Source organism: Aurantimonas manganoxydans SI85-9A1 (assembly GCF_000153465.1).
GTDB lineage: Bacteria > Pseudomonadota > Alphaproteobacteria > Rhizobiales > Rhizobiaceae > Aurantimonas > Aurantimonas manganoxydans.
Window position 1 is genome coordinate 1,450,431 of record NZ_CH672387.1, and the last position, 54,398, is coordinate 1,504,828.

The window sequence follows — 54,398 nt, forward strand, 5'->3', positions numbered from 1 at the left end:
ATGGCAGCGTCGATCTCGGCGAGGCGATCGTGGACGGGGAATTGCGGCTGGAGGCGGCGCCCGGCGACGACTGGGTGGAGGGAGCGGACCCCAGCGTGAGCTACGATTTCGCTGGTTCGCTGGCCGCGCCGCGCCTGACCGCCAACGTCACGCCGCTGGCCAATTATCTCTCGGTGCGGGCGCTGGAGCGCGAGCAGGCGCGGGTCGAGGCGATGCAGGAAAATCTGCAGGAGACGCTGCGGCTGCGGCGCGAGACGCGGTTCTATCGCTGGCGCGAGGCGGAAGCGGCCCGCATCGCGGCCGAGCGCCGCGCCGCCGAAGAAGAGGCCGAGCAGGCCCGCCGAGCCGCCGAGGCTGCGGCGAAGGCCGCCGCAGAAGCGGAAGCCGCGCAAGCGGCAGCGGCGGAGGCGGAAGCTGCCGAGGCGCGTCGGCGCGAAGCGGCCGCGGCCGAAGAACAGCGCCGCCAGGATGCGCAACGACAGCAGCAGGCCGCGGAGGAACAGCGCGGCCGCGCTGCGGCGCAGGCCCGAGAGCAGCGAGCGGCACCGCAGGCCGCACCCGAGGCGCCCGCGGAACCGGACTCCACACTGCCGCCGGGCGTCAATTTCAGCCGCCCGATCCCGGAAGCGCCGCCGGGAGACAGCAGCCGGTTCCCGTCGCTACCCGGCGTTGCTAATCCCCTGGAATTCTAGGTCGCATCGCAGCCCGAGCGGCTCCCGCCACAGGCGCCGGGCGTGCAGAAGCACGCGAATCCGGAGGTCGGGTCGATCGGCGCGTGGCTCAGTCGCCTGCGCGGTGGGCGAGGGCGTCGTCCAGCACGAAGAGACGGATGGCCGATGACAGATTGGTGGCCGGATCGCGGGCGGCATCGATGTCGGCGATCATCGCGGCGATCGGCAGGTCGCGGCGGCCGGCAATGCGCCGCAGCTCGTCCCAGAAGCGGTCCTCGACGCTGATCGAGGTGGCGTGGCCGCTGATGGCGACCGAGCGCTTGACGATCATGCGGGGTCGCCGGAGGGATCGTCCATGCCGGCGTCCGGGTCAGTCCGGGGTTGGCGTTTCAGCCCATCCAGCTTGCGGGCCGCGTCGGTCCGTTCGGCCTCGGCCGCCTGCCGGACGGCCTTCGGCGTGCCGTGGCGCACACGATTGTCGTCGGCCACCCGCGCATCCGCCGCGCGCGCCTTGCGCTTGCGGGCGGTGCGGAGATTGACGATGTCGGACATGGGCGGGTTCCGGCAACGCCGGCGGATCTCAGGGTTTCTTGCGAAAGGCGTCGAGGGACACGACTTCGGCGTCCTTCTTTTCCTCGGACTGGGATGCGTCGTCCGAGGCCGGGGCGGCCGCGACCTTTTCCTTGGCGTGCAGCTTCGTCGGCGTCAGGATCTGCGCCGGCGGGGAGGCCGTGCCGATCTCGTCCGTGTCGCCGTCATCGGCGCCCTCGGACTGCTCGTTGGCCGCATCCATGCCGCGCACGTCGAATTCCAGCTCGAAGTTCACGGCTGGATCGTAGAAGCCGCGGATCGCCGCAAAGGGGATCAGCAGGCGCTCGGGAATGTCGGAGAAGGACAGGCCGACCTCGAAGGAGGTGTCGGTGACCTGAAGGTCCCAGTACTGGTGCTGGATGACGATGGTCATCAGCTCCGGATATTTCTCGCGCAGCCGCGAGGAAATCCGCACGCCGGGAGCCGTCGTCAGGAATGTGATGAAGAAATGATGGTCGCCGGGAAGGCCGGTCTTCACGACCTCGCCTATCACCTTGCGAATGACGCCACGCAGGGCGTCCTGTGCGAGAACATCGTAACGGATATGATCCTGGCCCATTGCGGTGTCCCGATCCTGCATGCCTGATGATGGTGACGGGCGCCGCCCGGACCATCTCGTAAAAGTGGAGGCTTCTGTTGCCAGGTGCCTCCGGACCCCGCCTAGAAGTGCGAACCTCCAGGGCTTAAATTGAAGCGATCGCGCAGCTTACGCTGCGAGACGTGCTTCCGCATAGTTGTCGTTTGCAACTACAAATAGGCCCGATAACGGCGGAACCATGCCGAGCAAAAGTCCGATCTTTACACCCTCGTCGATCCTATTTCGCCCCCGCCTGAACCCATCGCCGCGGGATCGCCGCGAGGGGATGGGTTCAGGTGGAGGCGCCGGGTACCGCCCCCGGGTCCGAAAGGTTTATTTCATCGGCCGTTTATCGCCATAGCCGGCACGAAGCCGGCACGCGCAATATAGGCAGGGGATTCCGCCATGAAAAGCCCATGACGCTTCCGAAACCGCAGGGAATCGGACAAAGTCTGCGGGCAGGCATTCCGCCATGCCATCGAGGAGCCCCGCATGGACTATCTCGCCAAGGTCAAGGAATATCAGCCGGACGCCGACGGGGAACGCGTCAAGCGGCTCGAGCAGCGCCTCCGGCTGGTGCTCAGCAAGCGTGACACGGCGGCCGTGTCGGCTGGCGACCCCAAGGAGGTGGAGCGCGCGGCCGCCTGGGTGCAGAAGGCCTGTTCGGTCTCGGCCGAAGCGGCGCGCGAGGCCATCGACGGCGTCCTCGAACAGATGAAGGGCGATCGCATGAAGAGCCGCCTGGTGGTCTACTATCTCGCCGCCGACCGGCTCGGAAAGCTCGCCGACCTCTAGTCCAGCCGGCGCGGGCGCTCCGCGCGGCTCATCCAACAAACGAACGACCGGCTGGCTGCGGCCCCGGAAGGGTATGTGAAATGCGCCAGTATCTGGATCTTCTGACGAGAGTCATGGAGACCGGTTCCGATCGGCCCGACCGCACGGGGACCGGCACTCGCTCGGTCTTCGGCCATCAGATGCGGTTCGACCTCGCCGACGGCTTTCCGATGCTGACGACGAAGAAGCTGCACTGGAAGTCGGTCGTCCACGAGCTCCTTTGGTTCCTGAAGGGCGACACCAACATCGCCTATCTGAACGCCAATGGGGTGCGGATCTGGGACGAATGGGCTGACGAGCACGGCGATCTCGGTCCGGTCTATGGCGCGCAGTGGCGCTCCTGGCCCGATTATGATGGCGGCCATATCGACCAGATCGCGAAGGTGGTGGAGGCGATCCGCCGCACGCCGCAATCGCGCCGGCTGGTGGTGTCGGCGTGGAACCCGGCGCTGGTCGACGAGATGGCGCTTCCGCCCTGCCACTGCCTGTTCCAGTTCTACGTCGCCGACGGACGCCTGTCCTGCCAGCTCTACCAGCGCTCGGCCGACATCTTCCTCGGCGTGCCCTTCAACATCGCCTCCTATGCGCTCTTGACGGCGATGGTGGCACAGGCGACCGGCCTGAAGCCGGGCGACTTCGTCCACACGCTCGGGGACGCGCATCTCTACAGCAATCACGTTGAACAAGCGCAGCTGCAGCTCACCCGCACGCCGCTGCCGCTGCCGACGCTGACCCTCAATCCGGCGATCGACGATCTCTTCGCCTTCGGCTTCGACGACATCGCGCTGGAAGGCTACGAAGCGCACCCGCATATCAAGGCCAAGGTGGCAGTCTGATGCGCGGCGACGGCGCGACGCGGCGCCAAGAGACGAGGGCGACGGCATGGCGGTGAACGATCCGGCGCTCGTCGCGGTGGTGGCCATGGCCGAGAACGGTGTCATCGGCGATGCCGGCGCGATGCCGTGGCGCATGCCGAGCGACCTGAAGCGCTATCGACGCCTGACCATGGGCAAGCCGATGATCATGGGGCGCAAGACGCTCGACTCCATCGGCCGGGTGCTCGACGGTCGCGACAGCATCGTCCTCAGCCGGGCGGAACGCGTGCCGTATGAGGGCGCAATTCTGGCCGGCACGCCGGACGCGGCGCTGGAGCGCGCCCGTGACGCGGCCGCCGCCCGCGGGGCGGACGAGATCGTCGTCGCCGGCGGCGCCGAGATCTACCGCCTGTTTCTCGACCGCCTCGACAGGCTGTACGTGACCCGGATTGCGGTCGATGTGAGCGGCGACACGGTGTTTCCGCCGATCGATCCGGCAATCTGGGCGGTCGCATCGGAGGAGCCCTGCGAGCGCGGGCCGAAGGACAGCGCCGACAGCCGCTTCATCGTCTATGTCCGGCGCGATCGATAGCGACCGGAGCCCCGTTGGAGCGGGACAGGATAGCCGCATTGTTCACCATTTGCGAACACCCCTGGGCAAATTGGTCACACTCGCGTTGAAAGCCGATTTGGCAGTTCTTATAAGGGTCATACGGATCTGCGCGTGAAAAGCGGGAGGCTCGACGCCCGCAGAAATCCCTGAAATTTGGAAGGACAGCGATGCCCTGGAGCAATCAGACTGGCAATGGCGGCTGGAAAGGCGGCGGCAGCGGCGGCGGCAACGGCGGCCCCTGGGGCCAGCGTCCGCAGTCTCCGCGCCCCGGTGGGAACGGCGGTTCGCCGGATCTGGAAGACATCCTGCGGCGCGGTCAGGACCGGCTGCGGCGCGCCATCCCCGGTGGTGGCGGTGGCGGCAGCGGTCCGGGCTCTCCGGCCGGGGTCGCCGGGTGGGGCATCCTGTTCGTCGCGGGTCTTGCGGTGCTGTGGCTGTTCAAGGCGGTCTATACCGTCCAACCGGACGAGATCGGCGTCGAACTGCTGTTCGGCAAGCCGCGCCAGGAACTGTCCGACCCGGGTCTGCACGTCGCCTTCTGGCCGTTCGAGACCGTCGAGACCGTGCCGGTCGTCGAGAATCAGATCACCCTCGGCAGCAGCCAGAGCGGTGACAATTCCGGCCTGATGCTGTCCGGCGACCAGAACATCGTCGATGTCCAGTTCGCCGTCCTCTACCAGGTCGACGATCCGCAGAACTATCTGTTCCAGGTCGATGATCCGATCGCGATGCTGCAGCAGGTGTCCGAAAGCGCCATGCGCGAAGTCGTCGGTCGCCGTCCGGTGCAGGACGTGTTCCGCGACGACCGCGCCGGCATCGCCGAGGAGGTTCGCCAGATCACCCAGGAAACGATGAACGAGTATCAGGCTGGCCTGCGGGTCAACGGCATCTCGATCGAGGACGCAGCCCCGCCGAGCCAGGTCGCCGACGCCTTCGACGAGGTGCAGCGCGCCGAGCAGGATGAGGATCGCTTCATCGAGGAGGCGAACCGCTACCGCAACCAGCAGCTCGGTCAGGCCCGAGGCGAGGCAGCGCAGATCCGCGAAGACGCCGCCGGTTACAAGAACCGTGTCGTCCAGGAAGCCGAGGGTGAGGCGCAGCGCTTCAGCTCGATCCTCGCCGAGTTCGAGAAGGCGCCGGAGATCACCCGCAAGCGTCTCTTCCTCGAGACCATGGAGGGCGTCCTGAAGGGATCGACCAAGATGATTATCGAGCCGGGTGCCGCAGGCGGGCAGGGGGTCGTTCCCTATCTGCCGCTCAACGAGCTGCAGCGTCCCGGAACAGCCGGCGCCCAGCCGCAGGCCCAGCGCAACACGACCACCGGTGACGCGACGGTCCAGCAGGGAGCGAACTGATGAGCAACCGCTTCTACGCGATCGCCATTGCGGTCGCCGTCGTCGCCCTCGTGGTGTGGAACTCGATCTTCATCGTCAACGAGAAGGAGCAGGCGATCGTCCTGCGCTTCGGCGAGATCCAGCGCGTCGTCGACGAGCCGGGCCTCTACTTCAAGTGGCCGGCATCCTTCGTCGGCGCCGATCAGGTTCGCAAGCTGCCGGACCGGCTGCTGCGCTTCGATCTGGACGACATCCGCGTCCAGGTCTCGGGCGGCAAGTTCTACGAGGTCGATGCCTTCCTCGTGTACAACATCTCGGACGCGGCCCGCTTCCTGCAGGCGGTCTCGGGTTCGATCCCGGCCGCCGAGCAGCGGTTGCGCACCCGTCTCGATGCGGCGCTGCGCCGGGTCTACGGTCTGCGCGGCTTCGAGGCAGCGCTGTCGGCCGAACGCGCCGACATGATGCGGCAGGTGCGTGACCAGTTGCGCCCGGATGCGGCCTCGCTCGGCATCGAGCTGACCGACGTGCGGATCCGGCGCACGGACCTGACGCAGGAGGTCTCGCAGCAGACCTACGAGCGCATGCAGGCAGAGCGTCTGGCCGAGGCCGAGCGCCTGCGGGCCCGCGGTCAGGTCGCCGCCCGCGAGATCCGCGCCGCCGCCGATCGCGGCGTGGTGGAGACGGTGGCCGAGGCGCGCCGCGAGTCGGAGATCCTGCGAGGCGAGGGCGAAGCCGCACGAAGCGGCATCTTCGCCGAGGCTTACGGGAGCAATCCGGAGTTCTTCGACTTCTATCGGTCGATGCAGGCCTATCGGGAGTCGCTGGAAAACTCCGGGACGACGATGGTCCTGTCGCCGGAGTCGGAGTTCTTCCGCTACTTCAGCGGCGATGGCGGAGGCGGGCTTGCCGGTGTTGCGGCAACCAGCGCGACGCCGGGGACGCCGACCTCCGATGCCGCGCCGGCATCGGACGACAACAACGCTGCCACCGCCGGCACCGCGGCGGCACCGGCAGACGCCGCGCCGGCGGATGAGCCGGCCGCGGACACCGCCGGGACCGCCACCGATCCGGCCGCTTCGGCGGGCGCCTTGGCCGGCGGCGCCGAGCAGACCGGTTCCATCGCCCAGTGAGCGATTTCGTTGCCGCCCTCGGTCTCGTTCTGGTGATCGAGGGCGTCGTCTACTGCCTGTTTCCCGACGGGGCCCGGCGCATGGCTCGCACGGCGGCCATGCTGCCGGACCGCTCGTTGCGGATCGGCGGACTGGCCGCCGCCGTCGCCGGTGTCGGCATCGTCTGGCTGGTGCGCCACTAGGCCCGGCCCACAGGACGGGCGTCCCGCCTGCGCCCACGAGAGCTGCCAGCCCTACTGCAGCGCCGCGATTGGCAGCCTCGTCCTGGCTCCCTCCTCATCACCATTGCGTCGGCGACAAGAAACCTTCTTGATTCGGACGCGGTTTTCCGCTCCCGTCTCGCTCACCCGAGCGCGGGCGCCGCGTTTGATCTGCGGTGCGCCGTGCCGCACGGGACGATGCGGTCGCGCGGCAGCCGCGTCCCGAGCCGATGCGAGAGGATTTTGACATGACACTTCGGACGATCGGAACGATGCGCCGTTCCGCCGGCCAGGCGTCGGCGGCGATGGCCGTCGCCGCGATGGCACTCCTGCATCCGCTGGCCGCGTACGCGCAAACAGAGACGCAGACGCCGGAGACCGGCGAAGCCCAGGCCGACGCGCCGGACACAGCCGTTCCGGCACTGCCGGCCCCGCCGGTGGACAATGGCCCGACGCAGGAAGCCCGTCCCGCTCCCGCCATCGCGGCGCCGAGTGCCGGCGCGGCGCGGGGACCGGCCTCCGTCGCCGATCTTGCCGAGGGTCTGCTCGACGCCGTCGTCAACATCTCGACCTCACAGTCGGTCGATGTCGCCGGCCGGGGCGTTCCGCCGCTCGAGGCGCCGGAAGGCTCACCGCTGCAGGATTTCTTCGACGACCTCCTGCAGGACCGGGACGGTCTGGGCAACCGGCGGGTGCAGTCGCTGGGCTCGGGCTTCGTGGTCGACCCCTCGGGCGTCGTCGTCACCAACAACCACGTCATCGCCGACGCCGACACGATCACCGTCAATTTCGCTGACGGCACCCAGCTCGACGCGGAGCTGATCGGCACCGATCCGAAGACCGACCTGGCGGTGCTGAAGGTGGAGCCGGAAGAGCCGCTGGTGTCGGTGAAATTCGGCGATTCGGAAGCGTTGCGGATCGGCGACTGGGTGATGGCCATCGGCAACCCGTTCGGCCTGGGCGGCTCGGTCTCGATCGGCATCGTCTCGGCCCGCGGCCGCAACATCAATGCCGGCCCCTACGACAATTTCATCCAGACCGACGCAGCGATCAATCGCGGCAATTCCGGCGGTCCGCTGTTCGATCTGAATGGCGACGTCGTCGGCATCAACACGGCGATCATCTCGCCATCCGGCGGTTCGATCGGGATCGGCTTCTCGGTACCGTCGAACCTGGCCGTCAACGTCATCGACCAGCTCCGGGAATTCGGCGAGACGCGGCGCGGCTGGCTGGGCATTCGCCTGCAGGCGGTGACCGACGACATCGCCGAAGGGCTCGGGATCGGCGAAGCGCGGGGCGCCGTGGTCATGGGCATCGTCGAGGGCGGCCCGTCCGACAACGGTCTCCTGAAGGTCGGCGACGTCATCGTCTCCTTCGACGGCGCGGCGGTGGAGAGTTCACGCGACCTGCCGCGCATCGTCGCGGAAACGCCGGTCGGCAAGGCCGTCGCGGTCGAGGTACTGCGCAAAACCGCCACCGACAAGCCCGCCGAGCGGACCAGTGTCGAGGTGACGCTGGGCCGGCTTGAGGATGGCGAGAAGCTGATGGCCGAATCCGACGACGCAGCGCCGACGAGCGACCCGGAAGCGGCCGAGACCGGCGACACGGATGCCGGACCGGTGGAAACGCTGGGCATGACGCTCACCGAGATCGACCCGACGCTGCGCGAGCAATATGCGCTGGCCGAGGACGCCAAGGGCGTGGTCATCACCGCCGTTGCGCCCAGCTCGAACGCCGCCGAAAAGGGCATCGAGGCCGGCACGCTGATCCGTGAAGTGGCGCAGGAAGAGGTCGCGACCGCGCGCGAGGTGGCCGACAAGATCGCCAAGCTCAAGGACGAGGGCCGCCGCAACGCGCTGCTGCTGCTGGCCGCCAGCAATGGCGATCTGCGCTTCGTCGTGGTGCCGATCGAATAGCCCGGCGGGCGATCAGCCGGGCCGCACGATCTCGTCGGCCCGGTAGCCCTGGATGAACAGCAGCGCGGTCAGGTCGCCATGGTCGACCCGGTGGGGCGCGCGGGCGGCGACGGTCGGCTTGGCGTGCAACGCGACGCCGGTGCCGGCCCGCTCGATCATCGGCAGGTCGTTGGCGCCGTCACCCACGGCAATCGCATCGGCGACGCCGAGCCCGAGCTGCGCCGCGAATTCCTCCAGCGCCGCGACCTTGGCGGCCGAGCCGAGGATCGGTTCGCCGACACGGCCGGTGAAGGCGTCGCCCTCATGCAGCAGGGTGTTGGCGCGGTTCTCGTGGAAGCCCAGCTTCTCCGCGATCGGTCCGGTGAAGACGGTGAAGCCGCCCGAGACGAGGGCGGTGAAGGCGCCGTTGGCCCGCATGGTGGCGACGAGTTCGGCACCGCCGGAGGCCAGCGTGATGCGCTCGGCGATGACCTCAGCAACCGCGGCGGTCGGCAGCTTCTCCAGCAGCGCGACGCGCTCCTTCAGGGCCGGCTCGAAGGCGATCTCGCCGTTCATCGCGCGGGCGGTGATGCCGGCAACGCGGTCCTTGATGCCGATGGCGTCGGCAAGCTCGTCGATGCACTCCTGATCGATCATGGTGGAATCCATGTCGGCGATCAAAATCCGCTTGCGCCGCTGGTCGTGCTGCTGCACCACGCAGTCGAACCCGCCATCGGCCGCGATCGCGGCGAGGTCCTGCCGCCAGGTCGGCGCCGCCGGCGTGTCGAAGCGAAGATCGGCGGCATAACCGGGGGCCAGCCACGCGGCCCGGTCCGGCGTCGTGCCGATCGCTTCGGCGACCGCGCTGAGGCCGGAAGCGGGCAGACCGGCACCCTTCGGTGCGGCAATGAGCGTGGCGACGAGCATGAAGCGACAGTCCGAAATGGCGGGAAAACAGGCGATCCTGATAGCCGGGCCGACCGCCAGCGGCAAGTCGGGCCTCGCGGTGGAACTAGCCGAGCGTCACGACGGCGTCGTGGTCAACGCCGATTCCATGCAGGTCTATGACGGCCTCAGCATCCTGACCGCACGCCCGGAGGCCGATGCGCTCGCCCGCGTGCCGCACCGGCTCTACGGGCATGTCGCGCCCGACCGGATCTATTCCGTCGGCGCCTGGATCCGCGACGTCGCGCCGGTGTTGGAGGAGATCCGCGCAGCCGGCAAGCTGCCGATCCTGTGCGGCGGCACCGGCCTCTACTTCAAGGCGCTGCTCGGTCTTCTCGACGATCTGCCTGAAGTGCCGCCGAAGATCCGCGAACGCTGGCGCAACCGGCTGGCGGAGGAGGGCGCTCCCGCCCTTCATGCGCTGCTGGCCCGATCCGACCCTTCCGCCGCACAACGGATCGACCCGGCCGACGGGCAGCGGATCGTCCGGGCGCTCGAGGTGGGCGAGGCCGCGGGGCAGCCGCTGTCGGCCCTTCAGACCGGCCGGCGTCCCGGCCTTCTGGAGCCCGCCGCCTGTGTGAAGCTCGTGACGGCGCCGGAGCGCAGCGTGCTGCGCCAGACCATTGCGGAGCGCTTCGCGCAGATGATGGCGGCGGGCGCGCTGGAGGAGGTCGCCGCGTTCCGCACCATCCCCGGCGCGATGGACGGATCGGCGGCCAAGGCGATCGGCGTCGCCGAACTGTCGGCGGTGCTCGACGGGACGATGGCGCGGGATGTCGCGGTGGCCCGGGCCGCAACCCGCACCCGCCAATATGCCAAGCGCCAGGAGACCTGGTTCCGGCACCAGTTCGATCCGAGCTGGCAGCGGCTCCCGGCCCCGGATATCGTTGCGATCGAGACGATTTGAGCCATCGTCTTAAGTAATCGGACAGCTTCTCGTCGTATCAGTTCCCATGGGGAAGATTCGGGAAGTCGGGCGGTCGATGAAGGTCACCAAGGCAGAGCTTTCGGTCGGGCTTTATCTGGCTGCGATCGTCGTCGCGGTCGCGTGCACCGTGAAGGCGCATGCCGTCTCCATGGCGATCTTCGCCAAGGTAGCGGACAGCGAGCCGTCGATCGTCAGCGGTCTGTTTGCTGCAACCATCGTCAGCCTCGTCGTGGCGCTGGGTACCGGCCTGTTCCTGATCCTGCCGACCATCCGCTCGCAGCTGCGCGAGCAGGGCAAGCTGCGCTCGCTCGCCGGCACGCTGGAGCAACGCTCCCAGCATCTGGAGCAGGCGGCACTGACCGACCCGCTCACCGGCCTGCGCAACCGGCGCTGCTTCGACCGGATGTTCGAGGAATATGTCGTCGCCTTCGACCGCGTCGGTCGTCCGGTTGGCCTGCTGTTGTTCGATCTCGACAAGTTCAAGGCCGTCAACGACACCTACGGCCACGATGTCGGGGACGAGGTGCTGAAGGTGGTCGCCGGTTGCCTGACGGATTTCGCGCGCCATCGCGACGTGGTCGCCCGCCTCGGCGGCGAGGAGTTCGCGATCATCGTGACCAACATGTCGGCGCCCGGCCTGGTCTCCTTCGCGGAGCGGATACGCCAGGCGATTTCGGGGCTCACCATCCGGGTCGGTGACGTGAAGCTGCGCACCACGGTCTCGGTGGGGCTGGCCTCTTCGGAGCCGGGCGACGGCTGCGCGGCGATCTTCAAGCGGGCCGACGTCAATCTCTACAAGGCCAAGCAGGCGGGGCGGAATCGGGTCAGTGCCGGGTCGGCCGCCGGCGTGCTCCTCGGAACCAACGCCTGAGCCGCCGCGTATAGGCTCTTCAAAAAGGCGAGGAGCGACATTGACCACCCTAGACATTCCCCACGAGCACCACGACTGGCTTCGCAAGGCGGCGCGGGCCGGCTACGCCGCGCGCGGGCTGGTGTATCTCATCGTCGGCTACTTCGCGTTTCGCGCCGCCTACGCCACCGGCCGCGCCATGGGAACCAAGGACGCGGTCGATACGGTCGCCGGCTCCGCCTTCGGTACGGTAGCCCTCGTCGCGCTCGTGGCAGCCCTGACCTGTTTCACCATCTGGCGGCTGATCCAGATGTTCTTCGACGTCGACGAGCACGGTCTCGACGCCAGGGGTGTGTTCGCGCGTTTCGGTCTGCTGATCAGCGCCTTCGCCTATGGCGGTACCGCATTCTATGCGGCGACGGTCCTTGCCGGCATGCGGTCGGACGGTGGCGGTGGCGGTGTCGTCGCGGCGGCCTACGATGCCGGCTACGGCGTCTGGATCACCTATATCGTGTCGCTGGGCATGGCGGTCGCCGGCGCCGCTCACATCTACAAGGGCGTCGTCGCCGGCTTCGAGAAATACATGACCATTCCCGCCGGCAAGCGCGTCTGGCTGCGGCCGATCTGCCGCTTCGGCCTGATCGCCCGGGGCGTCACCTTCTTCGTTCTGGCCGGCCTGTTGTTCACGGGTGCCGTCTCCTATGGCGAGGGCGATACGCCGGGGCTGGAAGCGGCGCTGCAGGCGATGTCGGACTGGAGCTATGGCTGGGTTCTGCTGTCGCTGACCGGGCTCGGGCTGATCGCCTTCGGCGCCTATGCCTGCGTCGAGGCGGTCTATCGCCGCATCCACATCGAGAAGGTCGGCTGACCTCGTGCGGCCCGGCGACAAGACCGTCGCCGGGCACAGGCGCAGATAAGTCGTTGACGGACGCGCTGGACGGGCTTAGCTTCCGCCCCATGACAAAGATCAACATTCTCGTAGTAGGACGGCGCACACGCGAGGCGGTCTAGGGACCGCCCGGCGAGAGCCACGTGTGCGCAACTCAAAGGGCCCCAGCGGCCCTTTTTTATTGCGCCGAGTTCCGACACAGCATCCGGACCGGGAGCGGCGCCAGACCAACCCGGCAGGCACGAGACGGAAGACGAGCCATGAACGCGACATCGGACACACGGGAAATGACAGGCGCGGCGATGGTCGTGCAGGCGCTGAAGGATCATGGCGTCGCCGACATCTTCGGCTATCCGGGCGGCGCGGTTCTCCCGATCTATGACGAGATCTTCCAGCAGGAAGCGGTCCGCCATGTCCTGGTGCGGCACGAGCAGGGGGCCGGTCACGCCGCCGAGGGCTATGCCCGTTCCACCGGCAAGCCGGGCGTCATGCTGGTGACGTCAGGCCCGGGCGCAACCAATGCGGTGACCGCGCTGCAGGACGCGCTGATGGATTCGATCCCGCTGGTCTGCATCACCGGCCAGGTGCCGACGACGCTGATCGGCTCCGACGCCTTCCAGGAATGCGACACGGTCGGCATCACGCGGCCCTGCACCAAGCACAACTGGCTGGTGAAGGACGTCAACGATCTGGCGCGCGTCCTGCACGAGGCCTTCCACGTGGCGACCACCGGTCGCCCGGGTCCGGTCGTCGTCGACATTCCCAAGGACGTGCAGTTCGCCACCGGCCTTTACACGCCGCCGGCACCGCAGACCCAGCACGAGAGCTATCGGCCGAAGCTGGTCGGCGACCGCGACCGCATCGAGGCTGCGGTGGCGATGCTGGCGAGCGCCAAGCGGCCGATCATCTATTCGGGCGGCGGCGTCATCAATTCCGGCCCCGAGGCCGCGCAGCTCCTGCGCGAGCTGGTGGCGCTGACCGGTGCGCCGATCACCTCGACGCTGATGGGGCTCGGCGCCTATCCGGCCTCCGGCGAGAGCTGGCTGGGCATGCTGGGCATGCACGGCACCTACGAGGCCAATCTGGCCATGCATGGCTGCGACGTCATGCTGTGCGTCGGCGCGCGCTTCGACGACCGGATCACCGGTCGACTCGACGCCTTCTCGCCGCACTCCAGGAAGATCCACATCGATATCGACCCCTCGTCGATCAACAAGAACGTGCGCGTCGACCTGCCGATCATCGGCGATGTCACCCATGTCCTGCGCGACATGGTCGGCATCTGGAAGGAGCGCGGTACGGCGATCGACCCGGCATCGCTCGCCGGATGGTGGGACGAGATCGGTACGTGGCGGGCGCGCGACAGCCTGGCGTACCGGCCGAACGATGACGTCATCATGCCGCAATACGCCATCCAGCGGCTCTATGCGCATACCAGGGATCGCGAGACCTATGTCTCCACCGAGGTCGGCCAGCATCAGATGTGGGCGGCGCAGTTCTATGGCTTCGAGGCGCCGAACCGGTGGCTGACCTCGGGTGGTCTCGGCACGATGGGCTACGGCCTGCCGGCCGCGATCGGCGCGCAGATCGCCCATCCGGATGCGCTGTCGGTCTGCATCGCCGGCGATGCGTCGGTGCTGATGAACATGCAGGAGATGTCGACGGCGGTGCAGCACGGCGCCAACGTCAAGATCTTCATCCTGAACAACCAGTATATGGGCATGGTCCGGCAGTGGCAGCAGCTCCTGCACGGCAACCGGCTGTCGAACTCTTACACCGAGGCGCTGCCAGACTTCGTCAAGCTGGCCGAGGCCTATGGCGGCCACGGCATCCGCTGCCAGAAGCCGGGCGATCTCGACGCGGCGATCGAGGAGATGCTGGCCGTCGACAAGCCGGTGCTGTTCGACTGCCGGGTGGCCAACCTCGCCAATTGCTTCCCGATGATCCCATCAGGCAAGGCCCACAACGAGATCCTGCTGCCGGACGAGGCAAGCGACGAGGCGGTCGGCAGCGCCATCGACGCCAAGGGCCGGGCCCTGGTCTGATCGGGCAAGCCATCTCAGTGCAGACGATCGACGAAGGGCGGCGGCAACGCCGCCCTTCGTCGCTTCAAGCCTATGACGGGCGGTCGAAGGCGACGCTGCGGCCGTCCGAGCGGATTTCGAGCTCGAAGCCGTCGCCGCGCGCGTCGAGCCCGCTGAAGACGAAGAAGCTCTTGTAGTTGTCGCGATTCGACAGGGTCACGCGCAGGATCTCGGCGTCCGGCATCAGCGCCTCGGCGATCCGCAGGATCCGCTCGGGTACATCCTCCTGCAGGATCTCGCGGTCGATCTTCACGACCGCGCCGTCCTCGGCGACGGTCACCGCCACGTCGCGGCCGCTGCGCATCTGGCCGCGCAGGGCGTAGACCTGCTGATCGCCATCCTCGCGGATCGCCACGGAGCGGAACTGCGCGCCGGGCAGGGCCAGTTCGGCGCTGCCGATGACCGCAAGCGGCACCGCGATCATGTCGGGCTCGGATGTCTGCGGCGCCGCAGCGTCGTTCGTCTCGTCCATCGCCGGGTCTTCGGTGGCGGCGAGCCGATCGGCCTGCTTCGCCTCGCCGGGGCTCGCGACCTCGCCGTCGGGCGCCGCGTCCTCGGGCGCGACGGCCGGCTTGTCCATCTCCGCCGTGCCGTCCTCCTCGGCCATGGTGGCCGGGCCGGACGGTTCGGCATCCTGCGGCGCCTCGGTGACCGAGGATTGCGGCATCGTGCCCGCCACGCCGGCGGCGTTGCGGGCGGTGTCGGTCAGCTCTTCCGGCGGCGAGTCGAGGGCGTCGACGTCGAGTTCGCTCGCGGCGTCGTCGGCGCTGTCGGCGATGATGTCGGCCGCATCCTCGTCCTCAGCGTCATCCGTGAGGCTGTCGGCGGCCATGTCGCCGGACATTGCCGCGTCGCCGGCCTCGGCGTCCGAGTCGTCCTCGGAGATGGCGTCGGCCATCGGGTCATCCTGCGGGTTCGCATCGGCGCTGTCATGCGAATCCATCTCTACGGCCGCATCCGTCCCCGGGACATCGGCGATGTCGGCCTGGTCGTCCGGCTGCGCGGGATCGGCGGAGGCTTCGCCCAGGGCGCCGGCGTTGCCGGTGTCGCCGATCAGGTCGTTGATGGCAGCCGATGCGGTGCCCGGAGCGCGTGTATCCTCGTCTTCAGCTTCCGTATCGGACGCCCGACTCTCCGGCTCCGGGGCGGTCGCCGTTTCGCCGGTCGCACCTTGCGCGGCGGCAACGCTGTCTTCGATGATCGTCCCGGCGTCTTTCGCGACCGTCTGCTCGTCGGGAGCGGTCGGCACCGGCGTTCCGTCACTCGCCATCATGTCGCTCGCGTCGCCCTCGGGCGCTGCGGACAGTTCGGTGGGCGGTTCGGCCAGTTTCTCGCTTGCGCCGAGTTCGGATTGCGCCGCTTCGCCGCTGGCGTCGATCTTCTTGACGGCTGTCTCGGACGTCGCGTCCGCTGTCGGCGCAAGGGCCTGTCCGATCACCGCATCGGCGGGAACGGCAACGAGCGAACCGTCGCGGCAGGTCAAGCGGAAGAGGCCGTCTTCGCCCTCGACCCGGATCGTCAGGGCAAAGCCGCCGTCGGTGAGCGCAGGCACGCACTGGGCCCGGTCCGGCTCCTGTGCAGTCGCCGCAGCGAAGGCCGGCAATGCAAGCGCAGCCGTGGTGCCCAGAAGCATGATCGTCTTCATGTCCGTCTCTCCTCTTGGTTGCCACCGCGTCCGGCGCCTTCATGGCAGTTGAAGATGCGCTTCCGATGACGCTCGTCCAGCTTGCGTCGCACAAGCGGACCGTCGGCCCGGTGCCGCGAAAGCCGCCTTGGCCTTTCGGTGTCGCGGCTCTATGGTGCCGCAACACCAAGAACCTGCTGAGCTTCCGACATGAACCAACCCGTCCAGCCGCCCGCATCGGCCTATTTCATCACGCCGGAGAAGGAGGCGAACGAGACCCGCACGCTCGCCGTCCTGGTGGACAACGAGCCGGGCGTCCTGGCTCGAGTCATCGGCCTGTTCTCGGGGCGCGGCTACAATATCGAGAGCCTGACCGTTTCGGAAACCGAACACGAGAAGCACCTGTCGCGGATCACGGTGGTCACCCGCGGCGCACCCCACGTGATCGAGCAGTTGAAGAGCCAGCTCGACCGCATCGTGCCGGTGCACCGGGTCGTCGATCTGACCCGCATCGGCGGTGCCAACGGCGACAACGATCCGATCGAGCGCGAACTGGCGATCCTGAAGGTGGCGGGGCAGGGCGACAAGCGCGTCGAGGCGCTGCGGCTTGCCGACGTCTTCCGCGCCAAGGTGATCGATTCCTCGATCGAGCACTTCGTCTTCGAACTGACCGGACGGCCGTCGAAACTCGACAAGTTCGTCGCCATCATGCAGCCGCTGGGCCTCGTCGAGGTCTGCCGCACGGGCGTCGCCGCCCTGTCGCGCGGCAAGGACGGCATGTAGGTTCTTCGAGCAGGTTCCCGGAACGCCCCGCGCCATCTTGGCGCGGGGCGTTCCGCTGCTATGTCTGTGACGGACAGATGCGTGAGGGATACAGGGATGGAGCAAACGGAGCGGGCGACGGCGTCGGCCAGTGACGAGGGTCGTTATCGGCTGCTCGTCGACGCGATCACCGACTACGCCATCTACATGCTCGATCCGGACGGCATCATCACCAGCTGGAACGCCGGCGCGCAGCGCTTCAAGGGCTATACGGCGGACGAGATTCTCGGCTCGCATTTCTCTCGCTTCTTCGTGCCGGCGGATCGCGAGGCCGGGCTGCCGCAGCGGGCGTTGCGCATCGCTGCCGCGGAGGGGCGCTTCGAGACCGAAGGCTGGCGCGTGCGCAAGGACGGCGGCCAGTTCTGGGCGCATGTGGTGCTCGACCCGATCCTGCACCCCGACGGCACCCTCATCGGCTATGCCAAGATCACCCGCGACCTGACCGAGCGCAAGCAGGCACAGGAGGATCTGCAGCGCAGCGAGAAGCAGTTCCGGCTGCTGGTCAACGGGGTCAGTGACTACGCCATCTACATGCTCGACCCCGAGGGCCGGGTGACCAACTGGAATTTCGGCGCCGAGCGGATCAAGGGCTACAGCCGGGACGAGATCGTCGGCGAGCATTTCTCCCGCTTCTTCTCGCCCGAAGACCGCGAGCGGGGCGAGCCGCAGCGCGGTCTCGCCACTGCTCTCAAGGACGGCCGCTTCGAGACCGAGGGCTGGCGCATCCGCAAGGATGGTACCCGGTTCTGGGCCAGCGTCGTGGTCGACCGGGTCGACGACGAGGAGGGCAGGGTGATCGGCTTTGCCAAGATCACCCGCGACGTCACCGAGCGCAAGGAAGCGCAGGAGGCGCTGGCCAAGGCCAACGAGGCGCTGGCCCAGTCGCAGAAGATGGAAGCGATCGGCCAGCTCACCGGCGGCATCGCGCACGACTTCAACAATCTGCTCACCGCCGTCATCGGCAGTCTGGAAATGGCTCGCAAGCGGGTCGGCATCGACCCGCCGGCCGTGCAGTCGCTGATCGACAACGCGCTGGAGGGAGCCCGCCGCGGCGCGTCGCTGACCCAGCGCATGCTGGCCTTTGCGCGCCGTCAGGATCTGGCCCCGCGCACCGTCGATCTCGCCGAACTCGTCGCCGGTATCACGGCCTTCCTGGAGCGCTCGATCGGTCCCGAGCTCAGCATCGAGACACGCTTTCCCGCCGGGCTCTCACCCGCCCATATCGATCCCAACCAGCTCGAGACGGCGCTTCTCAATCTTATGGTCAATGCCCGCGACGCGATGGACGGCGGCGGCGTCGTCACCATCGAAGCGGACGAGGCCGCCATCGAGGTGGCGCGGCCCGGCGGGCTGGCGGTGGGTCGCTATGTCCGGCTGGCGGTGATCGATACGGGCGAAGGAATGGATGCCGAGACCGTGAAGCGCGCGGCCGAGCCGTTCTTTACCACCAAGGGCGTCGGCAAGGGCACCGGGCTCGGGCTGTCGATGGTGCACGGGCTGGTCAGCCAGTCGGGCGGCGGCCTGCAGATCCACAGCCGCAAGGGCGAGGGGACCCGAGTCGAGCTTTGGCTGCCCGTCGCGACGGCCGCGCTCGCGCCGGCATCGACGCGCGAGCCTGACGTGCCTGTCGTGCCGGCCGAAGACCGGCCGCTCGCCATCCTCGCCGTGGATGATGACGGGCTGGTGCTGATGAACACGGTGGCAATGCTGGAGGACATGGGGCACCGCGTCTTCGAGGCGGCGTCGGGTATGGAGGCGCTCGATATCCTGAGGAGCGAGGCGGACATCGAGCTGGTGATCACCGATCACGCCATGCCACGGATGACCGGCAGCCAGCTGGCCGAGGCGATCCGGGGCGAATGGCCCGGGCTGCCGATCATTCTGGCCACCGGCTATGCGGAGCTACCGCCCGGCGGCGACAACAGCCTGCCCAAGCTGTCCAAGCCCTTCGGCGAATACGAACTCGCCAAGGCAATCACCGCGACCCTCGGCGCCGGCAAAGCCGCTTCGCCGGGGGCGGCCATCGCCGGCTCCTGAACGGGGACGCGCCGCCCTGCAGCGGCGTTCGTGGTGCGTTTGCCACCGATGGTGGCAAGCGCACGGCGCATCGGCGACGAGGGTGAAAAACCGCGCCGGGACCTATAAGGCTGTTGGCAATGGGAATCGGGCCGCGTGCCCGGCTGGCAACCGGAGATCGGCTTGAAACTCTCACCACAGCAGGACGATGCGCTGAAGGCCGTGGCCGACTGGCTGGCGGACGGCGAGACACCGATCTTCCGGCTGTTCGGCTATGCGGGAACCGGCAAGACGACGCTGGCGCGGCATTTCGCCGAGGGCATCGACGGGGCGGTGCAGTTCGCCGCCTTCACCGGCAAGGCGGCGCAGGTGCTGCGCTCGAAGGGCGCCAAGAGTGCGCGCACGCTGCATTCGCTCATCTACCGCCCGCGCGGCGAGGAGACGATCTCCGACGAGGCCAGCGGCCTGTCGCGGGTCTCGCCGACCTTCTCCTTGAACCGGCAGAGCCCGGTCGCGAAGGCCAAGCTGATCATCGTCGACGAGTGCTCGATGGTGGACGAGGCGCTGGGCCGCGACCTGATGTCCTTCGGCACGCCGATACTGGTGCTGGGCGATCCGGGGCAGCTGCCGCCGGTGTCGGGCGGGGGCTTCTTCACCGAGGCCGAGCCGGATTTCCTGTTGACCGAGATCCACCGCCAGGCGCGCGACAACCCGATCATCGACCTTGCCCTGCATGTGCGCGAAGGCAAGGAACTGATGCATGGCGACTGGGGCGCCGCCCGCATCATCGGCAAGCGCGAGGTGGAAACCGACGAGGTGCTGGCCGCCGACCAGGTGCTGGTCGGGACCAACCGCACCCGCCGGCGCTACAACGCGCGGCTGCGCGAGCTGAAGGGCTTCGAGGGCCCGCTGCCGATGTCGGGCGACAAGCTGGTGTGCCTGCGTAACGACCCGGCCAAGGGGCTGCTCAACGGCTCGCTCTGGCAGGTGATGACGGCCTCGCGCGAAACCACCAAGCCGGGCGTCAATCTGATCGTGAAACCGGACGACGACGACATCGACCAGGGCGCCGCCAAGATCCGGCTGCTGAAGGCCGCCTTCGAGGATCCCGACGCCGACATTCCCTGGCCGACGAAGAAGCGTTTCGACGATTTCGACTATGGCTACGCGCTGACTGTGCACAAGGCGCAGGGCTCGCAGTGGAACAACGTCATGCTGTTCGACGAGAGCTGGGCCTTCAAGGAAACGCGCGAGCGCTGGCTCTACACCGCCATCACCCGTGCGGCCGAGCGCCTGACCATCGTCAAATAGCCCCGCCGGGTCCTGCCGGCGGGCAAGCGCGGCCTATTCGGCCGGCGAGAAGGTCGGCGCGTCGCTTGCCACCGAGCCTTTGACGAACAGCCACAGGAACATCAACGCCCCGAGGATGACGGTGATCGAGCCGACGAACAGGAACAGGTTGTCCTCGCCGGTCGCGTCGACCATGATCTTGCCGAGGATCAGGAACACCGTGCCGATCTCGTAGACCGCCAGTTGCGGCAAGGCGAGGCGGCGGGTGCGCAGTTCGGGCCAGACCTTGTGCACCAGGCCGAAGAGGACCGAGGCGACGAAGCCCAGAAGCCCGATATGGGCGTGGGAATTGGAGAAATTGTGGTGGCCGGTCGCGCCGAGCCATGTGCCGAAGACCGCGCCTGCGAGCAGCCACACAATGCCGATGATGACGTAAAGTCTGTCGATCCTGACCATGGCGAAACTCCCGATCCTGCCGAAACAGCTGTGATCCGATGCCGTGCCGCAAGCGACCGGGCAGACATGCGCCGTCGCCAAGGCAGTCTAGTCGCGTTGGCAAGTAATATCGACAGGATTCTCGTTCCTGTCTGGCATGGTATTCCGCTGGGTCAGTCTGAGGCATGAAAAAGGGCGGGAGCCTCACGGTCCCGCCCTTTCCGATCATCGACGCTTCGCTCGGCTGTCAGCAGCCGTTCGCCGTCAGGTATACGGTGCGGTCCTCGATCCGGTCGACCGTGACCGCGCAGCCGTCGCCGAGATCGGCGGAGCCGCCGGCCTCGACCTGCTGGCGCCCGCTGCCGACGACGTAGAGCGTCGCGCCATTGTCGCCGAGGCCGGAGACGAAGACCTTCTTCTCGCCGAAAGTCGCCGTCTGGCCGACCGTGATCCCGCCGTCGCCAGCGGCCGCATCGCCTTCGCTGACCTGTTCGGCCGGTGCGGCTGCGGCGTCGCCCTCGGCAGGCGCGGCGCTTGCGGCCGCATCCGGCTGTTCTGCCGGGGTCTCCTGCGGCGCTGCGGCGGCGTCATCGGAAGCCGGCGCGGCGCTGTCGTCGCTGGTCGCGGCGGCGTCGCCGGTGCAGCCGTCGCTGGCGAGGGTCACCTGACCGTTCTCGATCGCCTCGACTGTCACGCTGCAACCATTGCCGGCATCGAGAGCCGAGCCGACGGCGACCGTCTCGCGGCCGCCGCCGCCGACGGCGAAGAGCGTCGCGCTGTCCTCGATGATGGCGGAGACGAAGATCCGGCTCTCGCCGAAGCTCGCCGTCCCGCCGACCGGTACGGTCTGGCTGGTGGCGCTTGCGGCGGCCGGCTGTTCGGCGGGCGCGTCAGCAGCCGGTTGGGCCGTTTCGGCCGCCTCGGGCTGTTCCGCCGCAGCCGCGGTCTCGGCAGGCGCGTCCTGCGCGGCAGCATCGGGCGCCGTCTCTGCCGCTGCCGGCTGGGTCTCCTGTGCGGGCGCCGCCTCCGCCTGCTGCGGCTCGGCCGCGGCCGCGGCCGTTGCGGCGGCGGCACTCTGGTCGCCGCCGGATGCAGTTGCACCGGCGCAATCCTGCGATTCGAGATAGGCGGCGCCGGCGGCCACGCCGGCCAGCGTCACCTGGCAGCCATTGCCGGCGTCGATCGCGCTGCCGGACGTCACGTCCTTCGGATCGCCGCCGGCGACCGCCAGCGTCGCGCTGCCGTTTTCGGCAGAGATCGACACCAGTTGCACCGGATTGCCGCCGAAGATCGCCGACTGGCCCGGCAGCAGGATCGCGCCGGTGTTGCCGACCTGGCTTGCCAGCGCTGCCGGGTCGCCGCCTGCGGCATCCGACCCGCCCTGCGGCGCGGCAGCCGGTGCGGCGGCGATGTCGCCCTTCAGCCCCTCGATCGCAGCGGCGAGTTCGTCGAGCTTGGCGGCCGCCGCATCGCGGGCCTCGCCGGCGCCGCTCTGCAGCGACTGTCCGAGCGCCTCGGTGCGGCTCTGGAAGTCGCCGCCCATCTGATCGAGACGGGCGCCCAGATCGGCGATGGCCTGCTGCGTCTGCGCCACCGCGTCGTCGGCGGGGGCCGCCGCCTGCTGGCTCAGCTCCGAGACGCTGGTCTGCAGTTTTTCGATCTCGGCCTGCATCCGGCCGGCGACGCCCTGCATCTGGTTGCCCAGATCCTCCTGAAGGTCGTCATAATCGGGGCCGACGGCCCAGCCGATCGCAATGCCGACGACCCCGGCGACGACGATCGGTATGAAGTTCGAACCACGCATGCTGTCTCTCCCTCGCAACGCGTCCCGGGGGGAGCCCCGGGCATTGGTAACGTGTTCAACAGACTAGCGGTCGGGCAGGGGCTTTCAACACGCATTCGGCGCGCCGGGCCGGATCGGGAGGTTTTCTCGCCCGGCCGTTGACCGGTCGCCGGGGATCGCACACTTACGGGGCGCCGAAACGTTTCCGCGAGGCCCGCATGTCGACCGCTCTTTCCGTCAATCTCAATGCCGTCGCCATGCTGCGCAATCGCCGCGACCTGCCGTGGCCGAGCGTGGTCGATTTCGGCCGGATCGCGCTGCGAGCCGGGGCCCATGGCCTGACCGTGCATCCGCGCCCGGACCAGCGGCACATCCGGTTCTCCGACCTGCCGGAGCTGCGCGCCCTGATCGACAACGAGTTTCCGGCGGCCGAATTCAACATCGAGGGCTATCCGACCGAGGACTTCCTCGCCCTGGTCGAGACCGTCAGTCCCGAGCAGGTGACGCTGGTTCCCGACGATCCCTCGCAGCCGACCTCGGACCATGGCTGGGATTTTGCCGGGGAGGGGGCGTTCCTGACGCCCATCGTCGCGCGGTTGCAGGCCGGCGGGGCGCGGGTCTCGCTGTTTGCCGATGCCGACCCGTCGGCGATGAAGGCGGCGGCGGCAACGGGCTGCGACCGAATCGAGCTCTATACCGGCCCCTATGGCGGCACCCATGCCGACCCGGAAGCGGCGAAGGCCGAGATCGAGCGGCTCGGCGCGACGGCCGACGCGGCGCTTGCGGCGGGGCTGGGCGTCAATGCCGGGCACGACCTGACCGTGGCGAATTTGCCGGCGCTGGTCGCGCGCATTCCGGAGCTGGCCGAGGTCTCGATCGGCCACGGCCTCACCGCCGACGCGCTGGAATACGGCATGGAGACCTCGGTGCGGCGGTTCCGGGCCGCCTGCGGCCAAGGCTGAGCCCGCCGCGAACTCAGGCGCCCGATGGCGAAAGGGCGGGCGCTGCGGATTTCCGCTTGCGTCCGCCGCCGACACCTCCTAGAAGCCGTACCGTAACGTACGGTACGGCTCTCGCGAGCCGCCCCTGGAGGCAGTGTGTCGGCAACCGAAACCATCGCCGTGGAGAGCATGACGGAGCGCCAGTGCGATGTGCTGGACGCGGCGCTGCGCCTGCTCGTCGAGGCGCGCCGGCCGCTGACCATGACCGCCGTGGCGCGTGCCGCGAGCTGCTCCAAGGAAACGCTGTACAAATGGTTCGGCGACCGCGACGGTCTGCTGACGGCGACGGTGCAGTGGCAGGCCGCAAAGGTCCGCGGCGTGCCGGTGGGGGCGGAGGCGGCATCGCGCGAGCGCCTCGCCGCGCATCTGACCCAGTTCGCCCGCGACTGGCTCACCGTCCTCAGCGGTCCGACCTCGGTCGCGCTCAACCGGCTGGCCATTGCCGAGGCCGGCTCGAAGACCGCCGATCTCGGTGCCATCGTTCTGCATAACGGGCCCTTCGCCATGGCCCGGCGGCTGAAGCCGGCGCTGGAGGCCGGCCGAAATGCCGGGCTGGTGCGCTTCGAGGACGCCGACGACGCCTTCCGCAGCTTCTTCGGCCTCGTCGTGCGCGACGTGCAGATCCGGCTCTTACTCGGCGACCGGCTGACGCTCGACAAGGCGGCCGTCGCCCGCGACGCGGAGCGCGCCACCACCCAGTTCTTCGCTCTTTACGGAGTGGACGAGGAGAGGCCGGTCACGGCCTGAATTCACGACGACAACCACAGCATCCAAAGGAGGATACAGCATGCGCGTCTATTACGATCGGGATGCCGATCTCAACCTCATCAAGTCCCGCAAGGTCGCGATCATCGGCTATGGCAGCCAGGGCCGCGCCCATGCGCTGAACCTGAAGGATTCCGGCGCCAACGACGTCGCCGTCGCCCTGCGCGCCGGTTCGGCGACCGCCAAGAAGGCCGAGGCCGACGGCTTCAAGGTGATGACCGTCTCCGAGGCGGCCGGCTGGGCCGACCTGATGATGATGGCCACCCCGGACGAGCTCCAGGCCGACATCTACCGCGACGAGATCGCCCCGAACATCCGCGACGGCGCGGCCATCGCCTTCGCCCACGGCCTCAACGTGCATTTCGGCCTGATCGAGCCGAAGGCGACCGTCGACGTCGTCATGATCGCGCCGAAGGGCCCGGGCCACACCGTGCGCGGCGAATACCAGAAGGGCGGCGGCGTGCCGTGCCTCGTCGCCGTCCACCAGGACCCGTCGGGCAACGCGCTCGATCTGGCGCTGTCCTACGCCTGCGGCGTCGGCGGCGGTCGCTCGGGCATCATCGAGACCAACTTCAAGGAAGAGTGCGAGACCGATCTGTTCGGCGAGCAGGTCGTCCTGTGCGGCGGTCTGGTCGAGCTGATCCGCGCCGGCTTCGAGACGCTGGTGGAAGCCGGCTATGCGCCGGAAATGGCCTATTTCGAGTGCCTGCACGAAGTGAAGCTGATCGTCGACCTCATCTATGAGGGCGGCATCGCCAACATGAACTACTCGATCTCCAACACCGCCGAGTGGGGCGAGTACGTCTCCGGCCCGCGCATCATCACCGCCGAGACCAAGGCCGAGATGAAGCGGGTTCTGGCCGACATCCAGACCGGCAAGTTCACCTCGGACTGGATGCAGGAGTACCGGGCCGGTGGCGCGCGCTTCAAGGGCATCCGCCGCCTCAACGACAAGCACCAGATCGAGGAAGTCGGCGAGAAGCTGCGCGGCATGATGCCGTGGATCAAGTCGAACGCGCTGGTCGACAAGGACCGCAACTAGGCGCTTCGCTTAAGCCAAGCCTGCAACAGTTTGAGCGCCGGCGGGACCTGTCCCGCCGGCGCTTTGCATTTCGTTTGAATCTCACCGGGTTTGGTTCAGGAATTGCAAAGGAGTTCCTGCGACAACCGGACCGACTGTCCTGGCATGGAGGCCGATATGGCTGCGCTTCCCGAACATGAACCGGACGATTCGGAACGCCGCGTCGCGCCCCGCACGCGCACGCTCAAGCGCGCCAAGGTCATCTTCAACGGCGGCTTTTCCACCTTCGACTGCATCGTGCGCAATATCTCGGCGACCGGTGCCCTGCTCACCATCGACGATGCGGCGCATCTGCCCAAGGAATTCCAGATCCGGATCGGCGAAGAGCGCGACGAGCGACCGGCACGCCTGGTCTATCGCCGCGCCATGTTCGCCGGCATCCGCTTCCTCGACGTCGAGCCCGGCCCGGAGGCAGGCGACCAGCGTCCGCTGGCGCCGCAGACGGCGGCCAGGCAGCCCGAGTCGCAGCCGACCCCAGCCCCGGCCGGCGGCATTCGCAAGATCACGCCGGAAGCGCTGCCAGCTGCCCTGACGCGCCTCTTCGCCTGGTCCTGACCCGCGTCGAAACCCCTCCCGCGCGGCACCTGACGCCCCGTCTCGACCGCTTGCCGCGCACTCTGCAAAAATAACCGTCATCGCACTGCAAAAAATGCCCGCTGACGGGTGGACAGCCACCGCGCTTCCGCTTATGTAGCCGCTACCGAACGCCACCGGCGTCGTGGGTGATTAGCTCAGTTGGTAGAGCAGCTGACTCTTAATCAGCGGGTCGTAGGTTCGAACCCTACATCACCCACCAAATTTTCTTGATATAGCAGGCACTTGGGGGCCGCAGGTGTGACCTTGCGGTCAGCGCGATGGCTTCTCAGGTCACGTACAGGTCACAGCCAAAATAGTTTACGAGCCCCCGCTGGGCCTGATTCCAAGTTGCGGGGCCTGCTGCCGCTTCGGGTTCACTGCCACGATCTTCAAGCGGACCACGGACAGTCGTCCAATGCCCAGCGCCCTCGCGAAGGTCTTGTTCATCTGCTTCCCCTTTTGTGGGTCGAGGCGCGTGACCGGTCAGGTCACGCCTGTTGCGATCAGGCACCCCGCGCGTCGCGGTGCCCGCCGTGATTTCGCTCCGCCGAAGTGTCGCCACCCGGGGAGTGAAGGCCTACGGGTTAGCGCCCCTGCCGGTCGGCGCCCGGTGGGGTGGGGCCCACGATTCCCCTCGCAGAGGGGGCCGAACTGGTAGACCTCGGCGGCCGCGTTCACCGTGACGGCCCATCCCGCAAGATTCGAGGTCGCCATCCCGCCCTCCGCCGGCGGTTTCGCGCCCGCGCCTCGGCGCCCCGTGCTGGTCCACCAACACCAGGAGGACACCATCGACGACCCCAACTCCGACCACCTCTACGCCCTGCTTGAGATCGGCTTTGGCCCGATCCACGAATGGCCGCGACCGGACGACGGCCCGGCGGCGGAGGCCGCCATCAACCGTGCTCTCGACGTCGCCTTTCGGCCGCCCATCGACGCCGCTTCCGGGAGGAACTCCGCTTCGGCCAGCACGGCGAGGACGCAGGGGGCTTCCTGTGGCGTTGCTGGTGCCGCGCGATGCAGCAGCCGAACGTCTTCCTCGATCGCTATGGCCGTGGGTACGCGTCGCCGGGAGAGGCAGCCTGATCTCTGCCGCCGATCCCCCTCGAATCTGACGCCATCCCGCCGGCGCCCAACGCTTCTCTTGGGGCACGCGGGGGACCGGGTCCGCAACGAGGGAGAGAGACAATGACCGACCATACGCATGACATCGCCGTCCGAAGGGCAAACGGCCTCGGCTGCACCCCGGCCGTCGCCGCATACATGCTCGCATTGGAGGCGCACCTCGAGACGCTCGAGGAGAAAGTGGGCGAGCTCCGCTACGACGTCCGCAGAATCCGGCGCGCAGCTTGAGAAGCGAGGGAGAGACCATGACGTACCGTTCCGCCGCCGAAACCATCGCCGCGCTCGACTTCGAAGACAGGAAGTCCTTCCAGTCGGTCATCTACAGGATCCGGCTTGCCGAGCGTGGCGCGGCTGCCGCCATGGCGTACCTCGACACCGAGGTCGCGGCGGGCGACCGGGCCGAGGTCCTGCGGCTGTCGGCGCAGGCCGCCTGATCCACCCCACCCCGTCGACGACACCAGCCCCGGCCACCGCGCCGGTTTGTTTGCCCGCCGGCCGGCTTGACGCCAACCCTCCCGACGCCGCACAAGGCTCTCATGATCTCTCGCTCGCAGCTCATACGTCGCCGTACTGCCTGACGGTCCCTTCCGGGCCGCGCCGACGCACGCCCCGACAGATAGAGCGACCGCCATGACGAGAGACATCCCGCCCAACCCGTTCAAGACGCAATTGCGGTCCGCCGCCCGACACCTCTCGATGGCGCTGCGGCTGCTCGACCGGGAGAGCCGGGCGATGGTCGACCTCGCCCGCGACAGTTATGAGGGCTACCGGGCGCGACATGCTCTAGCGAGCGCTCTAGTCTGCGCCAGCCAAGCGCTCATCACCCCGTATTGGCCCAGGGCGTTTGCCGACGCGGAGGCGTTCAAGGTTGCATTCCGAGACCTGAACCTTTTGCGAGTCCGGGCTCGCGACGCGGAGGTCACCTCCTCGGTGATCGGCGACGCAACTCCGCATCTGCGAATGCTCCTCGAAGCGACCCATCAAGCGATGGAGGATGCGAGCCATGGCTGAGATCTTCTTCACCGCCGACACCCACTTCGGCCATCGCGGCATCATCGCGATGTGCGATCGCCCGTTCTACGATGTCGAGGACATGGACGAGGGTCTCATCCGCCGCTGGAATGACCGCGTGCGGAAATCCGACATCGTCTACCACCTCGGTGACTTCACCATGGGCGCAACGGCGGGACGCGGCCGCGAGATCTTCGACCGTCTGAACGGCCGCAAGCACCTCATCATCGGCAACCATGACCGGGAGAAGGTGCGCACGCTCCCTTGGGCGTCTCCGCCGCGTGACCGCCTGATGCTCCGGCACCCGGAGGAGAAGATGCCCGTGGTGCTCGACCACTACGCCCTTCGCACCTGGCCCAGCCTCCATCACGGTGCCATTCATCTCTACGGACATTCGCACGGCAGCCTGCCGGGCATCGGGCGTTCGGTCGACGTCGGCGTCGATGTTTGGAATTACACGCCAGTGACGCTCAACGAGATCCGCCCGACGCTGGAGCGGCAGCAGGCGGTGCTCGACGACGCGAGGGCGGCGCGGGCAGTCAGCGAAATGGACGACGAGGCTCGCGGCGATGCGCATACGAGTGAACTGCCACTATAGCAAATGTCCGACCGGTTCCTTTCGGCAGCTAATTCCCGTTGTCTCGACTTATTCGAATCCGGTGAGCCCTTCGCCGGTCATGCCGGAATGCAGTCGTTGACGTCGATTCCCGAGCCCTCCAAGTTGCCGTTCTCAAACCGGAGGCGATCCCCATGGCATTCACGAATCCTCACGCAGTCCAGGGCGGCGCTCGATAGTGTCCCACCATGTGGTGTAGCTGACGGCGATGGCCGTGCGGTTCCGGCCAAGCCGGATTGATCAGCGTGCCACGGCTGGCAGGCTAACGAACGGATCATCGCTCAGGGGAGCGACGGATTCCAGTGTCATGTACCTGGCCCGCTGAACCGCCCACTCATCATTTTGCTCGAGCAGCAGCGCGCCGACGAGGCGCTGGATGGCCTCATCGTTGGGAAAGATGCCGACGACGTCGGTGCGCCGCTTGATCTCGCCGTTCAGCCGCTCGATCGGATTCGTGCTGTGCAATTTGGCCCGATGCTCCCTAGGGAAGGTCATGTAGGCCAGCACGTCGGGCTCGGCCTCGTCGAGGATGGCAGCGAGCTTCGGCACCTTTGGCCGGATCTGGTCGGCGACGGAGCGCCATTGCTGGCTGGCGGCCTCTGGCGTCTCTTGGGCAAAGGCGGTGGCGATGAAGGCGGAGACGACACGACGGCCGCTCTTGCCAGCATGGGCCAGGACGTTGCGCATGAAGTGCACGCGGCAGCGCTGCCATGTCGCCGTTAGCACCTTGGTGACCGCGGCTTTGATGCCCTCGTGAGCGTCGGACACGACGAGCTTCACGCCGCGAAGGCCGCGTCGGGTCAGCTTTCTCAGGAACTCGGTCCAGATCGGCTCGGCTTCCGAGGTGCCGATCTCCATGCCGAGAACCTCACGCCGGCCATCGGCGTTGACGCCGACGGCGATGATCACGGCAACCGAGACGATGCGGCCGCCGCGGCGGACCTTGAGGTAGGTGGCGTCGATCCAGAGATAGGGCCAGTCGCCTTCGATCGGCCGCTCCAGAAAGGCTTTTACCTTGCCGTCGATCTCTTCACACAGCCTCGACACCTGGCTCTTGGAGATGCCGGTCATGCCCATCGCCTTGACCAGGTCGTCGACCGAGCGCGTCGAGATGCCCTGGACATAGGCCTCTTGAATGACGGCCGTCAGGGCCTTCTCGGCCATGCGCCGCGGCTCCAGAAAGCCGGGAAAGTAGCTGCCCCTGCGCAGCTTTGGGATGCGCAACTCGACTGTGCCGGCTCTCGTCTGCCAGTCCCTGTCGCGGTAGCCATTGCGCTGGGCGAGGCGCTCGGCACTCTTCTCGCCATAGCCGGCGCCAGTCGCGGCACCGACCTCCAGTTCCATCAGCCGCTCGGCGGCAAAGCCGATCATCTCGCGCAGCAGATCGGCATCAGGGGTCTTCTCCAGAAGGCTGCGCAGGCCCATCATGTCATTGGTCATCAGGGGATCTCCGGTTGCAGTTAGGTCTCGCAACCCAAGCCTAACCGGAAACCGCTGGTGACCACCGCGCCGCCAATCTCGTCCTACAGCGCGATGAAAGGCGCGGACGAGATTGGCGACGCTATCGCCGAGCTACACCACCTATGGGGACACGACCCGGCGCTCTCGCCACCGGAGCCATCGCTGCAGTCGTAATGCATCAGACAATCTTCGGCTTGATCGACGCGATCCGCGCCGGCCGCATCGCCCGTGAAGAAGAGGCTGCCCATGGCGCGTGGGACCACGCCCTGTCGTCGGCGCGCCATGATGCCGGTCAGATGTCCACGCTCGCCAAGGCTGCGGTCACGATGGCCCTCGACGCGCAAGACGAAGCCGCCGAACTCCGCGCCGAGATCGCCCGCCTCCGCCGCGCCGTCGACCAGCGCGACGCCGTCATCCGGTCGCTCGGCTGATGCCGTATCTCCCATGGCTCCACCAGACTCTGGTTGACCTCGTAGAGTGGCCGGAGGCCCAAGAAGTGGCCATCGCTCTCCATACGAGCCACGTAAAGGCCACTGAGAACGACGTTGACGGGTCGGGCGGGGTAAACCCTACCTCGCGAAAAGACGTCGCTCTTAGGAAGTGCTCCTCCTAGGCGAACGCGAACGGCGAGGGTGCCGGCTGGTTTTCGACGCTGTGGATTGGTCGCGGGGCAGGGGCCTCGAACAAACGCTCTCATTGTTTGCGGCTTTTGCCGATGGCTCCTGACCGCTGTATTCGAGGCTTCTCCACGGCGGATCAGGCATGGGGCCACGATCTGCCGGGTGAAACTCGCTCGTCCTGGAGCGGAGTTTACGATCGCATTTGATCTGACCGGGGTGTCAACGTCGGAGCAAAACCAGGCCAGCGGGACGGAGTAAAAGCAGGCCACCTGGCCGACAGGGGCGCGACATAGGAAAGGGCCCGATCGGGCCTTTTCCTATGTCACGCGGTCGATCCTAAGGATCAGGGGTCAGTGATCTCGCCGGTATCGGGATCCACGGTCTCGGCGGTGGCCTGGTTTTGCTCCGCCCTTGCCGCGGCAGCCCGTCGTTGCCCGGCGGACTGCTTGAGGCGGTAGCTGTCGCCATTCATCGTCAGGATATGGACATGGTGCGTCAGGCGATCGAGCAACGCGCCGGTGAGCCGCTCCGACCCCAGGACGCTCGTCCAGTCCTCGAACGGCAGGTTCGAGGTGACGATGGTGGAGCCGCGCTCGTAGCGCTGCGAGAACACCTCGAACAGAAGCTCGGCGCCCGTCGGTGAGAGCGGCACGTAGCCAAGCTCGTCGACGATGAGGAGTTGCACCGCCTGAAGATCGCGTTGCTGCTTCAGAAGACGGCGCTCGTCGCGGGCTTCCATGAGCTGGTGAACGAGGGCCGCCGCGGTGGTGAACGTGACGGTGAGCCCCTTCTGGCAGGCGGCCAGTCCAAGAGCCAGGGCCACATGGCTCTTGCCGGTGCCGGAGTTGCCGAGGGCGATGACGTTCTCCCGGCGCAGGATGAACTCGCACCGCGCCAGCTCGAGCACCAGCATCTTGTTGAGGCTCGCAATCGCGGTGAAGTCGAACGTGTCGAGGCTTTTGACCGCCGGGAACCGGGCCGCCTTGATCCGTCGCTCGATCGTGCGGCGCTCCCGATCGATCAGCTCCAATTCGATCAGGCGAAGCAGGTAGCGGGGATGGTCGACACCCTCGCGGGCGCATTCGCGGGCGACCTTGTCATACTCCCGCAGAACCGTCGGCAGCTTCAACTGCTTGAGATGGTGCGCGAGCAGGACCTGCGGCGTGCCGCTCGTGGTTCCCGTCGGCATCGTATCGGTCCCTGACTTGCCGCTCATGCTGCCTTCCCGGGGACCAGAACGGCATAGTCAGCCGCCGCCGTTGTCCTCACATCCATCTTCGGCAGATGCGGATATCGAGAGAGGTCAAGCCGCAGGGGCCGTCGTTCGATCCGCGACAGAGCGATCAGCTTGACCGCGTCGAACCCGATCGCGCCGAGCCGGATCGCCTCGGTGACCGCGGCCGCCACGATCCCCATCGGCATCGCCTCCATCAGCCGCAGCACCTGGATGAACTCCCGCTTGCCGCGATTGCCCATACGGGCCTCCAGAAGATGGCGCAGATGCTGGAACGTCTCGGGCAGATCCCAGCCCTGCAACGGCGCCGCCTGGTCGAGGGCGTTCGGCTTCATCTCGAGCAGCATCAGATAATGCAGCGGGTCGAAGACAAAGGTGCCGGTGGCATAGGAGCGGCGGTGTCGGGCGATCTCTTCGCCGGCACACAGGATCACCACCTCGTCGACAAAGCCCTTCACCAGAACATCCCGGAAGCCGAACGATGTCGGCACCGAGTAGTCGTTGCAGCGGTAGCGGACCAGGGCGGTGGACGAGACCCGGGCCGCTCGCTTCTCGCACGGCTCGAGCGGTGTCGCCGGCAAGTCCTTGAAGGCCTCCAGATCGGCGACGAGCCGCTCGCCGATCGTCTCGCTATGGCGTCCGGCGACTTCGCCCTGCCGCTGCCGGCAGCGCTCCGCCAGCATGGCGTTGAGATCGTCGAAGCTCGCCGCCTGCGGGATCGGCGTCATGAAGTTCGACCGGGCATACTTCACCAGCCCCTCGACTTTCCCTTTGTCATTCCCCTTTCCAGGGCGGCCGAAACGATCGGCAAAAAGGTAGTGGCTCTGGAGTTCCGTGAAGGCCCGGGTGCGCTCACGGCGGCCGTCGCCGCAGATCCTGGCCACCGCGATCGTGGTGTTGTCGTACAAGATCGACAGCGGCACCTTGCCGAAGAAGTCGAACGCCGACACGTGACCGTCCAGGAAGGCTTCCGTCGTCTCCCGCGGATAGGCCTTCACGAACGGCGCGTCCGACTGCGGCACGTCCATGCAGAAGAAGTGGATCTTCTGCCGGACCCCGCCGATCACGCCGATCGCCTCGCCGAAGTCCACCTGGGCATGACCTGGTGAATGCGCCAGCGGAACGAAGGTCTCGCGCAGGCGCCCCCGGGCAATCCGGACATAGTCCTTCACCACCGTCAGGCCGCCGCCATAGCCGTGTTCGTCGCGCAGACGCTCGAAAATCCGCTTGGCCGTGTGCTGCTGCTTGACCGGCGCCGTGCCGTCCGCTTCCAGGATCCAATCGATCACCGGCAGCAACGCTCCCAGCTTCGGCCTGGCAACCGGCTTCACCCGCGTGTAGCCCGGCGGTAACGAGAACCGGCACATCTTCGAGACCGTCTCGCGGCTCAGCCCAAACACCCGGGCCGCTTCTCGCTGGCTGTTGCGCTCGATAAGCACGAAATGCCGAACGGCGGCGTAAACTTCCACAGCGAACATTCCCGGCCGTTCCCCAAAAGGAAATCAGCCTAACCACTGGCCGGATTTTACTCCGGCCGCCGCAGCATCAGCGCCGCCGCTCCGTGGCCTACTTTCTCACCGCCCTACACACCGGGGCTTCGTTCAAATCGAATATAGTGAATAGATTATATAAAAATCGCTTCGAAATGCGATGTCGATTTTGGCTGTAGAGTAAAATGTCATTCGGCGTGCAATTTTGGGTCTGACGCACTTTCGATGACGATCAGGCGGCGCCGAGCAAGCGGGCCTCAAGAAGATCAAGCTTGGCGCGCCCGTACATTTGCCGCTTCACGAGCTTGAGCTTGTTCACCTGGCCTTCCGTCTGGCCGTTCGACCACGGTTCGGTAATCGCACCCTGCACTGCGGATGCATCCTTACTGATGCCGCGAGCGAAGGACGCCAACAAACTTCCCTCGGCATCGTGAATCCAGGACGAAAGATCCCCGACTTCTCGACTGCGGATCATGGCATGAAACCGGTCGATCAACTCTCTCGCCTTGGCCAGGTTGGGCACTCCGGCTTCGATCGCGGCGACCGTGACCGTCTCGGTCTTCGTCAAATGATCTCGCTTCAGCGTCATCAGACGGGCAATGGCTCTCGCGGACGGGGTCCTTCGAAGCTCAGATCCTGAGATTTGCTCTGATCGTCTGCGTCGCGTGGCCCACTCACCAACAACCCGCAGCGAACCCCTGAACCCTTGGCTGCGAAGACGACGCCAGAGTTCGGCGCCGTTCCGGCAGCCTGCTTCCCACTGGGCGTCGAGATAAGGAAGGTGCGGGTCGAGCGATCCCTGTCGCGTGCGGAATAGATCGGTGCGCTCGCCGCGGACAATCTGGCGAACCAGTTTCCGGCTCCGACCTGTTTGCCGAACGATCTCCTTGATCGTGATGCCGCTCGCCGCGAGGCTTGCGACCACCCCGTTCATCTCCTCGCGCCGCAGATAGCCTTCGTACTGGATCCGCTCCGCCGAAGTCAGGAGCTTCGGGTCGATCGTCGTCGCTCCGAGAGCGGCCCGGATTGGCTTCATCGAGTTCCTCACCGTGGCGAGGAAGGCCGCGCTGGCATTCTCCATCAAGTGCCACCGGTCCGCGACCTGCACCACTTCTGGCAATGCGAGCGCCGCTGCCTCACCATAGCCGCCACCACGGTCGCGTGAGACAATGCGGATCTCTGGATGATCGGCCAGCCATGCCGCGACCGTGGCGATCTCCCGGTCCGGCAGAATCTTGACGATCTGTCGCCGCTCGAGGTCACAGATAATCGAGCCATAACAGTGGTTCCGGCGGAACGCGAAGTCGTCGATGCCAACGGCCCTCAGGGGATCGTCTCGCTGTTGCGCCCGGCGCCGGACAACACGGAGCAGCGTGTCATTGCTGACTGGCATCATTAAACGCTCGGCGAAGCTGGCTGCCGGACGACCGCCGAGCGCAAGACCGAGATAGTGGACTATGCACTCCATCCGGCCCGTGCGGCGCGCTCGTTCGGGGACCGTGTCACCGAAGCGTTCGGCAAAGATCTTGCGCCGGCAGGTGCCAACGTCGCACCGGAAACGGCGGGTGACCAGACGCAGCCGAACCACTCGCCCCGCTGCCGGCAAGTCCGTCACGCCTCGAATGTATCGGCTATGCACGCGGCTTGCGCGCGATGAGCAAGAGGGGCACACCGCCTGCCTGTTCCGGGCGGATGCGGTTACGATGAGGGCCCCTTCACAGGCTTCAAACTGCTCGACCGAGAGCCCGGCCGGAATGAGCGATGACAGCGAAATAGCGTTCGACATGGCGATCTCCTTCATGAATCGCCAGTCCGCTCCTCAACTGCATCAGATATGAGTCAGACCCAATTTTGGACGCCGATCGGGGGTCAATTTTGAAGGCCGTTTGACAGGTGATCTGCCTCGTCACCCCAGCCAGCTTTATGAAGCATTCCTGGAAGGACTAGTGCTGTTCGCAATCCTGGCCGTGCTCGCGCACAGACCGTCGCTTCGCAGGCGGCCCGGAATAATCACGGGTGTCTTCCTGCTCGGGTACGGGCTGAGCCGGATCACCGTGGAGCTGTTCCGCATGCCCGATCCTCAGCTCGGATTTCTCTATGGTGGGCTAACAATGGGTCAGATCCTGTCGTTGCCGATGGTGCTTCTCGGAATACTCCTTGTCCTGTGGGGCCAGTACCGATCATCCCGTGAGCCGCGAACGAACGCAGTGGGGTAACGGGCGAATGAGACCACATCGGTATCAAACCGTGCGCGCTGATGCCGGCCATCCGATCATCCTAGCCTCCGGGCCGGGACTCCGCCGAGTTGAGGAGACGCTGCAGATGAGCTTCTATCGTGAAAGCGTATGCCCGTGCCTAACCCATCTAGCGATGAGAGCTGGCAGCCTGAGACCCTACCGCGAGGCTGTAACCCGCCAGGCGAGCGGGCGCGTTCTGGAGATCGGAGTCGGCTCAGGAGCAAATCTCGGTTTCTACAGAAACTCGCTGGAATGCGTCATAGGTATCGACCCAAGCGCAGGTATGCTTCGGCGGGCAGCGGCCATGGACACGCACATTCCCGTGATGCTGCTGCAATCGGCGGGAGAGGCTCTACCCTTAGAATCGGGCAGCTTTGATTGCGTCGTCTCGACCTGGACGTTGTGTTCAGTATCGGATCCCCGCCTTGTCTTGAAGGAGATTAGCCGTGTTCTGAAACCCGGCGGCCACTTCCTCTATGTCGAGCATGGCCGTTCGCCCGACGATAATGTTTCGCGGTGGCAGGACCGACTTAATCCCGCGTGGAATCGCTTCGCTGGCGGATGCCACATCAACCGCCCCATTTCGAAGATAGTCGCCGCAAGCAATCTCCGCAGAATATCCGACAGTAACGCTTACGCTTCGGGGCCGCGCCTGTTCGCGTACTTTTACCAAGGAGACGTTGTTCGCTGAGGCGCGTTCGCATCCAAGCACGGACCCCATGTAACACGGCTTGTTAGGTGGCGGTCTATGACCGACTATCTGCACGTTTTTGCTCTCCCTCGGATGCCCGCATTCGGCAACTTCACTGGTGGCGTGGTGGCCGAGCTGTTCCCGAGGTCCCGCGAGGATGCTGAACCACGCGCTCCATGCTGCCGCCGGGATCGTGATGTGCGTGGTCGCCGTCGAGCTGCAGGAGGCGCTCGGCGGTTCGCCGCCTCCCTGGGCCATCATCGTCGGCCTATGACTCGGCGGGTCCTTCTACGTCGTCCTGGGATGGATTGTCGATCGGTTCCAAGGCGGCGGCGAGGAAGTTGCGGGAGCCTGAATGATCTATGTCGCCGACGCGATTGACCTGTTCAGCGATGGCTCGATGATCGGTGTCGGCTCCGTCGTTTCACTCGGTCTGACGTGCATCCTCGCGCTCGGCCAGATCATGGCTGATGTGCCCGAAGACTTTGTCACCATCGCCAATCTCAAAGAAAAGGCGCGTCCCGCTGCCGCCGCATCCTCCTGTCCGCCTCCTACGTCATTCCCTGCCTCCTGGGCGCCAGCATCGACTACTGGCTGCTGCGGGCAGGCGAAACGTTGAAGCTTGCCGCCCTCGCCTTCAGCGCGGGTATCCTTCTCCTGGCCGCCGTCGAGGAGATGTTGGAGGAGGCGCAGGAGGCGTCCGAGGACACGCGCTATTCGGCCGCTTTCTCATCGACGGCTGTGCCCTGTTCACGCTGATCGCGTCGTATTTTGAAGGCTAGCCCAACGAGAGCGCCTCGCTGGTCTGGCATTCGGCAGTCATACCACAGCCGCCCTGACTGATCGCCGCGCCCGCAAAATACGTCACTAACGCCGCCGACCACTCTAAGGCGCGGCATCACCGGGCGCCGTAGTTCCCGCAAGCGTCGACGCCGCAGGCCGTCTCGCCTAGCAACTCATCGGCGAGGACCAGCAGCTCGTTGAGACGCGGATCGCTTAGGCGGTAATGAACGAAGCGCCCGCGCTGCTCGCCGGCGACGAGACCGCATTCACTGAGGCACCGCAGATGGTTGGACGCGTTCGATTGCGACAGGCCGGTGATCGCGACGATCTCGCCCACGGACAAGGACCCCGCGCGCAAGGCGTCCAGGATCGACAGGCGCGAGGCGTCTGCCAACCCCCGGAACAATTTCGTCCGTAGGGCAACGGTCGGAAGATCGACCCGCTCGATCAGTTCGGCATCGCTCGACATATCAGTCACGAATGATATATAGCCATTTTCGATCAGGGAAGATGGCCGTGAGCGTAGCAGCTTCAACGAATGATGCCGAGACGGCGCGTTACCGCGTCACCGGCATGGATTGCCCCACCTGCGCGGCGAAGATCGAGAAGGCGGTGCGTTCGGTCGGGGTCGAGGATGTGAAGGTCTCGACGGCCACGCAGATCATGACGCTGCACGTGAATGATCCCAATGCCCGTCTTCCGGAGGTTGAGCGCGCCGTGACAGGAATCGGCTATAGGCTCGATCGCCTGGACGCGCCGAGTCTCCACGCCGAAGGCGACATTGACGACCTACCGAAGGACCTTTCCCACATCACGCCGGCCTACAAGCGGGCGCTCTGGATCGTCGTGGTGCTCAATGTCGGCTACGGCGTCATTGAGATGTTCGGCGGCTTCCTATCAGGATCGCAGGCGCTCAAGGCCGATGCGCTCGACTTCCTGGGCGATGGCCTGATCACCTTCCTCGGCATCCTCGCTATCGGGTGGAGCCTTGTTTGGCGCGCCCGGTCGGCCCTGATACAGGGGCTGTTTCTTGGCGCGCTTGGTCTCGGGGTTCTCGCCAATACCGCCTATCGCGTGCTGGTGCAGCAACAGCCCGAAGCCGAGCTGATGGGTCTGTTCGCGGTGATTGCGCTCGTCGTCAATGTGGTCGCGGTACTTCCGCTGCTGCCTCACCGGACCGGCGACGCCAATGTCCGCGCGGTTTGGCTGTTCTCGCGTAACGATGCGATTGGCAACGCCGCCGTCGTCGTTGCGGCGGGGCTGGTGGCCTGGACCGCCTCTCCCTGGCCTGACCTTGTTGTCGCCGTCGTGATCGCCGGGCTGTTCCTGCAATCCTCCTGGTCGATCATCCGGGATGCACGCGCGGACCTGCGGGAAGCCGCCGCGGCCAGCGGCGCCAAAGCCTGACGGAGGTGCTGCTGTAGTGGACTTCTCCGGCATCGGCATAGCCACGGCCTTTGCCGCGGGCGTCGTTTCCTTTCTATCGCCTTGCGTGCTGCCGCTCGTGCCGGGCTACGTCTCCTATGTCGCCGGGCGCACGATTAGCCCGGATGGGCTTGCAAGCAGTGGGGGAAGTCTCAAGGAGACAGGTCGTACACTTGGCCTGAGCCTTTGTTTCGTGCTCGGCTTCACCACCGTCTTCGTCCTGCTCGGAGCCAGCGCGACGGCCCTGAGCGGGCTTTTGCGCACGCACCTCTATGAAGCCAACCTGATCGGTGGCGTGATCGTCATCGTCTTCGGCCTGTTCACGACCGGCCTAGTGCCCATGCCCTGGCTCGAGCGCGATGTGAGATTTCATTCAGGCCCACATCACGGCGGCCCTTGGGCGAGCTATCTCCTCGGTTTGGCCTTCGCTTTCGGCTGGACACCCTGCATCGGGCCGGTCCTCGGCGCCATCCTGGGACTTTCGGCCGTAAACGCCACCGCCGGAAGTGGAACAGCGCTCCTGGCCGTCTATTCGCTCGGTCTCGGCCTTCCCTTCATCCTCGCCGCCCTGTTCATGCGCGGCTTCATGGCGCGGATGACGGCCATGCGCAGAACAGGCCGGGTTCTGAAGATCGTCGCTGGCGGGATCATGGTGGTCATGGGCATCGCGATGATCACTGGCCATCTCACAAACTTTGCGATCTGGCTCCTCCAGACGTTTCCGGCGCTTGGACGTATCGGATGAGCGCAATCGCGATGTTACCGAGCGCGCAAGGCGGCCTGGAAGTGGAGGCGAAATGAGCGTTTGGATCTGGGTAGTGGTTCTGCTTGTAGCCGTCTATGCCGCGCATTGGGGGTCGGAGCACCTCGCCGACCCCTTCAAGAAGGTGCGCCGGCAATGGGGTATCTCGGCCGCAGCAGGTGGCTCGCTGATCGGCATCGCGACCGCCAGCCCGGAGGTCGGAATCAACATTACGAGCGCGGTCCGGGACGCATCCGGCATCGGTCTCGGCGCTGTCCTCGGATCGACCGTGATCGGCATTCCGACCCTCGTCACGATCGGCTATCTGGCGACCCGCAAGCGCGATCTCCCCAATGATCCCGGTCACGACCGGCACCTGCAAGAGCACCTTCTGCGGGTCGATCCGGCTGCTGTGGGCGTGCAGGCGCTGCCTTACCTCGGAATCCTCGTCCTGCTCGCCGTGCTGACTTTGCCCGCGGCCTGGCGCGGCCTTCAGCCGATCGACGGTTGGCTGCTGTTCGCCGCCTATATCGCTTACCTCGCCCAAGCGTTCCTGCGCGGACGCGGAGAAGGTGAGCAGGTCGACTGGTCAAAGCGCGAGATCTGGCTCGCCGTTGCCGGCGTGTTGGTGCTCGCGCTGGGCGCCTATTTTACCGTCATCGCCACCCAGAACATCGTCAAGGCGCTCGGCATCTCGGCGATCGTTGGCGGTCTTTTCATCACTGCACCTGTGGCGGCCCTGCCAGAAGCCTTTGCGGCCTGGACCGTCGCCCGGTCCGGCCAGATCACGCCGGCGCTCACCAACATCATTGGCGACCACGCCATGGCCGTGACCGTGGGGTTCCTGCCTCTGGCGCTGGTCGGGACCTCCATCGAGAACTTTCATCTGTTTTGGGTCAGCTTCGTCTTCGTCGCGCTTATGCCTGTGCTCTATGCCGCCTTCATCCGCTGGGGCGGCTCCGAGCCCGGATTCCGGCGCTGGCAGGTCTTCGCTCTGGTCGGCACCTATGTGGTTTACGTGCTGATCGTCCTCTTCTGGGTTCTCAAGGTCTTCTGATGGTGCAGACGCAAACAGCCCCGCATACGTCCGCCTCCATGCTGCGGCTGGGGTTGCCCATTGCCGCCGCCTGGTTCCTGATCGATCAGGTCAGCAAATGGTGGATCATCAATAGCGTGATGCAGCCGCCTCGGGTGATCCCGGTGACCGAGTTCTTCAACCTGGTCCTCTGGCACAATACCGGCGTGAGCTTCGGGCTTTTCGGCGACACATCACCTTGGATGCTGATGACTTTCACGCTGGCGATGGTCATCGGTCTCATCATTTGGCTGATGCGCGCCGCAAACCGCCTGACCGCCATTGCGCTGGGGCTCATCATCGGCGGCGCTCTCGCCAACATCCTTGATCGCCTGCGGCATGGCGCAGTCACCGACTTTCTGGATTTTTACGTCGCTGCCTATCACTGGCCGGCTTTCAACCTCGCCGATGTGGGGATCGTGAGCGGCGTCAGCCTTCTGCTGCTCGAAAGTGTATGGCCGAGGGGCGAGGGGAGGGTGCGCAAGGCTGACCCGAACTCCATCCGATGAAGGCGCTCTGATGCCGCAACTTCCCCGTGATACCCGACCAGACGCAACGCTCTCGCTTCTCGCTGACCCCTACAGGTTCATCTCGAAGCAGTGTCGGGCGTATGGATCGGACCTGTTCGAGACCCGGCTTATGCTGCAGAAGGCGACCTGCATGACAGGGCCGGAGGCAGCCAGGCTCTTCTACGACCAAAGTCGATTCATGCGACATGGCGCCATGATCGGGCGCATCCAGAAGACGCTGCTCGGAAAGCACGGCGTGCAGGGGCTGGACGACGAGGCCCACCGACTGCGCAAGCAGATGTTCATGTCGCTGATGACGCCCGAGCGTATCGAAGTGCTGATGGCGATCACTGCGGAGGAGTGGCAGGCACGCGCTCGCCTATGGGCGCTGAGAAACGAGATTGTCCTTTACGACGAGCTTCACGAACTCCTGACAAGAGCGGCCTGCGCCTGGGCCGGGGTGCCGCTCCCCGAGTCTCAGGTTCGACAGCGAACACACGAGATCACGGCGCTGTTCGACGCCGCAGGATCAGTCGGCCCCGCGCACTGGCGGGCGCGGTGGGCGCGCAAGCGGGCCGATCGCTGGATCGAGAATATCGTCGGGCGGATCCGTTCCGGGCAAATCCGCCCGCCGGAAGGATCGGCTGCTTCGATCATTGCGGAGCATCGGGGCTCGAACGGCGAACTGCTGAGCCCGCACGTTGCCGCTGTGGAACTCCTTAACGTGATCAGGCCGATCGTCGCCGTTGGCGTCTACATCACCTTCGTCGCCCATGCCCTCCACCAGTTTCCTGAATGCCGGCGCAAGCTCGAAGCTGGCGACGACACGAGCTTTACGGAAATGTTCGTCCAGGAGGTTCGGCGCTTCTACCCCTTCTTCCCCGCTGTCGCTGCGCTGGTGCGCCGCGATTTCGAGTGGGGGGGATACCGTTTCCCCCGTGGACGACGCGTAATCCTGGATCTTTACGGAACGAACCGCGACGCCAGGACGTGGGACGAGCCTGAGGCGTTTCAACCAGAGCGATTTCGCAAATGGGACGGAAACCCCTTCAACTTTATTCCCCAAGGCGGCGGGGATCACGATTTGGATCACCGCTGCCCAGGCGAGTGGATCACGATAGGGCTCATGAGTCAGGCGACGAAGGTTCTGTCTAGGCACATCGAATACGACGTGCCGGAGCAGGATCTTCGGATCGACTATTCCAGGCTGCCGGCCCTGCCCCGAAGCCGGTTCATCATCTGCCGAGTAAAGGAGAATGCGAACGATCCTATCTAGCGCCGAGCTGGACACCCGCAAGAATCTGGCCTGGGAGCAGCGGTCGTTTTTCGGGCTCTCGGAGCATCTGGAACGCCTGAGCAAGAACGGCGATCCGCTTGAGACGCTCGAGACGACCGTGGATTTCGAGCATCTCCGCGGCTGGTTGGTCGAGGGGCTAGGCTACGGCGATGGCTCCAAAGGCGGGCGGCCGCCGTTCGACCCCGTAGCGATGTTCAAGGCGTTGATCCTGCAGGCGCAACACAACCTCTCCGACGCGCGCATGGAATTCATGATCCGTGACCGGCTTTCCTGGATGCGATTCCTTGGGTTCGACCTGGGCGCTCCGACACCGGACGAGAACACCATCCGGCACTTTCGCAACAGGCTGACCGAGACGGGAACTTTGAAGCGGCTGATGAAGGCCTTCGACTGGCAACTGCAGAAGAAGGGCTACGTCCCGATGGCTGGCCAGGTCGTCGACGCCTCGCTGGTTCCGGCGCCGAAGCAACGCAACACCGAGGGCGAGAAGGCGGCGATCAAGGCCGGAGAGTCCGCCGGCGAAATCTGGACCAACGAGCCGGCCAAGGCGGCTCAGAAGGATGTCGACGCCCGCTGGACGCTGAAGATCGGCGGCAAGGTTCGCTATCGCCCGGACGGTACGCCGCTGCCGATGATCGCGACGCCGGTCTTTGGCTACAAGTCCCACATCAGCATCGACCAGCGCTTCGGCTTCATCCGCGAGAGCGCGGTTACCTCTGCGGCGGCCCCGGACGGACGGCAACTTCGGCATCTCGTGAGCCGACAGAACACCGGTTCGCAAGTCTGGGCCGACAGCGCCTATCGTTCGGGGGAGGTCGTGTCCCCATAGGTGGTGTAGCTCGGCGATAGCGTCGCCAATCTCGTCCGCGCCTTTCATCGCGCTGTAGGACGAGATTGGCGGCGCGGTGGTCACCAGCGGTTTCCGGTTAGGCTTGGGTTGCGAGACCTAACTGCAACCGGAGATCCCCTGATGACCAATGACATGATGGGCCTGCGCAGCCTTCTGGAGAAGACCCCTGATGCCGATCTGCTGCGCGAGATGATCGGCTTTGCCGCCGAGCGGCTGATGGAACTGGAGGTCGGTGCCGCGACTGGCGCCGGCTATGGCGAGAAGAGTGCCGAGCGCCTCGCCCAGCGCAATGGCTACCGCGACAGGGACTGGCAGACGAGAGCCGGCACAGTCGAGTTGCGCATCCCAAAGCTGCGCAGGGGCAGCTACTTTCCCGGCTTTCTGGAGCCGCGGCGCATGGCCGAGAAGGCCCTGACGGCCGTCATTCAAGAGGCCTATGTCCAGGGCATCTCGACGCGCTCGGTCGACGACCTGGTCAAGGCGATGGGCATGACCGGCATCTCCAAGAGCCAGGTGTCGAGGCTGTGTGAAGAGATCGACGGCAAGGTAAAAGCCTTTCTGGAGCGGCCGATCGAAGGCGACTGGCCCTATCTCTGGATCGACGCCACCTACCTCAAGGTCCGCCGCGGCGGCCGCATCGTCTCGGTTGCCGTGATCATCGCCGTCGGCGTCAACGCCGATGGCCGGCGTGAGGTTCTCGGCATGGAGATCGGCACCTCGGAAGCCGAGCCGATCTGGACCGAGTTCCTGAGAAAGCTGACCCGACGCGGCCTTCGCGGCGTGAAGCTCGTCGTGTCCGACGCTCACGAGGGCATCAAAGCCGCGGTCACCAAGGTGCTAACGGCGACATGGCAGCGCTGCCGCGTGCACTTCATGCGCAACGTCCTGGCCCATGCTGGCAAGAGCGGCCGTCGTGTCGTCTCCGCCTTCATCGCCACCGCCTTTGCCCAAGAGACGCCAGAGGCCGCCAGCCAGCAATGGCGCTCCGTCGCCGACCAGATCCGGCCAAAGGTGCCGAAGCTCGCTGCCATCCTCGACGAGGCCGAGCCCGACGTGCTGGCCTACATGACCTTCCCTAGGGAGCATCGGGCCAAATTGCACAGCACGAATCCGATCGAGCGGCTGAACGGCGAGATCAAGCGGCGCACCGACGTCGTCGGCATCTTTCCCAACGATGAGGCCATCCAGCGCCTCGTCGGCGCGCTGCTGCTCGAGCAAAATGATGAGTGGGCGGTTCAGCGGGCCAGGTACATGACACTGGAATCCGTCGCTCCCCTGAGCGATGATCCGTTCGTTAGCCTGCCAGCCGTGGCACGCTGATCAATCCGGCTTGGCCGGAACCGCACGGCCATCGCCGTCAGCTACACCACATGGTGGGACACTATCTCGGGGGAGAACGAGAAGTGGCTAGAGAGCGTCCGCATAAACGGGTTCAGCGAGGTGGCGTAATCTGATTCAATCTCCTGGAAGGGAGATTGCCATGCGTTGCCATGAACTGTCGGATCAGGAATGGGCTGTCATCGAGCCGCTGCTGCCGCAAAACAGCCGCGGCGTCGCCCGGGTCGACGACCGGCGGGTGATCAACGGCATCCTCTGGCGGTTCCGCACCGGCTCATCCTGGCGCGACGTCCCGGAGCGTTACGGTCCTCGGACCACGCTCTACAACCGCTTCACGCGCTGGCGGACCGCCGGTGTGTGGGATCGCCTCCTGGCAGCGGTATCGAAGGCTTATGACGGCGACATCGTCATGATCGACAGCTCCTGCGTTCGCGTCCACCAGCATGGTGCCGGCGCGAAAAAGGGGGATCTGCCGATCCTTGCATGGGACATTCCCGTGGCGGCCTGACCACCAAGATCCATGCTCTCGTCGACGCCGAAGGGCGCCCTGTGCGCCTCGAGCTGACGGCCGGACAGGCCGGCGACGCGCCGATGGCGACCAAGCTGCTCGACGCCGTCGCGCCCGGAGCGACCGTCATCGCCGACAAAGCTTATGACGCGGACGGCATCCGCTCCTTCGTCGCCAGCCGCAATGCCTGAGCGAACATCCCGCCGCGCTCTATCCGCAAGGGCACCTTCGCCTTCAGTCGATGGGTCTACCGCCAGCGCAACCTCGTCGAGCGCTTCTTCAATCGCATCAAGCAGATGCGGGGCCTTGCCACGCGCTACGACCGGCGCGCCGACAACTTCGCCGCCGCTCTCAAGCTGGCTGCCGTCCGCATCTGGATCAATGCCCAATGAGTCCGCTCCCTAGGCGAACGCGAACGGCGAGGGTGCCGGCTGGCTTTCGACGCTGAGGATTGGTCGCGCGGCAGGGGCCTCGGACAAACGCTCTCACTGTTTGCGGCTTTTGCCGATGGTTCCTGACCGCTGTATTCGAGGCTTCTCCACGGCGGATCAGGCATGGGTGCCGCGATCTGCCAGGTGAAACTCGCTCGTCCTGGAGCGGAGTTTACGATCGCATTTGATCTGACCGGGGTTTCGTTCAAATCGAATGTAGTGAATAGATTATATAAAAATCGCTTCGAAATGCGGTGTCGATTTTGGCTGTAGAGTAAAATCGGTATGCCACTCTTCTCATCATCAGGGAGGAGGCGGGAATGTTAAAAAAATACAAACTAGTTATTAAAACAATACTTGCAATACTGGTTGCTGCTATCTTCGTGAACACCGCGTTGGCACAGCCATCGCAAATGCCGATGCTGGAGCGCACATCGCAGCCCGTCGGCCACTACGAATTCTGCCAACGATATCAAAGCGAGTGCCAGCCGAATCTGCCGGCTGTCGTTCCGACCCTGACCGAGGATCTCTGGTCGCAGTTGATCGAGGTGAACGGCTCCGTTAACACGGTCATCATCCCGCGAACCGACGAAGAGATTTTCGGTGTAGCCGAGCGCTGGGCCTACCCCACTAAGCAAGGTGATTGCGAAGACTTCGCGCTTCTGAAGCAGTATATGCTCCAGCGTGCAGGTGTTCCTCGTTCAGCCCTCCTTATCACCGTTCTTCGTCAGCGCAACGGTGCCGGCCATGCGGTACTGACAGTGCGAACCAGCGAAGGCGACTTCGTGCTCGACAACCTGGACGAGCGGATCCTTCCTTGGAACGAGACGGATTACCTTTATCTAAAGCGGCAGTCGGAGCTGGACTCCGGAAAATGGATCGGCATAGCGGACGACCGCGACATCCTCGTCGGTAGTGTGCGGTGATCAGCTACTGGATAGGATGACTATCGAGACGGGTTTTCGCGGGGTTTCTGGCGATATCGTTGCAGGCATCACCGATGAATCTTGAAGTGGACTCCGTTTCGCATTTCGCCGGACAGGCGGCGGTTGGGTTTAGGCACTGAGCGAGATGAACTCTCGCGGCGATCGGAACTTCTATTCTGAGTGCGCGTGGACCTCGCAAGAATCCTCGACCCAGTCGGGGAGCAAGGCGAGAATAGTGGCGGCGTCGGACAGAACGGTGATGCTGGCATAGTCGCGCTTCACCGTCTTAACGAAGGCCTCCGACATGCCGTTCGACTCCGGGCTGCGGACGGGCGTGAAGAGCAGAGTCAGGCCGACAGCTCGGGCGGTGTCGGCGGTGTCGTTGGCAAGGTAGGCGCTGCAGTAGTTGTCCGGCAGCCATCCGGCCTGCGCCACGGCGGACCATGCAATGACCTCGCGGTCGCAGACATCCAGGACGAAGAAGATGCGCACGACCTCGCGGTTCCTGGCATGGATCTCCAGATGGTCTGAGCAGTGAGTCAGCGGGGCCACCGGTTCGAGCCCGCTGGTGAACGCACGTTCGAGCGCAGCGCAATGACGACGCAGTCATACGTTCGACCAGGCCGCCGGGCGGTATGGCGCTCCAGCGTCAGGCCATGATGCTGCATGATCCTCAGCACCCGCTTTGCATTGACCGCCGGGCGGCATTCCGCCCGCAGGCGACGGTTCAACAGCGCCGTCACACGCCGGTAGCCATAGGTCGGCCGGGCGTCGACGATGGCCCGGATGGGCGCCAGGAACTCGGCATCCTCGGCCTTGCGATACGGGCCCCGCGGCTTCACGGTCCTACCGCGTCGCTCGTTGATCTGGGAACGAGCGACGTCAAGCGTCCGCGCCACGACGCTCACCGTGAACCGCCCACGGGATCGCTCCAGGACAGCAAGGACGATGTCCGTTTTTTTGGGCGAGCGACGTCGAGCGCCTCTTTGAGGATCTCGTTCTCCATCGTCTTGCGGCCGAGCAGCCGCTCAAGGTCGCGGACCCGCTTTTCAAGATCGCGGACCCTCGACGTGCCGACGACGTCTTCGTCGGCCTGGACGGCCGCATGTCCGCCCTCCAGCATCCGACGCTTCCAAGCAAAGAGCTGCGACGGCGAGACGCCTGCCTGCCGCGCTACGAAGGACACGCTCATCCCAGGCTGCATCGCCTCCTCGACGAGGCGGACCTTCTCGGCCGTCAACCATCGACGCCGGCGCTGCACAGAAGTGATCACTTCAACCCGAGAATACGGGCCATCAGGAGCTTTCGACATAGTCGTACTCATAGGCGGATGCCTATGCCTTATCGGCTATACTACCTGGCTGGTCAAAAACGGGGTGCGCTCCAGCCCCATTCTTTTTCAGCCATTTATCCCTTGCGCCTCCAGTGGGTAGAGGAGCTAGGGGGTGGCCGAATGCCGAACAAGGAGTCCATCGATGACGTCCATCCTCCCGAAACAGTTGGCCAGTGACAAATCCGGCTGTCTCTCCGAAAACCCGGCAGGCGCGATAGCTGGAATTTCAGCCGCCGCTGGCCAAAGCCTCTGATGTCAGCGACAGTAAAGATGGCAGGTTCTGCCGTGCCTGAGGTTCCGAGCAGCTCTTGCAGTCCTACGCGCTACGTATTTGTCGATGTGTGGCGCGGATTGGCGATCATCGGTGTCGTAATCTATCACTTTGGCTGGGACCTGAGCTTTTTCGGGTATGTTTCGCCCTCACTGATGTTCAGTATTCCGGTCACTATATTTGCTCGCAGCCTCGCCGGCTCGTTCATGTTTCTCGTTGGGGTCGGGCTCGTGCTGGCCCATTTCCGCTATACCCACTGGCAAAAATTCCTCACGCGCCTTGCCAAGATTGTCGTGGCGGCTGCCGCGATATCAGTGGTCACGTATGGTGCTTTTCCTACCAGTTTCATTTACTTCGGAATTTTGCACTCCATCGCGTTGGGATCTCTCCTGGGACTCCTCTTTTTGAGGTTTCCAATTGGCTTGGTCTTCTTCGCCTCATTCGCAACGCTGGCGGCGCCGCTCTTTCTCGAAACCCCGACCTTCAACACACGGTTCCTGGCCTGGATCGGATTTGCTGCTGCGCCACCATTTTCGAATGATTTTGTGCCTGTGTTCCCGTGGTTTGGGGTGACACTTGCGGGCATAGGCTGCACCCGGCTCCTTGTGGCCAGGCCATCAAAGCGGGACCGGAAGCCCCATAGCCCCAGGGCACATCTTGGCGGGGTACTGACGTGGGTGGGGCAACGAACGCTGCCCATCTACCTGTTCCATCAGCCACTGCTTTTCGCCGGATTTGTTGTCCTCACCCGCCTCTTAGCGGAGTAGCCGAATCGCCCCCCCCCCATAGACCCGGTTATCGAACCAGGAAGATCGGCAATTGATCTAGCTTATCCGCCAAACCGACCGAGCCGTGCTATCTTTGTAGTCTTCTCGAAAAGCCGCCAAGCTGAGCAGGGGCCTTTTGTCCTCGTCCTCGTCGGATGCTCCGCGATTGCGAGTACAATGGCAGCATCCCAGCCGACGAACGAAGCCGTCAATGCCCAGACTTTCGTGCCTTCCGCAGGGCCACCCGGCCGCACCGAAGTCCCGGAGCCGATGGGATCGTTGGACATCGACAAACTGATGGCCGAAGGCCACTGCCGGACATCGTGATCGATGATCCGAATGCGCCGGTAACGATTGTCGAATACGCCTCGATGAAGTGCGGCCACTGCGCAAACTTCCACGAGAACAGCTATCCGGCCATCAAGGCCGACTACATAGTCACCGGCAAGGTCAAGCTGATCATTCGCGGGTTCCCTTCGACCCGCGCGCGCTCGCGGCAGTAATGCCGGCGCTCTGCACGCAAAGTAATTCCCAGCGCACCGCATGATCGATGTCCTCTTCTAGCAGCAGACCAACGGGAAAGAGTGGAAAACTTTTCGGCGGCTTTTCTCAACATTATCAAGCTGGCCGGTTTCACTCAGGAAACGTTCTCCGCCTGCCTAAACGACAAGGAATTGCAGCAGAAGATCGTCGCCGCGTAGAGGCGCGGACAAAAGATGGTTTGCGTGGACGCGACGCCAACGTTCTTCGTGAACGGCGACAAATACGCTGGCTCGCTGCCGGCTAATCAGATGTCGGCGATGATTGAATCCATGTTGTAGGATCTATCATCGGAAGGAGCTTTTTCGACACGCGCCGAAAACCCGGCGCTGGCGATCACCGCACTACCACCTCGGCTCCTACGCTCACGCGATCATACAGGTCGATTACATGCTCGTTGAGCATCCGAATGCAGCCGTTTGATACAGCCTTACCGATCGAAGATGGCTCAGTCGTCCCGTGGATACGGTAGAGAGTATCTTGGCCGTTTCGATGAAGGTAAAGCGCCCGGGCACCCAAAGGGTTGCCGGGGCCGCCCTTTAGCCCTCCCGCGTATTTTGCATATTTCCCTGGTTCGCGCTTGATCATGTTTGGTGTCGGCGTCCAACGGGGCCATTCAGCCTTCCGGCCAACTACTGCCTGGCCGGAAAAGCTCAGTCCAGCTCGGCCTACGCCGATGCCGTAGCGCCGCGCGAAACCGTCTTCTTCCACCAGGTAAAGGAACCTCGCCTTCGGATCGACGACAATGGTTCCGGGTGTGAAACCAGAGAAGGCGACACGCTGCGGCAGAAACTTCGTATCAAGCTCGAACGCTTGATGCGCGGCCGTTGGACCGGACAGGGCAGAGAATAGCAGGACACCAATCATGAACTGACGTCGGTTGGTCATCTCTTATCTCCGAAGTCTGACGCTGAAGGAGATGGTCGCACATGGCCATTGATATTTGGTTGCTCGAGCGGGTTAGAGCATCGCTGCCGGATCGGGATTTGCCAAATACCAAAGAGCGCAGGTCAGAATTCATGCGCCGACTCCCGCAGTTCGATGAGGACGATTTTCAAGGGCTGATCGACAAACTTGCCGCGGCAGAGGTCGACGATACCGTCGGCGGCGGCGGCGGCGGCGGCAATGCGGTTGGAGGGCCAAGTGTCCCAACGAACTGCCAAACATTCTCGATCGGTTCAGCTCGGGCGATCCGGACATCAGGAATTGGCGGGTGATCGGACCTATTGGCCCGCCTGGTAGGGATCAACGAGAGCTGCATCGGGTCGACTGATCTGGACGGCGGTACTCGATGTTTCCCTGGCGAGCTCCTCCGCGCCGAGACGTGCCAGCAAGCTGCGGAATTTGGGGTGCATCCCGCCATCGACATAAGCCATCGCCATCTCGGCGCGGCCTTCTACAAGAAGCTTCTGCACAACCCGCTCGTCGTCGTGTCGCTTTGCCGACACTCGGGGATCGACCCTGGTATTCATGGCAGGACAGGCAGCGGTCGGTTCGAGTGCCGCAGCGCCGTCAACGCGGCGGGCATCAAACACGTAGCGCCCTCCGCAGGCCGCGACCGTCGGCTCCCTGCGGGTGACTTCGAAGACGTCGTATCCGAGCTTAAGGTTGCGCCAGAACTCGATGTTCGGGTCGCCCTGATGCTTCGCCATCTGCTCAGCCGTCATACGGAATGGGAAAGACTGGACCTGAAAATCGCTTTGTCCGATCCGGAAGGCACTTTGCGCCTCGGCGTACACCTCGGCCACGCCATTGTCTGTCATGGCAAAGCAACCCGCGGAGGAACAGGCGCCGTGGACCATGAGGGAGTCTCCGGTGTAACCGAGCGCTCGTTCCAGTTGGTTCGGATAGCCGAGATTAAAGGAGCGGTGATATTTCGAGTTCGGGTTCATCAGGCTTGCCGTAACCTGATAAAACCCCTCGGGCGCCTGCCTGTCGCCGTCAGCCGTCTTCGGCCCTAGCCGCCCTGACCAGCGGCACATTGGATGGGTCTTGTGAAGCGCGTAGCGGCCGTCTGCCCCCTGCCTCCAAACCTCCAGCTCGCTTTCCTCCTTGAATATGCGCATGAGAATCGAACCTTCCGGGCGGGTTCTCTCGGCCACTGCGAGAGTCGCCGGCGCCAGGTCCGTGTAGGCATCCTCCGTGATCGAGACACACCCGCCGATGGACAACAGGGTGATCGCGGTAAACATTGCCCGCGCCACATACGGCAGGGAAGGCATTAGATCGTAGGAGTTCAGGGTCGCGCCTCTCTCAACGGCTGGATTTGGAACCACGCGTCGGCGGCCGGGATCGTGCACCAGTTTCCGCATCTCAGGAGGCATCTTCGCAGTCAGGCGCCGACGCAAGCTCGAGCTTGGATAGTGAGCCCGAGAACGCGTAGTCGCCGTTGTCGATTATGATGTCGTCCGAGATGCCGTTCTCGTACAGGGTGTAGCTTGTCTGGAACAGTGGCAGGCCGTCCAGCTTGCTGTCACTATTGTAATAGGACTCCGCCACCCGCCATCTGCGCAGATCGAGCATCGCAGCGACAGGCGAGGAGGCAGCCTCAGGATTCGCCGGTCCGGGCGGCGTTGCCTCCGCTTCGACGGGGGTGATGATCGCCGTCGTCGTCAGGAGTTTCCCTGCCTCGTTGTCGCCGTCATAGAGACGGGCCTCGACGAGGCTTTCCCCAGCAATCGCCATGTCGATGAGATCCATCGTGTGCGCTGTGGGAAAGACCGACAATGGCAGGTCGAACGTTTCGGCACTTGGCTCGGCAATTTCAACACGCGTACGAGTATCCGTATTTGTCGCGCTGCCGCGGATGACCCATCCCTCGACGTTGTCGACGAAGGTCCGCGTGGTGAAGTGGTAGGCCCTTGCGGCGAAATTCTCGACCGAAACCGTCTGCTGGTCGGTGACGACGGTGGCATCCTCGCGCTCAAAGCGGGCGACGAAGCGGTAGTCCAGCTCGATCTGCTCACAGGCTTCGCGCTCGAGTTTAAGGGCGATGCGTCCGCTGCCACCGACGAGATCGGAGGACTTGCGGAGCATAGACATATCGTAGACAGCCAGATGGGGCACAATGTCTGCTGCCTTGGCAGGGAACGCAAACAAGCTGGTCGCGATCATCGTCAAGATCAGGGCCGAACGAGATCGATCACGAGCCATGATGATGGTCCTCCGGGGGTGATCCCGCGGCAAGCACATTCGCCACAATGGTCCGTTCGCTGCCGTCGAAGAAGGAAACTGTAACGGGCACCATTGCGCCAGGCGACAAGGCCGGCTCCTGCGGGGCAGCCAGGAGATGCAGGCCTGTCTCCTTCATGAGAAGTTCGGAGCGTGCGGGAACGGCAAGACCACCGGACAGGCCCGCTCGTGGCTTGTCCTCTGAATGCGGACCGCGGGAGACGGCGATGCGGGCAACGGCCGGGCTTGTCACCCCGCTGATCGTCACGCTGCTACCGGTGCCGTTCCAGACGACCAGATAGAGGTCGATCGGCTCGGCAGGATCGGGAGACAGGACGAACTCGGCGTGCTCAACCGTCAAGAGTTCGCCTGGTCTGGAAGGGTGCACCGTCCTGGCAGACGCCGATCCGGGTACGAACGTCAGGATTAGCGCAAGGGTACTGACCGCCACGAAGCGTCGATCCATTTGGGCATTCATCCTTGACTAGGTTCGCGACTGATTTCAGCGACAGTTCCGGCGGATTTGAGGCGATCGCCTCGCCGACGACGGCGGTGGGTGTTTGGCGGACCACCGATATTCGATGATCACGACAGCCGTGGCTCAGCGACCGCGATGCTCGTCCGCTTACGCAATTGTATGGCAGGACTTATCGGCACATCGTTTGGATGGCCGGACCGTCCGAAGATCGGAGATCGGGTCCAAACTCCGGCCCGGTCCTAAACGGCGAACGCTCGAACTTGTGAGGGAGTCCGCCAGACTCGATGGCGCTCGGTCACCCGCTGTTAGGCAGACATAGCGGTCGCTGGATCCGGAATTACTCGGATAGGGGTTCCGTCCGGGACCCGTCCGTACAGGTCGATGACATCCTGATTCAGGAGGCGAATGCAACCAGAGGAAACCGCTTTTCCGATCGACCAAGCCTGATTTGTACCATGCAAGCGGTAGAGCGTATCGCGCCCATCCTGAAAGATGTAGAGCGCCCTGGCCCCGAGTGGGTTGTCGAGGGACGGTGGCATTCCACCGTTCGCCGCACTGTATGGCGCGAGTTCGGGTTCACGCTTGATCATCTCGGCCGGAGGCGTCCATGTCGGCCATTTGCGCTTATAGGCGATCGTCGCCCGCCCTGACCAGGAGAAGCCGCCGCGACCGACGCCGATCCCGTAGCGCATCGCCGTTCCTTCTTCCATCACGAGGTAGAGGTACTTGGCGGGCGTATCGACAACGAGCGTTCCGACCCGCTCGGTGGTGGGGTAGTCGACGACTTGCCGCCAGAGCCGTCGATCGAGATTGCTAACGTCGACCGCCGGGATCGGAAAGCGCTCATTGGGCATCGCCCGGTACATCGCGGGGAGTACGGGCTTGGGCTCTGGAGGCTTGATCGGAACGACACGTGTCGGCTCCTGCGTGGAGACGCAGCCCGTGAGCGCAACGCTCGCCATTACCGCAATGAATGCGCGACGGTCCATGCCGGTCGCTCCATCCCGGCTTGCCGAATCGCACGATGGATGGGTGATTGCCGGGGGGCGGCGCGTCTTGGCGTCGATCATGTCTTCTCCTTGAAATAGGCGTGGCCCGAGAGGCCGTCGAGTTCTCATCGGGTTCTTGGATCGGTTCGCTCATGCGCGCAAACGCGGTACGGCGAGCGCGTGAACCGGCCTTAAAAGCACGGATGCGAGAGCGGCGCGGGAGCGATGAATTCGAGCTGCCGCGCTACAAAAGCTTTCGGCTCAGTGCTGTTGTCTAGTAACTACGAGATGGGTGGACGCTCGATCCGGCCGGGGGAGCCTCCGGAGCCCAACTCGATCGACCGCGGAAGGGGGAGCACGGCTCTGCGAGGGCTCTCCACAAACGGCCCCACGACCTGCATTGCAGGAAGTTTGCAGTGGAGGGCGTGGGCCGAACTCGCCTCCTGCGTCGTCGCTGGCGCCGGGCCGTCCATAGTGCCCGCTCCATAGAGCGGATCCAATGAAAGCCGCTCCGCCATGTGGCAGGGACTTTCGACCGCCTCGACCACGGCCGCGGCGTGACTCATCGACCCAAGTAGCAGGGCGGCAAGCAGCGCGAGGCGGAGGAAAATTCCCATGGATGGGTCATAGCAGCGGCTTTGTTGCTCGCAACTTAAAGAGCGAGCAACTTTGTTTGATGTGACACGCATGGCGACATGGTGGTGGCTTCCGCATTGACCAGCCCGCCCCCCTGG

General features: G+C 65.2%; 54 protein-coding genes, 1 tRNA gene, 1 other RNA gene and 3 pseudogenes (1 of these 59 only partly in view). 40 read left to right on the top strand and 19 right to left on the bottom strand.

All coding sequences use genetic code 11. From position 1 onward, the window contains the following. Nucleotides 1-692, top strand: the final stretch of a protein-coding gene (locus tag SI859A1_RS06795; RefSeq protein ID WP_276324909.1) for an AsmA family protein. It extends 3,226 nt beyond the left edge of the window; only the last 692 of its 3,918 coding nucleotides appear in the window; its start codon lies beyond the left edge, outside the window; it ends in the stop codon at nt 690-692. A gap of 88 nt (nt 693-780) precedes the next feature. Here SI859A1_RS06795 and SI859A1_RS06800 read toward each other — a convergent pair whose 3' ends face one another. The 4 genes from SI859A1_RS06800 to ssrA form a co-directional block, all read right to left on the bottom strand. Then, nucleotides 781-1,002: a ribbon-helix-helix domain-containing protein gene (locus SI859A1_RS06800; protein WP_040325491.1), complete on the bottom strand. Its 222-nt coding sequence runs from the start codon at nt 1,000-1,002 to the stop codon at nt 781-783. Beyond that, on the bottom strand, nt 999-1,223 hold the full coding sequence (locus SI859A1_RS06805; RefSeq protein WP_040325492.1) for a DUF4169 family protein: 225 nt from the start codon (nt 1,221-1,223) through the stop codon (nt 999-1,001). The genes SI859A1_RS06800 and SI859A1_RS06805 overlap by 4 nt, the downstream gene beginning before the upstream one ends. A 28-nt stretch (nt 1,224-1,251) precedes the next feature. Continuing rightward, entirely contained in the window at nt 1,252-1,821 is a 570-nt protein-coding gene (locus SI859A1_RS06810; protein WP_009209090.1) for an SspB family protein, read from the bottom strand. A 63-nt stretch (nt 1,822-1,884) separates the two neighbouring features. Beyond that, nucleotides 1,885-2,255, bottom strand: a transfer-messenger RNA (tmRNA) gene (gene ssrA / locus SI859A1_RS20805). A 76-nt stretch (nt 2,256-2,331) separates the two neighbouring features. Here ssrA and SI859A1_RS06815 point away from each other — a divergent pair. The 7 genes from SI859A1_RS06815 to SI859A1_RS06845 all read left to right on the top strand — a co-directional run bounded on the left by SI859A1_RS06815 (nt 2,332) and on the right by SI859A1_RS06845 (nt 8,681). Further along, nucleotides 2,332-2,634: a DUF2853 family protein gene (locus SI859A1_RS06815; protein ID WP_040325493.1), complete on the top strand. Its 303-nt coding sequence runs from the start codon at nt 2,332-2,334 to the stop codon at nt 2,632-2,634. An 80-nt stretch (nt 2,635-2,714) separates the two neighbouring features. Beyond that, a complete protein-coding gene (locus SI859A1_RS06820) occupies nt 2,715-3,509 on the top strand; it encodes a thymidylate synthase (protein ID WP_009209092.1) in 795 nt (264 codons plus the stop codon). Between the two features lie 46 nt (nt 3,510-3,555). Next, nucleotides 3,556-4,080 carry a dihydrofolate reductase gene (locus SI859A1_RS06825; protein ID WP_009209093.1) on the top strand — a complete coding sequence of 175 codons (525 nt, stop codon included), beginning with the start codon at nt 3,556-3,558 and terminating at the stop codon, nt 4,078-4,080. A 188-nt stretch (nt 4,081-4,268) separates the two neighbouring features. Continuing rightward, nucleotides 4,269-5,456, top strand: a complete 1,188-nt coding sequence (hflK, locus tag SI859A1_RS06830; RefSeq protein WP_009209094.1) for an FtsH protease activity modulator HflK — start codon at nt 4,269-4,271, stop codon at nt 5,454-5,456. Continuing rightward, entirely contained in the window at nt 5,456-6,565 is a 1,110-nt protein-coding gene (gene hflC / locus SI859A1_RS06835) for a protease modulator HflC (RefSeq protein WP_009209095.1), read from the top strand. The genes hflK and hflC overlap by 1 nt, the downstream gene beginning before the upstream one ends. Beyond that, nucleotides 6,562-6,747, top strand: a complete 186-nt coding sequence (locus SI859A1_RS06840; protein WP_040325494.1) for a DUF2065 domain-containing protein — start codon at nt 6,562-6,564, stop codon at nt 6,745-6,747. Before hflC ends, SI859A1_RS06840 begins: the two co-directional genes overlap by 4 nt. 266 nt (nt 6,748-7,013) lie before the next feature. Further along, nucleotides 7,014-8,681: a Do family serine endopeptidase gene (locus tag SI859A1_RS06845; RefSeq protein WP_244400937.1), complete on the top strand. Its 1,668-nt coding sequence runs from the start codon at nt 7,014-7,016 to the stop codon at nt 8,679-8,681. A gap of 12 nt (nt 8,682-8,693) precedes the next feature. On the opposite strand, the gene serB is transcribed toward SI859A1_RS06845, so the two are convergent. Next, entirely contained in the window at nt 8,694-9,587 is an 894-nt protein-coding gene (gene serB / locus SI859A1_RS06850) for a phosphoserine phosphatase SerB (RefSeq protein WP_009209098.1), read from the bottom strand. Between serB and miaA the strand changes: the two genes are divergently transcribed. The 4 genes from miaA (at nt 9,586) to SI859A1_RS06870 (ending at nt 14,317) form a co-directional block, all read left to right on the top strand. Next, nucleotides 9,586-10,512, top strand: a complete 927-nt coding sequence (gene miaA / locus SI859A1_RS06855; protein WP_244400939.1) for a tRNA (adenosine(37)-N6)-dimethylallyltransferase MiaA — start codon at nt 9,586-9,588, stop codon at nt 10,510-10,512. The genes serB and miaA overlap by 2 nt on opposite strands. Before the next feature lie 76 nt (nt 10,513-10,588). Then, complete coding sequence (locus SI859A1_RS06860; RefSeq protein ID WP_009209100.1) at nt 10,589-11,404, top strand: GGDEF domain-containing protein; 816 nt, start codon at nt 10,589-10,591, stop codon at nt 11,402-11,404. 40 nt (nt 11,405-11,444) lie between these two features. After that, nucleotides 11,445-12,251, top strand: coding sequence for a DUF1206 domain-containing protein (locus tag SI859A1_RS06865; protein WP_050767467.1), 807 nt, complete (start codon nt 11,445-11,447; stop codon nt 12,249-12,251). A gap of 281 nt (nt 12,252-12,532) precedes the next feature. Further along, the gene (locus SI859A1_RS06870; protein WP_081451348.1) at nt 12,533-14,317 is read left to right on the top strand and encodes an acetolactate synthase 3 large subunit; all 1,785 of its coding nucleotides are present in this window, start codon (nt 12,533-12,535) and stop codon (nt 14,315-14,317) included. A 70-nt stretch (nt 14,318-14,387) separates the two neighbouring features. Here the strand turns inward: SI859A1_RS06870 and SI859A1_RS06875 are convergent, their stop codons facing one another. Continuing rightward, nucleotides 14,388-16,001 (bottom strand): hypothetical protein, encoded by a 1,614-nt coding sequence (locus SI859A1_RS06875; protein ID WP_009209103.1) that lies wholly within the window; start codon nt 15,999-16,001, stop codon nt 14,388-14,390. A 189-nt stretch (nt 16,002-16,190) separates the two neighbouring features. Between SI859A1_RS06875 and ilvN the strand changes: the two genes are divergently transcribed. The 3 genes from ilvN (at nt 16,191) to SI859A1_RS06890 (ending at nt 20,129) form a co-directional block, all read left to right on the top strand. After that, on the top strand, nt 16,191-16,763 hold the full coding sequence (ilvN, locus tag SI859A1_RS06880) for an acetolactate synthase small subunit (protein WP_009209104.1): 573 nt from the start codon (nt 16,191-16,193) through the stop codon (nt 16,761-16,763). Between the two features lie 96 nt (nt 16,764-16,859). Next, nucleotides 16,860-18,839: a hybrid sensor histidine kinase/response regulator gene (locus SI859A1_RS06885; RefSeq protein WP_050767468.1), complete on the top strand. Its 1,980-nt coding sequence runs from the start codon at nt 16,860-16,862 to the stop codon at nt 18,837-18,839. A 162-nt stretch (nt 18,840-19,001) separates the two neighbouring features. Then, nucleotides 19,002-20,129 (top strand): ATP-dependent DNA helicase, encoded by a 1,128-nt coding sequence (locus tag SI859A1_RS06890; protein WP_040326375.1) that lies wholly within the window; start codon nt 19,002-19,004, stop codon nt 20,127-20,129. 33 nt (nt 20,130-20,162) lie between these two features. Here the strand turns inward: SI859A1_RS06890 and SI859A1_RS20255 are convergent, their stop codons facing one another. Together SI859A1_RS20255 and SI859A1_RS06900 are read right to left on the bottom strand one after the other, a co-directional pair. Beyond that, complete coding sequence (locus tag SI859A1_RS20255) at nt 20,163-20,564, bottom strand: hypothetical protein (RefSeq protein WP_050767469.1); 402 nt, start codon at nt 20,562-20,564, stop codon at nt 20,163-20,165. A gap of 226 nt (nt 20,565-20,790) precedes the next feature. Next, nucleotides 20,791-22,347, bottom strand: a complete 1,557-nt coding sequence (locus SI859A1_RS06900; RefSeq protein WP_040325496.1) for a hypothetical protein — start codon at nt 22,345-22,347, stop codon at nt 20,791-20,793. A 197-nt stretch (nt 22,348-22,544) separates the two neighbouring features. Here SI859A1_RS06900 and SI859A1_RS06905 point away from each other — a divergent pair, with 197 nt between their 5' ends. From SI859A1_RS06905 to SI859A1_RS06945, 9 genes are all read left to right on the top strand, one after another. Further along, on the top strand, nt 22,545-23,288 hold the full coding sequence (locus SI859A1_RS06905; protein ID WP_009209108.1) for a pyridoxine 5'-phosphate synthase: 744 nt from the start codon (nt 22,545-22,547) through the stop codon (nt 23,286-23,288). Between the two features lie 168 nt (nt 23,289-23,456). Beyond that, complete coding sequence (locus SI859A1_RS06910) at nt 23,457-24,074, top strand: TetR/AcrR family transcriptional regulator C-terminal domain-containing protein (protein ID WP_050767679.1); 618 nt, start codon at nt 23,457-23,459, stop codon at nt 24,072-24,074. 40 nt (nt 24,075-24,114) lie between these two features. Continuing rightward, on the top strand, nt 24,115-25,134 hold the full coding sequence (gene ilvC, locus SI859A1_RS06915) for a ketol-acid reductoisomerase (RefSeq protein WP_009209110.1): 1,020 nt from the start codon (nt 24,115-24,117) through the stop codon (nt 25,132-25,134). A gap of 156 nt (nt 25,135-25,290) precedes the next feature. Next, nucleotides 25,291-25,728 carry a PilZ domain-containing protein gene (locus tag SI859A1_RS21360; RefSeq protein ID WP_148233761.1) on the top strand — a complete coding sequence of 146 codons (438 nt, stop codon included), beginning with the start codon at nt 25,291-25,293 and terminating at the stop codon, nt 25,726-25,728. A gap of 165 nt (nt 25,729-25,893) precedes the next feature. Then, nucleotides 25,894-25,969: transfer RNA gene (locus tag SI859A1_RS06925), tRNA-Lys, on the top strand. 965 nt (nt 25,970-26,934) lie between these two features. Beyond that, nucleotides 26,935-27,099: a hypothetical protein gene (locus tag SI859A1_RS21600; protein WP_154653360.1), complete on the top strand. Its 165-nt coding sequence runs from the start codon at nt 26,935-26,937 to the stop codon at nt 27,097-27,099. 17 nt (nt 27,100-27,116) lie between these two features. After that, on the top strand, nt 27,117-27,305 hold the full coding sequence (locus SI859A1_RS06935; RefSeq protein ID WP_024348516.1) for a hypothetical protein: 189 nt from the start codon (nt 27,117-27,119) through the stop codon (nt 27,303-27,305). A 196-nt stretch (nt 27,306-27,501) separates the two neighbouring features. Then, the gene (locus tag SI859A1_RS06940; RefSeq protein WP_024348515.1) at nt 27,502-27,882 is read left to right on the top strand and encodes a hypothetical protein; all 381 of its coding nucleotides are present in this window, start codon (nt 27,502-27,504) and stop codon (nt 27,880-27,882) included. Further along, nucleotides 27,875-28,480: a metallophosphoesterase gene (locus tag SI859A1_RS06945; RefSeq protein WP_024348514.1), complete on the top strand. Its 606-nt coding sequence runs from the start codon at nt 27,875-27,877 to the stop codon at nt 28,478-28,480. Before SI859A1_RS06940 ends, SI859A1_RS06945 begins: the two co-directional genes overlap by 8 nt. A gap of 258 nt (nt 28,481-28,738) precedes the next feature. Here the strand turns inward: SI859A1_RS06945 and SI859A1_RS06950 are convergent, their stop codons facing one another. Beyond that, complete coding sequence (locus tag SI859A1_RS06950) at nt 28,739-29,938, bottom strand: IS256 family transposase (protein ID WP_009207891.1); 1,200 nt, start codon at nt 29,936-29,938, stop codon at nt 28,739-28,741. Nucleotides 29,939-30,153: 215 nt separating this feature from the next. Between SI859A1_RS06950 and SI859A1_RS06955 the strand changes: the two genes are divergently transcribed. Then, nucleotides 30,154-30,390 carry a hypothetical protein gene (locus SI859A1_RS06955; RefSeq protein ID WP_148233762.1) on the top strand — a complete coding sequence of 79 codons (237 nt, stop codon included), beginning with the start codon at nt 30,154-30,156 and terminating at the stop codon, nt 30,388-30,390. Nucleotides 30,391-30,922: 532 nt separating this feature from the next. On the opposite strand, the gene istB is transcribed toward SI859A1_RS06955, so the two are convergent. The 3 genes from istB to SI859A1_RS06970 all read right to left on the bottom strand — a co-directional run bounded on the left by istB (nt 30,923) and on the right by SI859A1_RS06970 (nt 35,089). Next, complete coding sequence (gene istB, locus SI859A1_RS06960; RefSeq protein WP_009209116.1) at nt 30,923-31,795, bottom strand: IS21-like element helper ATPase IstB; 873 nt, start codon at nt 31,793-31,795, stop codon at nt 30,923-30,925. Next, nucleotides 31,792-33,291, bottom strand: a complete 1,500-nt coding sequence (gene istA / locus SI859A1_RS06965; protein WP_009209117.1) for an IS21 family transposase — start codon at nt 33,289-33,291, stop codon at nt 31,792-31,794. Before istA ends, istB begins: the two co-directional genes overlap by 4 nt. Nucleotides 33,292-33,535: 244 nt before the next feature. Further along, nucleotides 33,536-35,089, bottom strand: coding sequence for an ISL3 family transposase (locus SI859A1_RS06970; protein WP_009209118.1), 1,554 nt, complete (start codon nt 35,087-35,089; stop codon nt 33,536-33,538). A 106-nt stretch (nt 35,090-35,195) separates the two neighbouring features. On the opposite strand from SI859A1_RS06970, the pseudogene SI859A1_RS06975 reads away from it, so the two are divergent. The 3 genes and pseudogenes from SI859A1_RS06975 to SI859A1_RS20815 all read left to right on the top strand — a co-directional run. Beyond that, nucleotides 35,196-35,519 (top strand): annotated as a pseudogene (locus SI859A1_RS06975) (prolipoprotein diacylglyceryl transferase family protein); the annotation flags it as partial. A 106-nt stretch (nt 35,520-35,625) separates the two neighbouring features. Next, nucleotides 35,626-36,231: a class I SAM-dependent methyltransferase gene (locus SI859A1_RS20810; RefSeq protein WP_009209120.1), complete on the top strand. Its 606-nt coding sequence runs from the start codon at nt 35,626-35,628 to the stop codon at nt 36,229-36,231. 355 nt (nt 36,232-36,586) lie between these two features. Beyond that, nucleotides 36,587-36,850, top strand: coding sequence for a ZIP family metal transporter (locus SI859A1_RS20815; RefSeq protein ID WP_024352448.1), 264 nt, complete (start codon nt 36,587-36,589; stop codon nt 36,848-36,850). A 279-nt stretch (nt 36,851-37,129) separates the two neighbouring features. On the opposite strand, the gene SI859A1_RS06985 is transcribed toward SI859A1_RS20815, so the two are convergent. Next, the gene (locus tag SI859A1_RS06985) at nt 37,130-37,483 is read right to left on the bottom strand and encodes an ArsR/SmtB family transcription factor (RefSeq protein ID WP_024352447.1); all 354 of its coding nucleotides are present in this window, start codon (nt 37,481-37,483) and stop codon (nt 37,130-37,132) included. Between the two features lie 47 nt (nt 37,484-37,530). On the opposite strand from SI859A1_RS06985, the gene SI859A1_RS06990 reads away from it, so the two are divergent. The 9 genes and pseudogenes from SI859A1_RS06990 to SI859A1_RS07035 all read left to right on the top strand — a co-directional run bounded on the left by SI859A1_RS06990 (nt 37,531) and on the right by SI859A1_RS07035 (nt 46,115). Continuing rightward, nucleotides 37,531-38,421: a cation diffusion facilitator family transporter gene (locus SI859A1_RS06990; RefSeq protein ID WP_228241984.1), complete on the top strand. Its 891-nt coding sequence runs from the start codon at nt 37,531-37,533 to the stop codon at nt 38,419-38,421. 16 nt (nt 38,422-38,437) lie between these two features. Then, entirely contained in the window at nt 38,438-39,184 is a 747-nt protein-coding gene (locus SI859A1_RS06995; protein ID WP_009209123.1) for a cytochrome c biogenesis CcdA family protein, read from the top strand. A 52-nt stretch (nt 39,185-39,236) separates the two neighbouring features. Further along, the gene (locus SI859A1_RS07000) at nt 39,237-40,238 is read left to right on the top strand and encodes a sodium:calcium antiporter (RefSeq protein WP_024352445.1); all 1,002 of its coding nucleotides are present in this window, start codon (nt 39,237-39,239) and stop codon (nt 40,236-40,238) included. Continuing rightward, nucleotides 40,238-40,765, top strand: a complete 528-nt coding sequence (lspA, locus tag SI859A1_RS07005) for a signal peptidase II (protein WP_009209125.1) — start codon at nt 40,238-40,240, stop codon at nt 40,763-40,765. The genes SI859A1_RS07000 and lspA overlap by 1 nt, the downstream gene beginning before the upstream one ends. A 130-nt stretch (nt 40,766-40,895) precedes the next feature. Beyond that, a complete protein-coding gene (locus tag SI859A1_RS07010) occupies nt 40,896-42,041 on the top strand; it encodes a cytochrome P450 (protein ID WP_244400941.1) in 1,146 nt (381 codons plus the stop codon). Then, nucleotides 42,022-42,891 carry an IS5/IS1182 family transposase gene (locus SI859A1_RS07015; protein ID WP_009209127.1) on the top strand — a complete coding sequence of 290 codons (870 nt, stop codon included), beginning with the start codon at nt 42,022-42,024 and terminating at the stop codon, nt 42,889-42,891. The genes SI859A1_RS07010 and SI859A1_RS07015 overlap by 20 nt, the downstream gene beginning before the upstream one ends. Before the next feature lie 141 nt (nt 42,892-43,032). Then, a complete protein-coding gene (locus tag SI859A1_RS07020; protein WP_009207891.1) occupies nt 43,033-44,232 on the top strand; it encodes an IS256 family transposase in 1,200 nt (399 codons plus the stop codon). 154 nt (nt 44,233-44,386) lie between these two features. Continuing rightward, nucleotides 44,387-45,150, top strand: a pseudogene (locus SI859A1_RS20820) (IS5 family transposase). Nucleotides 45,151-45,509: 359 nt separating this feature from the next. Beyond that, nucleotides 45,510-46,115: a transglutaminase-like cysteine peptidase gene (locus SI859A1_RS07035; protein ID WP_009209130.1), complete on the top strand. Its 606-nt coding sequence runs from the start codon at nt 45,510-45,512 to the stop codon at nt 46,113-46,115. A 174-nt stretch (nt 46,116-46,289) separates the two neighbouring features. On the opposite strand, the pseudogene SI859A1_RS20825 reads toward SI859A1_RS07035, so the two are convergent. Beyond that, nucleotides 46,290-47,439: pseudogene (locus SI859A1_RS20825) on the bottom strand (IS3 family transposase); the annotation flags it as partial. 279 nt (nt 47,440-47,718) lie between these two features. Here SI859A1_RS20825 and SI859A1_RS07050 point away from each other — a divergent pair. Both SI859A1_RS07050 and SI859A1_RS21745 read left to right on the top strand, forming a co-directional pair. Further along, nucleotides 47,719-48,486, top strand: a complete 768-nt coding sequence (locus SI859A1_RS07050; protein WP_081451349.1) for a heparan-alpha-glucosaminide N-acetyltransferase — start codon at nt 47,719-47,721, stop codon at nt 48,484-48,486. 323 nt (nt 48,487-48,809) lie between these two features. After that, on the top strand, nt 48,810-48,989 hold the full coding sequence (locus tag SI859A1_RS21745; RefSeq protein WP_024352476.1) for a thioredoxin domain-containing protein: 180 nt from the start codon (nt 48,810-48,812) through the stop codon (nt 48,987-48,989). A gap of 373 nt (nt 48,990-49,362) precedes the next feature. Here SI859A1_RS21745 and SI859A1_RS20835 read toward each other — a convergent pair whose 3' ends face one another. Beyond that, a complete protein-coding gene (locus tag SI859A1_RS20835; protein ID WP_009209136.1) occupies nt 49,363-49,914 on the bottom strand; it encodes a L,D-transpeptidase in 552 nt (183 codons plus the stop codon). A gap of 41 nt (nt 49,915-49,955) precedes the next feature. Here SI859A1_RS20835 and SI859A1_RS21365 point away from each other — a divergent pair, with 41 nt between their 5' ends. Beyond that, nucleotides 49,956-50,243 carry a hypothetical protein gene (locus SI859A1_RS21365; protein ID WP_148233764.1) on the top strand — a complete coding sequence of 96 codons (288 nt, stop codon included), beginning with the start codon at nt 49,956-49,958 and terminating at the stop codon, nt 50,241-50,243. A 6-nt stretch (nt 50,244-50,249) separates the two neighbouring features. Here the strand turns inward: SI859A1_RS21365 and SI859A1_RS07060 are convergent, their stop codons facing one another. The 4 genes from SI859A1_RS07060 to SI859A1_RS07075 form a co-directional block, all read right to left on the bottom strand. Next, nucleotides 50,250-51,218: a L,D-transpeptidase family protein gene (locus SI859A1_RS07060; protein WP_024352256.1), complete on the bottom strand. Its 969-nt coding sequence runs from the start codon at nt 51,216-51,218 to the stop codon at nt 50,250-50,252. Nucleotides 51,219-51,339: 121 nt separating this feature from the next. Beyond that, nucleotides 51,340-52,179: an EipB family protein gene (locus tag SI859A1_RS07065; protein WP_060576946.1), complete on the bottom strand. Its 840-nt coding sequence runs from the start codon at nt 52,177-52,179 to the stop codon at nt 51,340-51,342. Then, nucleotides 52,169-52,663 (bottom strand): copper chaperone PCu(A)C domain-containing protein, encoded by a 495-nt coding sequence (locus SI859A1_RS07070; protein WP_024352258.1) that lies wholly within the window; start codon nt 52,661-52,663, stop codon nt 52,169-52,171. Before SI859A1_RS07070 ends, SI859A1_RS07065 begins: the two co-directional genes overlap by 11 nt. Nucleotides 52,664-52,980: 317 nt before the next feature. After that, nucleotides 52,981-53,664: a L,D-transpeptidase gene (locus SI859A1_RS07075; RefSeq protein WP_035695290.1), complete on the bottom strand. Its 684-nt coding sequence runs from the start codon at nt 53,662-53,664 to the stop codon at nt 52,981-52,983. Nucleotides 53,665-54,398 lie beyond the last annotated feature (734 nt).

What these genes read in the sequence shown, in the direction of transcription:
- SI859A1_RS06800 (WP_040325491.1), bottom strand. Translation starts at nt 1,002, where the DNA reads ATGATCGTCAAGCGCTCGGTCGCCATCAGCGGCCACGCCACCTCGATC.
- SI859A1_RS06805 (WP_040325492.1), bottom strand. Translation starts at nt 1,223, where the DNA reads ATGTCCGACATCGTCAATCTCCGCACCGCCCGCAAGCGCAAGGCGCGC.
- SI859A1_RS06810 (WP_009209090.1), bottom strand. Translation starts at nt 1,821, where the DNA reads ATGGGCCAGGATCATATCCGTTACGATGTTCTCGCACAGGACGCCCTG.
- SI859A1_RS06815 (WP_040325493.1), top strand. Translation starts at nt 2,332, where the DNA reads ATGGACTATCTCGCCAAGGTCAAGGAATATCAGCCGGACGCCGACGGG.
- SI859A1_RS06820 (WP_009209092.1), top strand. Translation starts at nt 2,715, where the DNA reads ATGCGCCAGTATCTGGATCTTCTGACGAGAGTCATGGAGACCGGTTCC.
- SI859A1_RS06825 (WP_009209093.1), top strand. Translation starts at nt 3,556, where the DNA reads ATGGCGGTGAACGATCCGGCGCTCGTCGCGGTGGTGGCCATGGCCGAG.
- hflK (WP_009209094.1), top strand. Translation starts at nt 4,269, where the DNA reads ATGCCCTGGAGCAATCAGACTGGCAATGGCGGCTGGAAAGGCGGCGGC.
- hflC (WP_009209095.1), top strand. Translation starts at nt 5,456, where the DNA reads ATGAGCAACCGCTTCTACGCGATCGCCATTGCGGTCGCCGTCGTCGCC.
- SI859A1_RS06845 (WP_244400937.1), top strand. Translation starts at nt 7,014, where the DNA reads ATGACACTTCGGACGATCGGAACGATGCGCCGTTCCGCCGGCCAGGCG.
- miaA (WP_244400939.1), top strand. Translation starts at nt 9,586, where the DNA reads ATGAAGCGACAGTCCGAAATGGCGGGAAAACAGGCGATCCTGATAGCC.
- serB (WP_009209098.1), bottom strand. Translation starts at nt 9,587, where the DNA reads ATGCTCGTCGCCACGCTCATTGCCGCACCGAAGGGTGCCGGTCTGCCC.
- SI859A1_RS06860 (WP_009209100.1), top strand. Translation starts at nt 10,589, where the DNA reads ATGAAGGTCACCAAGGCAGAGCTTTCGGTCGGGCTTTATCTGGCTGCG.
- SI859A1_RS06870 (WP_081451348.1), top strand. Translation starts at nt 12,533, where the DNA reads ATGAACGCGACATCGGACACACGGGAAATGACAGGCGCGGCGATGGTC.
- SI859A1_RS06875 (WP_009209103.1), bottom strand. Translation starts at nt 16,001, where the DNA reads ATGAAGACGATCATGCTTCTGGGCACCACGGCTGCGCTTGCATTGCCG.
- ilvN (WP_009209104.1), top strand. Translation starts at nt 16,191, where the DNA reads ATGAACCAACCCGTCCAGCCGCCCGCATCGGCCTATTTCATCACGCCG.
- SI859A1_RS06885 (WP_050767468.1), top strand. Translation starts at nt 16,860, where the DNA reads ATGGAGCAAACGGAGCGGGCGACGGCGTCGGCCAGTGACGAGGGTCGT.
- SI859A1_RS20255 (WP_050767469.1), bottom strand. Translation starts at nt 20,564, where the DNA reads ATGGTCAGGATCGACAGACTTTACGTCATCATCGGCATTGTGTGGCTG.
- SI859A1_RS06900 (WP_040325496.1), bottom strand. Translation starts at nt 22,347, where the DNA reads ATGCGTGGTTCGAACTTCATACCGATCGTCGTCGCCGGGGTCGTCGGC.
- SI859A1_RS06905 (WP_009209108.1), top strand. Translation starts at nt 22,545, where the DNA reads ATGTCGACCGCTCTTTCCGTCAATCTCAATGCCGTCGCCATGCTGCGC.
- SI859A1_RS06910 (WP_050767679.1), top strand. Translation starts at nt 23,457, where the DNA reads ATGACGGAGCGCCAGTGCGATGTGCTGGACGCGGCGCTGCGCCTGCTC.
- ilvC (WP_009209110.1), top strand. Translation starts at nt 24,115, where the DNA reads ATGCGCGTCTATTACGATCGGGATGCCGATCTCAACCTCATCAAGTCC.
- SI859A1_RS21360 (WP_148233761.1), top strand. Translation starts at nt 25,291, where the DNA reads ATGGCTGCGCTTCCCGAACATGAACCGGACGATTCGGAACGCCGCGTC.
- SI859A1_RS21600 (WP_154653360.1), top strand. Translation starts at nt 26,935, where the DNA reads ATGACCGACCATACGCATGACATCGCCGTCCGAAGGGCAAACGGCCTC.
- SI859A1_RS06935 (WP_024348516.1), top strand. Translation starts at nt 27,117, where the DNA reads ATGACGTACCGTTCCGCCGCCGAAACCATCGCCGCGCTCGACTTCGAA.
- SI859A1_RS06940 (WP_024348515.1), top strand. Translation starts at nt 27,502, where the DNA reads ATGACGAGAGACATCCCGCCCAACCCGTTCAAGACGCAATTGCGGTCC.
- SI859A1_RS06945 (WP_024348514.1), top strand. Translation starts at nt 27,875, where the DNA reads ATGGCTGAGATCTTCTTCACCGCCGACACCCACTTCGGCCATCGCGGC.
- SI859A1_RS06950 (WP_009207891.1), bottom strand. Translation starts at nt 29,938, where the DNA reads ATGACCAATGACATGATGGGCCTGCGCAGCCTTCTGGAGAAGACCCCT.
- istB (WP_009209116.1), bottom strand. Translation starts at nt 31,795, where the DNA reads ATGAGCGGCAAGTCAGGGACCGATACGATGCCGACGGGAACCACGAGC.
- istA (WP_009209117.1), bottom strand. Translation starts at nt 33,291, where the DNA reads ATGTTCGCTGTGGAAGTTTACGCCGCCGTTCGGCATTTCGTGCTTATC.
- SI859A1_RS06970 (WP_009209118.1), bottom strand. Translation starts at nt 35,089, where the DNA reads ATGTCGAACGCTATTTCGCTGTCATCGCTCATTCCGGCCGGGCTCTCG.
- SI859A1_RS20810 (WP_009209120.1), top strand. Translation starts at nt 35,626, where the DNA reads ATGAGCTTCTATCGTGAAAGCGTATGCCCGTGCCTAACCCATCTAGCG.
- SI859A1_RS20815 (WP_024352448.1), top strand. Translation starts at nt 36,587, where the DNA reads ATGATCTATGTCGCCGACGCGATTGACCTGTTCAGCGATGGCTCGATG.
- SI859A1_RS06985 (WP_024352447.1), bottom strand. Translation starts at nt 37,483, where the DNA reads ATGTCGAGCGATGCCGAACTGATCGAGCGGGTCGATCTTCCGACCGTT.
- SI859A1_RS07000 (WP_024352445.1), top strand. Translation starts at nt 39,237, where the DNA reads ATGAGCGTTTGGATCTGGGTAGTGGTTCTGCTTGTAGCCGTCTATGCC.
- lspA (WP_009209125.1), top strand. Translation starts at nt 40,238, where the DNA reads ATGGTGCAGACGCAAACAGCCCCGCATACGTCCGCCTCCATGCTGCGG.
- SI859A1_RS07010 (WP_244400941.1), top strand. Translation starts at nt 40,896, where the DNA reads ATGCTGCAGAAGGCGACCTGCATGACAGGGCCGGAGGCAGCCAGGCTC.
- SI859A1_RS07015 (WP_009209127.1), top strand. Translation starts at nt 42,022, where the DNA reads ATGCGAACGATCCTATCTAGCGCCGAGCTGGACACCCGCAAGAATCTG.
- SI859A1_RS07020 (WP_009207891.1), top strand. Translation starts at nt 43,033, where the DNA reads ATGACCAATGACATGATGGGCCTGCGCAGCCTTCTGGAGAAGACCCCT.
- SI859A1_RS07035 (WP_009209130.1), top strand. Translation starts at nt 45,510, where the DNA reads ATGTTAAAAAAATACAAACTAGTTATTAAAACAATACTTGCAATACTG.
- SI859A1_RS07050 (WP_081451349.1), top strand. Translation starts at nt 47,719, where the DNA reads ATGGCAGGTTCTGCCGTGCCTGAGGTTCCGAGCAGCTCTTGCAGTCCT.
- SI859A1_RS20835 (WP_009209136.1), bottom strand. Translation starts at nt 49,914, where the DNA reads ATGACCAACCGACGTCAGTTCATGATTGGTGTCCTGCTATTCTCTGCC.
- SI859A1_RS21365 (WP_148233764.1), top strand. Translation starts at nt 49,956, where the DNA reads ATGGCCATTGATATTTGGTTGCTCGAGCGGGTTAGAGCATCGCTGCCG.
- SI859A1_RS07060 (WP_024352256.1), bottom strand. Translation starts at nt 51,218, where the DNA reads ATGTTTACCGCGATCACCCTGTTGTCCATCGGCGGGTGTGTCTCGATC.
- SI859A1_RS07065 (WP_060576946.1), bottom strand. Translation starts at nt 52,179, where the DNA reads ATGGCTCGTGATCGATCTCGTTCGGCCCTGATCTTGACGATGATCGCG.
- SI859A1_RS07070 (WP_024352258.1), bottom strand. Translation starts at nt 52,663, where the DNA reads ATGGATCGACGCTTCGTGGCGGTCAGTACCCTTGCGCTAATCCTGACG.
- SI859A1_RS07075 (WP_035695290.1), bottom strand. Translation starts at nt 53,664, where the DNA reads ATGGACCGTCGCGCATTCATTGCGGTAATGGCGAGCGTTGCGCTCACG.